The organism is Micromonospora sp. NPDC050695, from assembly GCF_040654415.1.
Classification (GTDB): Bacteria; Actinomycetota; Actinomycetes; order Mycobacteriales; family Micromonosporaceae; genus Micromonospora.
Genome location: NZ_JBFAHZ010000011.1, coordinates 1 through 57,248, shown reverse-complemented (window position 1 = coordinate 57,248; position 57,248 = coordinate 1). Strand labels below are relative to the sequence as shown.

At 71.9% G+C, this 57,248-nt stretch carries 50 protein-coding genes, 2 pseudogenes and 2 riboswitches; of the genes and pseudogenes, 24 read left to right on the top strand and 28 right to left on the bottom strand.

Annotated elements, in window-relative coordinates; genetic code table 11:
• Positions 1-114: 114 nt before the first annotated feature.
• Positions 115-462, top strand: a pseudogene (locus AB0H52_RS11230) (amylo-alpha-1,6-glucosidase); the annotation flags it as partial.
• Between the two features lie 7 nt (positions 463-469).
• On the opposite strand, the gene AB0H52_RS11225 reads toward AB0H52_RS11230, so the two are convergent.
• On the bottom strand, positions 470-1,327 hold the full coding sequence (locus AB0H52_RS11225) for a hypothetical protein (protein ID WP_357946723.1): 858 nt from the start codon (positions 1,325-1,327) through the stop codon (positions 470-472).
• Positions 1,328-1,403: 76 nt separating this feature from the next.
• Positions 1,404-1,961 (bottom strand): winged helix-turn-helix domain-containing protein, encoded by a 558-nt coding sequence (locus AB0H52_RS11220; protein WP_151488518.1) that lies wholly within the window; start codon positions 1,959-1,961, stop codon positions 1,404-1,406.
• Positions 1,962-2,109: 148 nt separating this feature from the next.
• Here AB0H52_RS11220 and AB0H52_RS11215 point away from each other — a divergent pair, with 148 nt between their 5' ends.
• On the top strand, positions 2,110-6,483 hold the full coding sequence (locus AB0H52_RS11215; protein WP_357946720.1) for a S8 family serine peptidase: 4,374 nt from the start codon (positions 2,110-2,112) through the stop codon (positions 6,481-6,483).
• Positions 6,484-6,551: 68 nt separating this feature from the next.
• On the opposite strand, the gene AB0H52_RS11210 is transcribed toward AB0H52_RS11215, so the two are convergent.
• The 5 genes from AB0H52_RS11210 to AB0H52_RS11190 form a co-directional block, all read right to left on the bottom strand.
• Positions 6,552-6,872: a DUF1416 domain-containing protein gene (locus tag AB0H52_RS11210; RefSeq protein WP_151488520.1), complete on the bottom strand. Its 321-nt coding sequence runs from the start codon at positions 6,870-6,872 to the stop codon at positions 6,552-6,554.
• Between the two features lie 6 nt (positions 6,873-6,878).
• Entirely contained in the window at positions 6,879-7,727 is an 849-nt protein-coding gene (locus AB0H52_RS11205; RefSeq protein ID WP_357946716.1) for a sulfurtransferase, read from the bottom strand.
• Positions 7,728-7,936: 209 nt separating this feature from the next.
• Positions 7,937-8,014: an Ms5788A family Cys-rich leader peptide gene (locus tag AB0H52_RS11200; RefSeq protein WP_310503780.1), complete on the bottom strand. Its 78-nt coding sequence runs from the start codon at positions 8,012-8,014 to the stop codon at positions 7,937-7,939.
• Positions 8,015-8,122: 108 nt separating this feature from the next.
• Entirely contained in the window at positions 8,123-8,911 is a 789-nt protein-coding gene (locus AB0H52_RS11195) for a DUF2993 domain-containing protein (protein ID WP_357946713.1), read from the bottom strand.
• Positions 8,912-9,016: 105 nt separating this feature from the next.
• On the bottom strand, positions 9,017-10,072 hold the full coding sequence (locus AB0H52_RS11190) for a hypothetical protein (protein WP_151488523.1): 1,056 nt from the start codon (positions 10,070-10,072) through the stop codon (positions 9,017-9,019).
• A 241-nt stretch (positions 10,073-10,313) separates the two neighbouring features.
• Between AB0H52_RS11190 and AB0H52_RS11185 the strand changes: the two genes are divergently transcribed.
• The 7 genes from AB0H52_RS11185 to pstB all read left to right on the top strand — a co-directional run bounded on the left by AB0H52_RS11185 (position 10,314) and on the right by pstB (position 17,737).
• On the top strand, positions 10,314-11,033 hold the full coding sequence (locus tag AB0H52_RS11185; protein WP_192580148.1) for a response regulator transcription factor: 720 nt from the start codon (positions 10,314-10,316) through the stop codon (positions 11,031-11,033).
• A 154-nt stretch (positions 11,034-11,187) separates the two neighbouring features.
• On the top strand, positions 11,188-12,060 hold the full coding sequence (locus AB0H52_RS11180) for a polysaccharide deacetylase family protein (protein ID WP_357946710.1): 873 nt from the start codon (positions 11,188-11,190) through the stop codon (positions 12,058-12,060).
• Positions 12,061-12,398: 338 nt separating this feature from the next.
• A complete protein-coding gene (gene mshD / locus AB0H52_RS11175) occupies positions 12,399-13,325 on the top strand; it encodes a mycothiol synthase (protein WP_357946707.1) in 927 nt (308 codons plus the stop codon).
• A 292-nt stretch (positions 13,326-13,617) separates the two neighbouring features.
• Positions 13,618-14,727, top strand: coding sequence for a phosphate ABC transporter substrate-binding protein PstS (gene pstS, locus AB0H52_RS11170; protein ID WP_151488527.1), 1,110 nt, complete (start codon positions 13,618-13,620; stop codon positions 14,725-14,727).
• Positions 14,728-14,766: 39 nt separating this feature from the next.
• On the top strand, positions 14,767-15,858 hold the full coding sequence (gene pstC, locus AB0H52_RS11165; RefSeq protein WP_151488528.1) for a phosphate ABC transporter permease subunit PstC: 1,092 nt from the start codon (positions 14,767-14,769) through the stop codon (positions 15,856-15,858).
• On the top strand, positions 15,855-16,943 hold the full coding sequence (gene pstA / locus AB0H52_RS11160; RefSeq protein WP_151488529.1) for a phosphate ABC transporter permease PstA: 1,089 nt from the start codon (positions 15,855-15,857) through the stop codon (positions 16,941-16,943). Before pstC ends, pstA begins: the two co-directional genes overlap by 4 nt.
• A 17-nt stretch (positions 16,944-16,960) precedes the next feature.
• A complete protein-coding gene (pstB, locus tag AB0H52_RS11155; RefSeq protein ID WP_151488544.1) occupies positions 16,961-17,737 on the top strand; it encodes a phosphate ABC transporter ATP-binding protein PstB in 777 nt (258 codons plus the stop codon).
• 366 nt (positions 17,738-18,103) lie between these two features.
• On the opposite strand, the gene AB0H52_RS11150 is transcribed toward pstB, so the two are convergent.
• On the bottom strand, positions 18,104-18,937 hold the full coding sequence (locus tag AB0H52_RS11150) for an NUDIX hydrolase (RefSeq protein ID WP_357946703.1): 834 nt from the start codon (positions 18,935-18,937) through the stop codon (positions 18,104-18,106).
• A gap of 936 nt (positions 18,938-19,873) precedes the next feature.
• Between AB0H52_RS11150 and AB0H52_RS11145 the strand changes: the two genes are divergently transcribed.
• The 4 genes from AB0H52_RS11145 to AB0H52_RS11130 all read left to right on the top strand — a co-directional run bounded on the left by AB0H52_RS11145 (position 19,874) and on the right by AB0H52_RS11130 (position 22,062).
• Positions 19,874-20,386, top strand: a complete 513-nt coding sequence (locus tag AB0H52_RS11145; RefSeq protein WP_357946700.1) for a Scr1 family TA system antitoxin-like transcriptional regulator — start codon at positions 19,874-19,876, stop codon at positions 20,384-20,386.
• On the top strand, positions 20,374-20,601 hold the full coding sequence (locus tag AB0H52_RS11140) for a DUF397 domain-containing protein (RefSeq protein WP_357946697.1): 228 nt from the start codon (positions 20,374-20,376) through the stop codon (positions 20,599-20,601). Before AB0H52_RS11145 ends, AB0H52_RS11140 begins: the two co-directional genes overlap by 13 nt.
• Positions 20,579-21,013, top strand: coding sequence for a hypothetical protein (locus tag AB0H52_RS11135; protein ID WP_357946694.1), 435 nt, complete (start codon positions 20,579-20,581; stop codon positions 21,011-21,013). The genes AB0H52_RS11140 and AB0H52_RS11135 overlap by 23 nt, the downstream gene beginning before the upstream one ends.
• Positions 21,014-21,093: 80 nt before the next feature.
• Positions 21,094-22,062, top strand: a complete 969-nt coding sequence (locus AB0H52_RS11130; protein ID WP_357946691.1) for a Gfo/Idh/MocA family oxidoreductase — start codon at positions 21,094-21,096, stop codon at positions 22,060-22,062.
• 45 nt (positions 22,063-22,107) lie between these two features.
• Here AB0H52_RS11130 and AB0H52_RS11125 read toward each other — a convergent pair whose 3' ends face one another.
• From AB0H52_RS11125 to AB0H52_RS11110, 4 genes are all read right to left on the bottom strand, one after another.
• Positions 22,108-23,115: an inorganic phosphate transporter gene (locus AB0H52_RS11125; RefSeq protein ID WP_278126114.1), complete on the bottom strand. Its 1,008-nt coding sequence runs from the start codon at positions 23,113-23,115 to the stop codon at positions 22,108-22,110.
• Positions 23,116-23,119: 4 nt separating this feature from the next.
• Positions 23,120-23,746 carry a DUF47 family protein gene (locus tag AB0H52_RS11120; RefSeq protein WP_151488539.1) on the bottom strand — a complete coding sequence of 209 codons (627 nt, stop codon included), beginning with the start codon at positions 23,744-23,746 and terminating at the stop codon, positions 23,120-23,122.
• Between the two features lie 128 nt (positions 23,747-23,874).
• Positions 23,875-24,816 (bottom strand): PPK2 family polyphosphate kinase, encoded by a 942-nt coding sequence (locus tag AB0H52_RS11115; RefSeq protein ID WP_151488540.1) that lies wholly within the window; start codon positions 24,814-24,816, stop codon positions 23,875-23,877.
• A gap of 153 nt (positions 24,817-24,969) precedes the next feature.
• Positions 24,970-25,476 (bottom strand): DUF402 domain-containing protein, encoded by a 507-nt coding sequence (locus tag AB0H52_RS11110; protein ID WP_151488541.1) that lies wholly within the window; start codon positions 25,474-25,476, stop codon positions 24,970-24,972.
• Positions 25,477-25,576: 100 nt separating this feature from the next.
• Between AB0H52_RS11110 and AB0H52_RS11105 the strand changes: the two genes are divergently transcribed.
• Entirely contained in the window at positions 25,577-27,781 is a 2,205-nt protein-coding gene (locus AB0H52_RS11105; protein WP_357946686.1) for an ATP-dependent DNA helicase, read from the top strand.
• Between the two features lie 294 nt (positions 27,782-28,075).
• On the opposite strand, the gene AB0H52_RS11100 is transcribed toward AB0H52_RS11105, so the two are convergent.
• Entirely contained in the window at positions 28,076-29,374 is a 1,299-nt protein-coding gene (locus AB0H52_RS11100) for an AI-2E family transporter (protein ID WP_225854177.1), read from the bottom strand.
• A 158-nt stretch (positions 29,375-29,532) separates the two neighbouring features.
• On the opposite strand from AB0H52_RS11100, the gene AB0H52_RS11095 reads away from it, so the two are divergent.
• The gene (locus tag AB0H52_RS11095) at positions 29,533-29,871 is read left to right on the top strand and encodes a co-chaperone GroES (RefSeq protein ID WP_151488545.1); all 339 of its coding nucleotides are present in this window, start codon (positions 29,533-29,535) and stop codon (positions 29,869-29,871) included.
• Positions 29,872-29,951: 80 nt separating this feature from the next.
• Entirely contained in the window at positions 29,952-30,119 is a 168-nt protein-coding gene (locus AB0H52_RS11090) for a hypothetical protein (RefSeq protein ID WP_192580151.1), read from the top strand.
• Positions 30,120-30,138: 19 nt separating this feature from the next.
• On the opposite strand, the gene AB0H52_RS11085 is transcribed toward AB0H52_RS11090, so the two are convergent.
• Positions 30,139-31,623: a PrsW family intramembrane metalloprotease gene (locus AB0H52_RS11085; RefSeq protein WP_357946682.1), complete on the bottom strand. Its 1,485-nt coding sequence runs from the start codon at positions 31,621-31,623 to the stop codon at positions 30,139-30,141.
• Between the two features lie 23 nt (positions 31,624-31,646).
• A riboswitch (SAM riboswitch) is annotated at positions 31,647-31,767 on the top strand.
• Positions 31,768-31,813: 46 nt separating this feature from the next.
• Between AB0H52_RS11085 and AB0H52_RS11080 the strand changes: the two genes are divergently transcribed.
• The gene (locus AB0H52_RS11080) at positions 31,814-33,073 is read left to right on the top strand and encodes an aminotransferase class V-fold PLP-dependent enzyme (RefSeq protein ID WP_151488547.1); all 1,260 of its coding nucleotides are present in this window, start codon (positions 31,814-31,816) and stop codon (positions 33,071-33,073) included.
• Between the two features lie 6 nt (positions 33,074-33,079).
• Here the strand turns inward: AB0H52_RS11080 and AB0H52_RS11075 are convergent, their stop codons facing one another.
• Positions 33,080-34,315: an FUSC family protein gene (locus AB0H52_RS11075; protein ID WP_225854178.1), complete on the bottom strand. Its 1,236-nt coding sequence runs from the start codon at positions 34,313-34,315 to the stop codon at positions 33,080-33,082.
• A gap of 108 nt (positions 34,316-34,423) precedes the next feature.
• Between AB0H52_RS11075 and AB0H52_RS11070 the strand changes: the two genes are divergently transcribed.
• Positions 34,424-35,080, top strand: coding sequence for a metal-dependent phosphohydrolase (locus AB0H52_RS11070; protein WP_225854179.1), 657 nt, complete (start codon positions 34,424-34,426; stop codon positions 35,078-35,080).
• Here the strand turns inward: AB0H52_RS11070 and AB0H52_RS11065 are convergent.
• On the bottom strand, positions 35,052-35,336 hold the full coding sequence (locus tag AB0H52_RS11065; protein ID WP_151488549.1) for a DUF4031 domain-containing protein: 285 nt from the start codon (positions 35,334-35,336) through the stop codon (positions 35,052-35,054). The two genes, AB0H52_RS11070 and AB0H52_RS11065, sit on opposite strands and share 29 nt — an antisense overlap.
• A 68-nt stretch (positions 35,337-35,404) precedes the next feature.
• Between AB0H52_RS11065 and AB0H52_RS11060 the strand changes: the two genes are divergently transcribed.
• Complete coding sequence (locus AB0H52_RS11060) at positions 35,405-36,805, top strand: FAD-linked oxidase C-terminal domain-containing protein (protein WP_151488550.1); 1,401 nt, start codon at positions 35,405-35,407, stop codon at positions 36,803-36,805.
• Between the two features lie 11 nt (positions 36,806-36,816).
• Here the strand turns inward: AB0H52_RS11060 and AB0H52_RS11055 are convergent, their stop codons facing one another.
• Positions 36,817-37,353, bottom strand: coding sequence for a hypothetical protein (locus AB0H52_RS11055; RefSeq protein WP_151488551.1), 537 nt, complete (start codon positions 37,351-37,353; stop codon positions 36,817-36,819).
• Between the two features lie 89 nt (positions 37,354-37,442).
• Positions 37,443-39,260, bottom strand: a complete 1,818-nt coding sequence (locus AB0H52_RS11050; protein WP_151488586.1) for a glycerol-3-phosphate dehydrogenase/oxidase — start codon at positions 39,258-39,260, stop codon at positions 37,443-37,445.
• A gap of 150 nt (positions 39,261-39,410) precedes the next feature.
• Here AB0H52_RS11050 and AB0H52_RS11045 point away from each other — a divergent pair, with 150 nt between their 5' ends.
• From AB0H52_RS11045 to AB0H52_RS11035, 3 genes are all read left to right on the top strand, one after another.
• Positions 39,411-41,981, top strand: a complete 2,571-nt coding sequence (locus AB0H52_RS11045; protein WP_357946676.1) for a S8 family serine peptidase — start codon at positions 39,411-39,413, stop codon at positions 41,979-41,981.
• A 15-nt stretch (positions 41,982-41,996) separates the two neighbouring features.
• Positions 41,997-42,932, top strand: a complete 936-nt coding sequence (locus tag AB0H52_RS11040; RefSeq protein ID WP_357946673.1) for a GNAT family N-acetyltransferase — start codon at positions 41,997-41,999, stop codon at positions 42,930-42,932.
• A 77-nt stretch (positions 42,933-43,009) separates the two neighbouring features.
• Positions 43,010-43,255 (top strand): hypothetical protein, encoded by a 246-nt coding sequence (locus tag AB0H52_RS11035; RefSeq protein WP_151488554.1) that lies wholly within the window; start codon positions 43,010-43,012, stop codon positions 43,253-43,255.
• A gap of 58 nt (positions 43,256-43,313) precedes the next feature.
• Here the strand turns inward: AB0H52_RS11035 and groL are convergent, their stop codons facing one another.
• The 3 genes from groL to AB0H52_RS11020 form a co-directional block, all read right to left on the bottom strand.
• On the bottom strand, positions 43,314-44,936 hold the full coding sequence (gene groL / locus AB0H52_RS11030) for a chaperonin GroEL (RefSeq protein WP_007465827.1): 1,623 nt from the start codon (positions 44,934-44,936) through the stop codon (positions 43,314-43,316).
• 272 nt (positions 44,937-45,208) lie between these two features.
• Positions 45,209-46,282: a hypothetical protein gene (locus AB0H52_RS11025; protein WP_357946669.1), complete on the bottom strand. Its 1,074-nt coding sequence runs from the start codon at positions 46,280-46,282 to the stop codon at positions 45,209-45,211.
• Between the two features lie 87 nt (positions 46,283-46,369).
• The gene (locus AB0H52_RS11020) at positions 46,370-46,573 is read right to left on the bottom strand and encodes a cold-shock protein (protein ID WP_132339982.1); all 204 of its coding nucleotides are present in this window, start codon (positions 46,571-46,573) and stop codon (positions 46,370-46,372) included.
• Between the two features lie 305 nt (positions 46,574-46,878).
• On the opposite strand from AB0H52_RS11020, the gene AB0H52_RS11015 reads away from it, so the two are divergent.
• Positions 46,879-47,406 (top strand): GNAT family N-acetyltransferase, encoded by a 528-nt coding sequence (locus AB0H52_RS11015; RefSeq protein WP_278126094.1) that lies wholly within the window; start codon positions 46,879-46,881, stop codon positions 47,404-47,406.
• Between the two features lie 157 nt (positions 47,407-47,563).
• Here the strand turns inward: AB0H52_RS11015 and paaN are convergent, their stop codons facing one another.
• The 5 genes and pseudogenes from paaN to AB0H52_RS10990 form a co-directional block, all read right to left on the bottom strand.
• Positions 47,564-49,237, bottom strand: coding sequence for a phenylacetic acid degradation protein PaaN (gene paaN, locus AB0H52_RS11010; protein ID WP_278126093.1), 1,674 nt, complete (start codon positions 49,235-49,237; stop codon positions 47,564-47,566).
• Positions 49,238-49,337: 100 nt separating this feature from the next.
• A complete protein-coding gene (locus AB0H52_RS11005) occupies positions 49,338-50,357 on the bottom strand; it encodes a GNAT family N-acetyltransferase (RefSeq protein WP_151488559.1) in 1,020 nt (339 codons plus the stop codon).
• A 313-nt stretch (positions 50,358-50,670) separates the two neighbouring features.
• Positions 50,671-51,957, bottom strand: coding sequence for a threonine synthase (gene thrC / locus AB0H52_RS11000; protein ID WP_151488560.1), 1,287 nt, complete (start codon positions 51,955-51,957; stop codon positions 50,671-50,673).
• 11 nt (positions 51,958-51,968) lie between these two features.
• A riboswitch (SAM riboswitch) is annotated at positions 51,969-52,104 on the bottom strand.
• 26 nt (positions 52,105-52,130) lie between these two features.
• Positions 52,131-52,430 (bottom strand): EamA family transporter, encoded by a 300-nt coding sequence (locus AB0H52_RS10995; RefSeq protein ID WP_357946664.1) that lies wholly within the window; start codon positions 52,428-52,430, stop codon positions 52,131-52,133.
• 307 nt (positions 52,431-52,737) lie between these two features.
• Positions 52,738-53,087 (bottom strand): annotated as a pseudogene (locus tag AB0H52_RS10990) (DoxX family protein).
• Between AB0H52_RS10990 and AB0H52_RS10985 the strand changes: the two are divergent.
• Complete coding sequence (locus AB0H52_RS10985; protein ID WP_357946833.1) at positions 52,993-53,307, top strand: hypothetical protein; 315 nt, start codon at positions 52,993-52,995, stop codon at positions 53,305-53,307. The pseudogene AB0H52_RS10990 and the gene AB0H52_RS10985 overlap by 95 nt on opposite strands.
• Before the next feature lie 147 nt (positions 53,308-53,454).
• Here AB0H52_RS10985 and AB0H52_RS10980 read toward each other — a convergent pair whose 3' ends face one another.
• A complete protein-coding gene (locus AB0H52_RS10980; RefSeq protein ID WP_357946661.1) occupies positions 53,455-56,871 on the bottom strand; it encodes a DEAD/DEAH box helicase family protein in 3,417 nt (1,138 codons plus the stop codon).
• 46 nt (positions 56,872-56,917) lie between these two features.
• Positions 56,918-57,248: hypothetical protein (locus AB0H52_RS10975; protein WP_357946658.1), on the bottom strand; the 331-nt coding region annotated here is incomplete at its 5' end.

Sequence of the window (57,248 nt, the reverse complement as noted above, 5' to 3'; positions counted from 1 at the left end):
GCGACCGGGGGTCGGTGGAGGTCAACCGAAGCCGGGGACCGGCAGACGCCATCTGGTACAGCAGTACGGAGTTGTTCGACCGGCTGATCGTCGGGGAGGCCCAGGCGGTCGTGGCGGTACGGATTCCGGGAGGAGGCCGGGCTGATCTGCGACGCGATGCTGGCCGCGTCCCGCTACTTCGACGGGCGGCTGCCGGAGGCGTTCGCCGGGTACGCCCGCACCCTCACCGAATACCCGGTGGAGTATCCGACGGCGTGCAGCCCGCAGGCCTGGTCGGCGGGCACCCCGTTGCTGCTGCTGCGGGTGATGCTGGGGTTGGAGCCGCAGGGCGAGCACCTGATCATCGATCCGGCGGTGCCGTCGGGCATGGGTCGGATCGAGCTGCTGGACATTCCGGGTCGCTGGGGCCGGGTCGACGCGCTGGGGCGCAGCCGTGGTCCGCAGGACGGGCGGGACGGCTGAGCCCGGATCAGTCGGGGCAGCCGACGGTGGCCGTCAGCCGGGACGCGTCCGGGGTGAGGTCGGCCAGCACGTTGACCGTCCCGGCGCGGTACGCGTACACCGGGGGGTTGTCCAGCAGTGGGATGCCGCCGGCCAGCGGGGCGAGCACGGCCGCCGGGGTGGCCGGGCCGGCGGCGGAGCGTGCGGTTCGGGCCAGCGCGCCACCCGGGCAGGGCGCGGTGATCAGCTCCGGCGCGGCCTCGACCGGCCGGTCGAGTGCGCGCAGCGCGGCGGTCAGGGCGGCGACGGCACCGGCGTCACCGGTGGCCGGCGGTGCGGTGTAACCCGCGCCGACCGGCCGGCAGCCGGTGTCGACGGTCAGCCGGATCCGGCCGTCCCCGGTCGGTCGACCCTGCACGGCGACGAACTCCCCGGCGTCGGCCCGCAGCTCCGGGCCGTTCAGACCGGAACCGACCCCGGCCCGCCAGCTCGCCGGCAGTCGCTCGGCGAGCCCGGCCAGTACGGACCGTTCGGTGCCGTCGAGTGCGAGGACACCTACCTCACGGCGCAGCCGGGCACCGTCGGCGAACGGGGTGACCCGGCAGCCCGCCGCGATACGCGCCGGGCCGAGCTCCAGCAGTCCGGCCGCGCCGGCCGCCCGGGCCAGCTCGCCGACCGCGCGGTCGACCACCGGGCCGGCCTGGTCCAGGGTGCGCTGCTCCCGCACGGTGGGCGGATCGTGGCGGACCGACGTCCAGGTGAGCGCGGCCAGCAGCACGGCCCAGAGCACGGTCGCGACCAGCAGCCAGCGCCGCCGACGCCGTGCGGGTGCCGGCGCGGCGGGACCGGTCGACGGAACCCACCCCGTCCGCACAGCACCGCTCACCCGGCCATGGTGTCACGGGCGGTCCTCCGGCCCGGCGGCGGAGGCGGCGGTCGGGAACCGGTCGGCGGGCCTGCGGTCAGGTCGGTCGGGGCGGCGGGTCGAGCCGGTAGCCGACGCCCCGCACGGTGTGCACCCTCGGCCCACCCGGCAGGCTCCGCAGCTTGTGCCGCAGTCGCCTGATCGCGGAGTGCAGGATCGCGCCGTCGCCCGGGTACGTGCCGCTCCACACGGAGGCGAAGAGCTGTTCGTAGCTCCACACCACCAGCGGCGGCCCGATCAGACGGGCCAGCAACTCCCGTTCGGTGCGGGTGAGCGGGAGCGGGTCACCACACCAGGTGACCAGGTCCGCGGCGCGGTCGACGACCAGCTCACCCCAGCTGACCGGCCCCTGCGGCACCACCGGCGGGACGATCGTCGCGGCGGGCGGGGCCGGGTGGCCGGGCGGGGCTGCGGGGAACAGCAGCGTGCGCAGCTCGGTCAGGTCGGCGCAGCTCACCACCGGGCCGACACCGCCGAGTTGGCGGACCACCCGCTCCCGCACCGAGACGTCCGCGCTGACGCAGACGACGATCGGGACCTCTGCTCCGGAGACGCCGCCTCCACCCGGAAATTCCACCCGTTGATAGTGGCGCATGCCGATGGATTTCGGGGTCCACGCTCGGCTTGGGATCGCGTTTCGTCACTGACCATGCACCGACCGGCGTTAACCATTCAGCACCGGGTCGACGCGCGGTGCGCGCACGGGTCCCGAACCGTCGGGATTCCTGACGTGGGGAGGAAGAGTGTTCCGAGCATCAGCCACAAGGACCGCCCTCTGGCGGGCGGCACTGGCGTGCACCGCGGTCGGGCTGGGCGTCACCGCCCAACCCGTGGTCGCCGCCCGTCCCCAACCGGCGCCCGCCCGAGCCAGCGTGGACCAACGCCTGCTCAGTCAGCTCGGCGCGACGGGCAGCGGAAGTTTCCTGGTCTACCTGCGGGACACCGCACCGGTGGCGCGAACCACCAGGCTGCGCGACCCCGACGACCGGGCCCGGGAGGTGCACCGGCTGCTCACCACGACCGCCGAACGCACCCAGCAGGGGCTGCGCTCGCTGCTGGCGGCCCGCAAGGCGCCGCACACCGCCTACTGGATCGCCAACGCCGTACGGGTGACCGGCGACCGGGCGCTGGCCGACGAGATCGCCAAGCGACCCGAGGTGGCCCGGATCGAACCCAGCCGCAGCTACCCGCTGGTGCGTCCGAAGCCGACCGCCGGCAGCCGTGCCAGTGCCGCCGGCGCCGAGTGGGGCCTCAGCAACATCAACGCGCCGCAGGTGTGGAACGAGTTCGGCGACCGCGGCGAGGGCGTGGTGGTCGCCAACATCGACAGCGGCGTCCAGTACGACCACCCGGCGCTGGTCGGGGCGTACCGGGGGAATCTTGGCGGCGGCTCCGTCGACCACAATCACAACTGGTACGACCCGGCCCACGTCTGCCCGAACGCCGCGCCCTGCGACAACAACAGCCACGGCACCCACACGATGGGGACGATGGTCGGCGACGACGGCGCCGGCAACCAGATCGGCGTCGCCCCCGGCGCGAAATGGATCGCCGCGAAGGGTTGCGAGGACACCGACTGCTCGGACGCCTCGCTGCTCGCCGCCGGTCAGTGGGTGCTGGCCCCGACCGACCTGAACGGGCAGAACCCCCGCCCGGACCTGCGCCCCGACGTCGTGAACAACTCCTGGGGAGGCGCCGGCGGCGACCCGTGGTTCCAGCAGACCATCGCGGCCTGGCGGGCGGCCGGGATGTTCCCGGTCTTCTCCTCCGGCAACGACGGCCCGGACTGCGGCAGCGCCAGCTCCCCCGGCGACAACGCCGACGCGTACGCCGTCGGCTCGTACGACGTGCAGAACGCCATCTCGGACTTCTCCGGCCGGGGCGACGCCACCGACCCGCACGCCTACAAGCCGAACGTCGCCGCCCCCGGCAGTGACGTGCGCTCCAGTGTCCCCGGCAACGCCTACGCCGCCTTCAGCGGCACCTCGATGGCCGCCCCGCACGTCTCCGGCACGGTCGCGCTCGTCTGGTCGGCGGCACCGACCCTCAAGGGGGACATCGCCGCCACCGAGGAGCTGCTGGACCGGACCGCCCGCGACGTCGACGCCACCACCTGCGGGGGCACCGCCGCCGACAACAACGTCTTCGGCGAGGGCCGGCTGGACGCGTACGAGGCGGTGCGGTCCGCGCCGCGTGGGCCGGCCGGACGGGTCGTCGGAACAGTGACGGCGGCCGGCGAACCGGTCGCGGGCGCGACCGTCGGCGACGGCACCCGCAGCGTCACCACCGGCGCGGACGGCCGGTACACGCTCGCCGTGCCGGCCGGCGAGACCACCGTCACCGTCGACGCCTACGGGTACGCCCGGCAGTCGGCCACCGTCACCGTCACCGAGGGCGGCACGGTCACCCACGACTTCGCCCTGGTGGCGAGCCCGTTGGTCACCGTGCGCGGTCGAGTCACCGACGGTTCGGGACACGGCTGGCCGCTGTACGCCCGCATCGACGTCGAGGGGCGACCCGGCGCACCGATCTTCACCGACCCGACCACCGGGCGGTACTCGCTCACCGTCGCGGGCAACGCCACCTACCGGCTCACCGTGGCCGCCCGATACCCCGGCTACCGCACCCTCACCCGGGAGGTGGTGGCCGGCACGGGGCCGGTGACGGCGGACATCGCGGTGCCGGTCGAGCCGGCCTGCACGGCAGCCGGTTACAGCGGCAGCTTCGCCACTCCTCTGCTGAACGAAGGCTTCGACGCAGCCGGTACGCCGGCCGGCTGGACGGTGCGCGACCGCACCGGCGACGGCGGCTGGACCTTCACCGACCCCGGGGAACGGGGCAACCTCACCGGCGGCAGCGGCACCTTCGCGATCGTCGACAGCGACCGGCTCGGCTCCGACAGCACCCAGGACACCAACCTGATCAGCCCCACGGTCGACCTGAGCGCGGCACCGGCACCGGTGCTGCGCTTCCGCAGCGACCGGCGGGCGGTCGGCGTCACCGACACGGCCGACGTGGACGTCTCCACCGACGGCGGTGCCAACTGGACCACCGTCTGGCACCAGACCGACAGCCGGCGCGGGCCACGGACCGAGGAGGTGCCCCTGGACCCGGCCGCCGGCGCCGACCGCGTCCAGGTCCGGTTCCGCTTCCAGGGCACGTACGCCTGGTGGTGGGAGGTGGACGACGTACAGCTCGTCAACCGTGACTGCGCGCCGACACCCGGAGGGCTGCTGCTCGGCGTGACCACCGACCGCAACACCCGCGCCCCGCTCAACGGCGTCACCGTCGCCAGCGTCGAACGGCCGCAGGACCGAGGGGTCTCCGCGGCCACACCGGAGGACCCGACCCTGTCGGACGGCTTCTACTGGCTATTCTCCGGCCTGACCGGGGCACACCGGTTCACCGCCGGCCGATCCCCGTACCGGACGGTGACGAGGACGGCGACCATCGCGGCGGACGGCGCCCGCCGGGCGGACCTCGCGCTGGCCGCCGGCCGACTCACCGTCACCACGACCGACATCGAGTCGTACCAGCGCTACGGCCGTACCCGGAGCACGAAGCTGACCGTACGCAACACCGGCACCGCGCCGGCCACCGTCAACCTGGTCGAGCGCAACGGACGGTTCGACCTGCTGTCCCGGGCCGGTGCGCCGCTGCGGGAACAGAAGATGAAGGGAATCAGCAAGGCCCGCACCGGCACCGCGTACGGCGGGGCGGGCACCGACGTCGCGCCACACGCCCAGGACGCCTGGGCCGGGATCGCCGACCTGCCGGCGGCGGTCTTCGACAACGCGGCGGCCAACCTGGACGGCACGGTCTACTCGGTGGGCGGTGGCGGCGGCTCCGGCCTGGAGCGCAAAGCCTGGCGGTACGACCCCGCGACCGACGCCTGGACCACGCTGCCCGACCTGCCGAGCGCCCGGTCCAAGCCGGTCGCGGCGGCGGTGGGCGGGAAGCTGTACGTACTGGGCGGCTGGGGCGCCGACGACCTCACGGTCGCCTCGGTGGACGTGTTCGACCCGGGCGCCGGCACCTGGAGCACGGTGGCCGGGGCGACCAACCCGTTCCCGGCAGCCGCGGCCGGGCAGGCCGTGGTCGGAGGGAAGGTCTACCTGGTCGGCGGATGCCTCGACAACGACTGCACCGACTCCGACCGGCTGGTCGTGTTCGACCCGGCGACCGGCACGTTCCGCACCGGCGCGGCCTACCCGCACCCGGTCGCCTGGCTCTCCTGCGGCGGAATCGGCAGCGCCGTGTACTGCGCCGGCGGCACCAGCAGCACCGAACACACCGACGCCTACCGGTACGACCCGGCGGCCGACACCTGGAGTCCCCTGCCGGACCTGCCGATCGACCTGTGGGGCTCCCAGTACACGGCCGCCGGCGGCCTGCTGGTCCTGAGTGGCGGGGTCACCGCGGCGTCGACCGCGGTGACCAACCGGACCATCGCGTACGACCCGGCGGAAGGACGCTGGCGCGACCTGCCCAACGTCCAGTTCGGACGGTTTCGGGGCGCCGCCGCCTGCGGCGCGTACAAGATCGGTGGTTCGCCCTCGCCGTTCGTGGGGTCGGCGGACAGCGAGCGGCTGGACGGCCTCGACCTGTGCGCCAACGAGGCGGACCTGCCCTGGCTGTCCATCGCGCCGAGCGGCTTCACCCTGGCACCGGGGAGGTCCCGGGCGGTCACCGTCACGCTGAGCGCCACCGCGGCGGCCGGCGTCCTCCAACCGGGCACCTACTCCGGTGAGCTGGCCATCGCCTCGGACACGCCGTACCCGGTGCCCACCGTGGCGGTCACGATGACCGTGTCACCGCCGGCGAACTGGGGCCGGGTTCAGGGCACCATCACCGGTGTGACCTGCGGCGGGGCGACCGTCGGAGTGCCCGCCACGGTGAGGGTGAACCCGAGGGGCAGGGCCACCGGCCACACCCTGACTGCGGACGCCCGGGGCAGGTACGCCTGGTGGCTGCCGAAAGGCCGCTACGACGTCGTCGTGGCCCGGGACAGCTGGGCGCCCCAGGTGCGACGCACCCGGATCCCGGCGGGCCTCGTGACCACCGTCGACGTCACCCTCGACCCGGTCTCGTGCGGCACGAAAGCCACCGGCATCTGAACCATCCGGAGACGACCGGGGCCGGTCACCCGCGCGGGTGACCGGCCCCGGTCGATCAGAGCAGTGGGTCAGGCGACGGTGACGGACACCTCGTTGATGCCCCGGCCCGCGGTGACGGCGGTGTCGCCGTTGCCGTGCCGGGACAGCGCCCGCAGGGTCCAGGAACCCGGCGCGGCGAAGAACCGGAACTGACCGGCGGCCGAGGTGACCACCTCGGCCGTGAACTCACCCGTCGAGTCGAGCAGCCGGACGTACGCGCCCGGCACGGCCTCATCCGCCGCCGAGCGGACGATGCCGGTGATCACGGTTTCCTTCTCCAGGTCCAGGCTGGCCGGCAGCGGGGCGGCCTGGTCGGGTGCGGCGCAACCCGCAGCGGTGGGAGCAGTCATGACGGATCAGGCCTCCCCGGGCTCGTCGCCGAGCGCGACCGGCACGCCGACCAGCGAGCCGTACTCGGTCCACGAACCGTCGTAGTTCTTGACGTTGCGGTGGCCCAACAGCTCCTGGAGGACGAACCAGGTGTGCGAGGAGCGCTCACCGATCCGGCAGTACGCGATGGTCTCCTTGCCGTCGTCGAGCCCCGCGTCCCCGTAGATCTTGCGCAGCTCGTCGTCGGACCGGAAGGTGCCGTCCTCGTTCGCCGCCTTGGACCACGGCACGCTGATCGCGGTGGGGATGTGGCCGGCCCGCTGCGCCTGCTCCTGCGGCAGGTGGGCGGGGGCGAGCAGTCGACCGGCGAACTCGTCGGGGCTGCGCACGTCCACCAGGTTCTTGGTGCCGATCGCGGCGACGACCTCGTCGCGGAAGGCCCGGATGGACGTGTCCGGCTCCTGCGCGACGTACTGCGTCGCCGGGCGGGTCACCGAGTCGGTGACCAGCGGACGGGCGTCCAGCTCCCACTTCTTGCGACCGCCGTCGAGCAGCTTCACGTCGCCGTGGCCGTAGAGCTTGAAGTACCAGTAGGCGTACGCGGCGAACCAGTTGTTGTTGCCGCCGTACAGGATGACGGTGTCGTCGTTGCTGATGCCCCGCTCGGAGAGCAGCGCCTCGAACTGACTCTTGTTGACGAAGTCCCGGCGGACCTGGTCCTGGAGGTCGTTCTTCCAGTCGATCTTGACGGCGCCGGCGATGTGGCCGGTGTCGTAGGCCGACGTATCCTCGTCGACCTCGACGAAGACGACGCCCGGGGCGTCGAGGTTCTTCTCGGCCCACTCGGCCGAGACGAGTGCGGTGTCGCGACTCATCGAATCACTCCCTGGTGAGGATGGATGGTGAGCCAACGCGCGAGTATCGATGGGTGGTTCTGTCGCACCACGCGCGGGACCCAGCGGAAGGACGGGATCACGGGTTCGTGCGACGGCGCCGCTGCCGGGCGTTCGATGGGATCACCGGAGGGGTACGAGAACCCCGCGTGCCGGTGGCCGCCGTCAGGCGGCCGAGGACAGCCCCGCCGTCAGATGACGGGGCGACACAGGCAGGTGGCCACGCGGCACAGGTCGACCGCGCGCCGTTTGGTGAGGTGAGTCCCCATGGTGACGGAGCCTACCAGCCTGTGACCGGGCTGCCACCGAGCCGACCACCATCCGGGAATCGGGCGGGCCGCCGGCCGGATTCGACGTCCCACCGGCGGCCCGAGCGGTCAGCTGACCGAGTTGATCGGCACGTTCTTCGCGTCGGCGGTGACCGCCAGCCCCTCGGGCAACGGACGGACCTCCCGCACGGCGAGCTGGAACGGCAGGTCGGGCAGCGGCACGTCGACGGAGATGCCCTTGGCGTAGTTGTTCAGCAGGGTGCGGGCCAGCGGCAGGTTCGGCAGGCCATCGGCGTCCAGGTGGTTGAAACGCAGGGCGACGGCGCCGCTCTTGGCGACGGTGACGTCGGCGGTGCCGGCGACGGTGAACTTCTGGCCGAGGATGTCGACCGGAGCGGTGACGGCGAGCTTGCCGCCCTGCTCCGCGAGGGTGAGCCCGGGCCGGTCCAGCAACGCGGCGAGGCTGTCGTAGCTGATCGTGCCGGTGCCGTTGACGGTGTCCGCGACCACGTCACCCTGCCCGGAACGAAGAGTGTCCAGGGAGGCCCGCACGTTGCGCGCGTCGACGTCCAGCACCGGCAGTCGTACGGCTTCACCCTCGACGGAGGCCTGCACGTCCCGCAGCTTGATGGAGATCCGCTCGTACCGGCCGTCGATCACCTGCGTGAGGAACGGCGTCCCGCCGACCTGCACCTCGGGAGCCGCGGACTGCGCGCCCTGCTTGGTGATCTCCTGGCTGACCCGGTCGGCGATCGCCCGCTCGGCCACCCCGACCGCCACCCGGTCGGCTACCACCAGCAGCCCGGCCACCACCAGAAGCAGGATGACGAGACCGATGAGCAGTTTGCGACCGCGCCGCCGAGGCCGGGTTTCGTCCGCCGGATAGTCCTGGGCCACGCCGCCTCCTGTCTTCGCCCGCCGCGGAGCGACGGGGCGTTCGTACCGGTGCCGCAGAGCGGCGCACCCGTAGGTACCCGACCGGCTCCGGGCTCAACCGTGGGCTCAGAGGAAGAGCATGCACATGGCGTACGCGGCCGGCGCGGCCAGGGCGAAGCCGCCCAGCGGACCCTGCATGTGCCGGGCGACCCACATGGTGGGCGGTTCGCCGGCCATCAGTCGCCCCGCCTCCGCGTACCCGACGGCGAGGTCGGAGAGCACGGCGGTGACCGCCGCGACCAGGCCGATCACCGCGGCCCGGGTCGGCGTGAAGGGTGCCACCAGGTAGCTGCCGAGAAGCGCGCTGATCAGCGTGCCGACCATGGCGCCCACGACGACGCCGGCGGCGCCCCGGGGCACCTGCGGGGCCAGTCGGGGCCAGGGCAGCACGGCGTCGGTGAGCCGGGCGACGGTCAAGGCGACCCCGCTCGCGGTCAGGCAGACCGTGATCGCCTGAGTGCCGGCCGGGATGCGGCTGAGCACGATCAGGGTGCCGAAGGCCACCACCCCGACGACGATGAGCAGCGTGGCGCCGAGCGAGTCGGTGACCCGGACCCGGTCGACCCGGCGGACCAGTTGACCGAGCACCGCCGCGAGGAAACCACCGGCGGCCAGGTAGCCCAGCGGAGCCAGGCCGGCGATGTCGGTCTGCACGGCGGCGATGTCGGCGAGCGCGGCGACCACGGCGCTGATCCCGCCGACCAGCAGCAGGGCGGGCGGGCGCATGGCCATCGTCCAGGCGAGCACGAACAACAGCTGGACGCCGAAGATGATGAAGGCGAACGGCAACCGGTGGCCCGGGCCCGACGTCTGCGCGCCGAGCACCAGACCAACACCGAGCAGCGCGGCGAATCCGGCGATGATCAGCGCCAGTGGGCGGCGCACCTCCACCGGGGGTACGACCTCCTCCTCCGGCTCGTCGATCTCGTCCTCGGAGCGACGGGCGGGCTCGCCGGAGCGGCGGGCACGGCGCGGACCACCCCGCTCACGACGTTCGCCGTCGACGACGGCCGGACCGGTGCGCGGCGCGGGCGGTTGGCCACGGGTCGGGGCGGCCGGGCCCGGACGGGGCCCGTCGGGCCACGTTTCGCGGCCGGCGTCCGGCGAGGTGGAGGGAAACACGCCCCGATCGTGCCAGACCCACCCGCCGATGCGGCGGTCAAGGGTTTCGGCAACGTTAAAAACTGTGCCACGATCAGGGGCAAGCTAGACAAACGGGAAGTGGCCTGAGGGCGCAGCCGGGGCGATCGGTTACGCTCAACGCGTTACCCGCCCGTCAGCGACGCCGGGACCACGCAATTTCTCAGCGCACTCCCCCGTGAGTGTGTCTGGTCGCGTGCGGCCACGCGCCGCCGGGACGGAGGTGATCGTGGAAATCCTGCTGCTGGTGACCGCACGTGCAGGGGAACCGTCCGCTGTGCTGCCGGCACTCGACCTACTGCCGCATTCGGTCCGCACCGCACCACGCGACGTCCGCACCCTGGTCGCCGGGCCCAGCCCCGACGCGGTGCTGGTGGACGCGCGGTCGGAGCTGAGCGAGGCACGGGCGACCTGCCGGATGCTGCACGCGACCGGGCTCGGGGTGCCGCTCGTCGCGGTGGTGACCGAGGCCGGCCTGATCGCGTTGAACGCCGACTGGGGCGTCGACGACGTCATCCTCGCCTCGGCCGGGCCGGCCGAGGTGGAGGCGCGGCTGCGGCTGGCGGTGGGCCGGCTGAGCAACGCGACCGCCGGTGCCGGCGGTTCCATCCGGGCCGGCGAGCTGAACATCGACCCGGACACGTACGCCGCCAAGCTGAAGGGGCGCCCGCTCGACCTCACCTACAAGGAGTTCGAGCTGTTGAAGTTCCTGGCACAGCACCCGGGTCGGGTGTTCACCCGGGACCAGCTGCTGCGTGAGGTCTGGGGCTACGACTACTTCGGTGGCACCCGCACCGTCGACGTGCACGTGCGGCGGCTGCGCGCCAAGCTCGGCTCGGAGTACGAGTCGATGATCGGCACGGTCCGCCAGGTGGGCTACAAGTTCGTCGTCCCGCCGTCGCGGTCGCTGCCCGAGGCGGAGCACGCGCCGCTGCCCGTCTGACCGGTCCTCCCGTCCGGGGAATTCCCCATATGCCCCTTTTGCGCATCTCGTCGGTTCTATTCTGACTGCCGGGTTTGTTAGCGGAAGGGGCGACGGTGCGCACAGAAACCACGGGGGCGACGGGCCGGCGTGTCCGGTCGGCGGAGCGGAAGCCGTGACGCGGCGGGGCAACCCGACCGTCCGAGCGGCCGGAATCGTGGTGTTGGTGGTGACGGCGCTGCTCGGCTCGGCATACCTGCTGGGCCGCAGCCTCGTCCCCGACCAACCCCAACGGCAGGCCACCGGGGTGAACACCAACGCCGAGGGGCCGTACTACGCCGATCAGCCCACCGGGGACGGGCCGAGCGGGTCACCCACCGCCAGTGCCAGTGCCAGCCCCACCGAGGCCGGCCAGGACGGGACGGGACGGGACTCCACGGGCGGCCAACTGTTCGGGGCGCACACCAGCACCGGCACACCCCGCCTGGCGTTGACCTTCGACGACGGTCCCGATCCGCGCTACACCCCGCAGGTGCTCGCCATGCTGCGCGAGTTCGACGTCAAGGCGACCTTCTGTGTCGTGGGCGAGAACGCCCAGGCCCACCCCGACCTGATCCAGGCGATCGTGGACGGCGGACACAGCCTGTGCAACCACTCGTGGCACCACGACGTCACCCTGGGCAACCGCTCGGCGGACGTGATCCGCGCCGACCTGCTGCGCACCAACGAGGCGATCCGGGCGGCGGTGCCGGACGCGCCGATCGTCTGGTACCGGCAGCCGGGCGGTGCCTGGACCTACCCCGTGGTGTCGGTGGCGCAGCAGCTCGGCATGACCCCGCTGCACTGGTCGGTGGACCCGTCGGACTGGGAGGTCCCCGGCGCGACCAAGATCGCCGCGACGGTGGTCAGCCAGGCCGAACCGGGCTCGGTGGTGCTGCTGCACGACGCCGGTGGAAATCGCCAGGGCACCGTGGACGCGCTGCGCCGGATCCTGCCCGACCTGACCGCGCGGTTCGAGCTGGAGGCGCTGCCGACCGACCCGACGTGAGGCCGGCGCTGGCGAAGGCCGCGGGTCCGGAGGGTGGGGATGGTTGGTGCGCAGCCCTTGGAGTTGATGTGGTGAACGAATCAGCCCCGCCAGGCCGGCGTTCCCGGGACCGGGACCGGGCGTGAGGCCGCGGACACCAGTGGGACCGCACCATCGGGCCGGTGAGATCCCGGCACCAGCAGGACAGCACGACCGGGCCCGGTGATGCATCAAACGCATCAACTCCAAAGGCGTTGACCAACACCTCACCGGCGCCGGCTGCTGGCCTCCTCGACGCCGACCGCCCTTAACTCGGTGACCCGGCGGGTGTCACGAGACGCAGCGGATACGGTGACGGGATGAGCAGCGCGGAGCCGACCAGCGACCAGGTGACCCGGAGCGACCGACTGACCCCGGCGGACGTCACCGATGTGCTGGCTCTGGCCCGTTGCGCGGGCGACACCGACGGCGCGGACCCGCTCGACGAGCACGTCCTGCTCCGGCTGCGCGACCCCGACGCCCCGGCCGTGCACCTGATCGCCCGTGCCGACGACGGCACCCTCACCGGATACGCGCACCTGGACACCACCGACCCGGTCGGCGGGATCGGGGTCGAGCTGGCCGTGCACCCCGCGTACCGGCGGCGGGGCACCGGCCGGGCGCTGGCTCGGGGCGTACTCGCCTCGGCCACCGGGCCACTGCGGGCGTGGGCGCACGGCGACCACCCCTCGGCCGCCGCGCTCGCCGTCGACCTCGGGTTCACCCGTGCCCGGGTGCTCTGGCAGCTGCGTCGGCCACTGGCCGCCCCGCTGGGTGAGCCGCGCCTGCCCGACGGGGTGACGCTGCGCGCGTTCCGACCCGGGGCGGACGATGCGGCCTGGCTGACCCTCAACTCGCGCGCCTTCGCCGAGCATCCCGAACAGGGGCGCTGGACCGCGGACGACCTGCGGGTACGCCGCGCCGAGCCGTGGTTCGACCCGGCCGGCTTCCTACTCGCCGAGGAGACCTCGACCGGCCGGTTGCTCGGCTTCCACTGGACCAAGGTGCACGAGCGGCCCGGGTCGGCCCGCATCGGCGAGGTGTACGTGCTGGGCGTGGAGCCGACCGCGCACGGCGGCGGGCTCGGCCGGGCGTTGATCACCGCGGGGCTCGCGTATCTGCGGGACAAGCGGGGCCTGGACCGGGTGATGCTCTACGTGGACGACTCGAACACCGGGGCGGTCGCGCTCTACGAGCGGCTGGGCTTCGCCCGCTGGTCCGCGCACATCAACTACCACCTCGGCTGACGGTCGGGCACCGGGGACAGCCGAGTAACCGGCGGATCACGGCCGCGCATCGGCGGGATAACGCCGTACCGGAAATATGACCATACTTCCGACAGGCGCACCCGGGTTCACTTAACGGACAACTCGCCCTCAGTAAGCGGTCACCTCGATGGCCGCACGTGTTCACCTTGCGTTCACTTGCGACCGGCGAACCGGCTACCTGGCACTTCTAACTTTCGTGTCAGCCGGTCAGTGCCGGTCCTCGGGCCCCGGGATCGGGGCGCCAAGTCAGACGCGAAGGGAAACCCCTCAGGTGAAGCTCCAGCGGTACGGCACTATTGCCTGCCTCGCTCTTGCCGCGACGCTCGGCCTCAGTGCATGCGGCTCGGACAACAACGAGCCCACCCCCGGCGCCAGCGCCTCGGGCTCGGCCGCCGCGGTCGACTGCGGTACCGGCACGGTCAACGCCCAGGGCTCGTCGGCCCAGAAGAACGCCATGGCCGAATGGATCAAGGCGTACCAGCAGAAGTGCCAGGGCACCACGATCAACTACGAGGGCACCGGGTCGGGCGCCGGCATCCAGGCGTTCATCGCCGGGACCGCCGACTTCGCCGGCTCGGACTCCGCGCTCAAGCCGGAGGAGCAGCCGCAGGCCGACGCCAAGTGCGCCGGTGGCAAGGCCCTCAACCTCCCGATGGTGATCGGCCCGGTCGCGGTCGTCTACAACGCCGGCAGCGGCGTGGACAACCTCCAGTTCAAGCCGGCCACCCTGGCGATGATCTTCGCCGGCAAGGTCACCAAGTGGGACGACGCGGCGATCAAGGCCGACAACCCGGACGCCAAGCTCCCGTCGGCCCCGATCCAGGCCGTGCACCGCTCCGACGAGTCGGGCACCACCGACAACTTCACCAAGTACCTGTCGAAGACCGCCGAGGCGGACTGGACCTTCGGTAACGCCAAGGCGTGGAAGGCCCCGGGTGGCGTCGGCGCCGCCAAGTCCGACGGCGTGGCCAGCAAGGTCAAGAGCACGGTGGGCACGATCAGCTACGTCGAGTGGTCGTACGCCGAGAACTCCAGCCTGAACCTGGCCAAGGTGCAGAACGGCGCCGGCGAGTGGGCCGCGCTGACCGCCGAGTCGGCCGGCAAGACCATCGCCGGGGCGAAGATCGAGGGCCAGGGCGACGACCTCAAGCTGTCGATCGACTACAACACCAAGGAGGCCGGGGCCTACCCGATCGTCCTGGCGACGTACGAGATCGTCTGCAGCAAGGGCCTCGCGGCCGACAAGCTGAAGCTGGTCAAGGGTCTGCTGGGCTACGCCGCCAGCGCCGAGGGCCAGACCTCGCTGACCGAGCTGGGCTATGCCCCGCTGCCGGAGACGGTCCGCACCAAGGTCGAGACCGCGGTCAAGAACCTCTCCTGATCCGACCCCACCACCTCAGCAACGGAATCGAGCGAGCAGATGGGTGAAACCCCTCACCGCTCGGCCGACGCCGGCACCGGCGGGACGCGCGTGACCCAGAGTCACGAGTGGCCCGCCGGTGCCTCGGCGCGTGTGGCCGAGGCACCAGTCAGCGCGCGTACCCCCGGTGGCAACGGGCTGGGAGGCGGCGGCGCGCTGCCGAGAAACCGGAAGTTCGGCGCCGAGCGGGCCTTCCACGGCCTCACCCTGGCCGCCGGCGCGATGGTGCTGGTCATCATCGTGGCCATCGCGGCCTTCCTGATCGCGAAGGCGATCCCGGCCCTCCGTGCCAACACAGCGAACTTCTGGACCTTCGAGGGCTGGTTCCCGAACGACAACCCGCCCACGTTCGGCATCGGCGCGCTCGCCTTCGGCACCGTTCTCAGCGCCGCCCTGGCTCTGCTGATGGCCGTGCCGGTAGCCATGGGCATCGCGCTGTACCTGTCCCACTACGCGCCCCGGCGTCTCGGCAACAGCCTCGGCTTCCTGATCGACCTGCTGGCCGCCGTGCCCAGCGTGGTGTTCGGCCTGTGGGGTCGCGACTACCTGATCGGCCCGGTCACCGACCTCTCGGGCTGGCTGAACAAGTACTTCAGCTGGATCCCGATCTTCGGGGGCGAGGGCCCGTACGGCAACTCGATCCTGCTCGGTTCCCTCGTGCTAGCGATCATGGTGCTGCCGATCATCACCTCGCTGACCCGCGAGGTGTTCCTCCAGACGCCGACGGCCAACGAGGAGGCGGCCATCGCGCTGGGCGCCACCCGGTGGGAGATGCTGCGTACCGCGGTGCTGCCGTACGGCCGCCCGGGCATCATCGCCGCGGTGATGCTCGGCCTGGGTCGGGCGCTGGGTGAGACCATCGCGCTGGCGCTGACCCTCGGATCCACGTACGCCATCTCGTTCAACGTGTTGGAGAGCGGCGGCAACACCATCGCCGCCAACATCGCCAACCGGTTCGCCGAGGCGAACGACACCGGCCGCGGCGCGCTGATCGCCTCCGGTCTGGTGCTGTTCGCGATCACGCTGGTCGTCAACATCATCGCGCGGGCGATCATCTACCGCCGCCGGGAGTTCACGGAGTCCGCCGCATGAGCACCACGGTCACCTCACATCGCCCCCGGCCGCCGGCACAGCCGGAGACGCTGCGGGCTCGGCGGCTGCCCGCGTACGCCGCACCGGCCGTCGCCGTGGCAGCCCTGGCGCTCTCCGCGGTCATCGTCTACGGCGCCGGCATCGGCGGCCCGGTCCTTGTCATCGTCCTCGGCGCGGTGCTCTACCTGGTCGGGCTCTTCGCGGCGTCCAACGCCGTCGAGGGCCGCCGGTCGGCCCGCAACCGCACCTGGAGCGCGCTGATCCACTCCGCATTCGTGCTCGCCGTGGTGCCGCTCGCCTCGGTGGTCTGGACGCTTGTCAGCAAGGGCACCGAGCGGCTGGACGGCAACTTCTTCCAGACCTCGATGAACAACATCGGGGCTCGCGACCCGAACGGCGGCGCGTACCACGCGATCGTCGGCACGCTGGAGCAGGTCGGCATCGCCACCCTGATCACCGTGCCGCTCGGCATCCTCTGCGCGATCTACATCGTCGAGTACGGCCGGGGCCGGTTCGCCTTCGCGATCCGGTTCTTCGTGGACGTCATGACCGGCATCCCGTCGATCGTCACCGGCCTGTTCGTGCTGGCGTTCTGGGTGCTGATCGTGTCGCCGTGGTTCAACGACGGCCGGCCGGGCTTCTCCGGCTTCGCCGCCGCGCTCGCGCTCAGTGTGCTGATGCTGCCCACCATCGTCCGGTCCACCGAGGAGATGCTCCGCCTCGTTCCGCCGCCCCTGCGCGAGGGCGCCTACGCGCTCGGCGTACCCAAGTGGAAGACCATCCTGCGGGTGGTCCTGCCCACGGCGCTGCCCGGCATCGTCACCGGCGTCATGCTCTCCATCGCCCGCGCGGCCGGCGAGACGGCCCCGGTGCTGCTGGTCGCTGGCGGCGGCGCCGCGATCAACTTCAACCCCTTCGAGAACAACCAGTCGTCGCTGGCCCTCTACGTCTACCAGCAGGCCGGCGAGGCCTCGAAGTACTCGCCGGCACGGGCGTGGACCGCGGCACTCACCCTGGTCGCCCTCGTGCTCATCCTGACGATCGCGGCGAAGTTGCTGGCCCGTCGCAACAGGCTCAGCCGATGAACCCCGGAGGTACCACCATGGCCAAGCGCGTCGAAGCCTCGAACGTCACCGCGTACTACGGCGGTTTCAAGGCGATCGAGAACATCAACCTGACCGTCGAGCCGAAGACGGTCACCGCCCTGATCGGCCCGTCCGGTTGCGGCAAGTCCACGTTCCTGCGGTCGATCAACCGGATGCACGAGGTGCTGCCGGGTGCCCGGGTCGAGGGCAGCCTGACCATCGACGACCAGGACATCTACGACCGGGACGTGGACGTCACCGCGGTCCGCCGCATGATCGGCATGGTGTTCCAGCGGCCGAACCCGTTCCCCACCATGAGCATCTTCGAGAACGTGGTGGCCGGGCTGAAGCTCAACGGCGTCCGGAAGAAGTCGATCCTGGACGAGGCCGCCGAGAAGGCGCTGCGCTCGGCCAACCTGTGGGACGAGGTCAAGGACCGGCTGGGCAAGCCCGGCGCGGGCCTCTCCGGTGGTCAGCAGCAGCGGCTCTGCATCGCCCGGACCATCGCAGTCGAGCCGCAGGTCGTGCTGATGGACGAGCCGTGCTCGGCCCTGGACCCGATCTCCACGCTGGCGATCGAGGACCTGATGTTCCAGCTCAAGGACAAGTTCACGATCATCATCGTGACGCACAACATGCAGCAGGCCGCGCGGGTGTCGGACCGGACCGCCTTCTTCTCGATCGAGAAGACCGGCGACCCGGGCCGGCTGATCGAGTACGACAACACCCAGAAGATCTTCAGCAACCCGAGCGTGAAGAAGACCGAGGACTACATCACCGGACGCTTCGGCTGAGCCGACCGCGACCGGTACCGGCGCCCCGCCCTCCCGGCGTGGGCGCCGGTGCCGTCTCCGGCCCCGCCACTCGGCCACCCGCCCGGCAGTCCGGCCGCCCGGCCGGCTCGCAGGATCGCGCTAAAACATGGAAGTAGTGGCCTCCTCCGCGCCACGAAGCCCCTACTTCATGGATCGAGCGCGATCTTGCAGGCGCGGGCCGGGCGCGGCGGCCGCAGCGCAGCGCGGGCGCAGCGCAGCGCGGGCGCAGCGCGGGCGCAGCGCAGGCGCAGCGCAGCGCAGCGCAGGCGCAGCGCAGCGCAGCGCAGGCGCAGCGCAGCGCGGGCGCAGCGCAGCGCAGGCGCGGCACGCGGCGCAGGCGCGGGCTCAGGCCAGGACGAAGCGGGGCTCGCCGTTCGGTGGGAGGTCCAGGCGTGGGGTGATCGGGGTGGCGGCGTCCCGGTCGGTCGCCGCGCGGGCCACGCCGGCCAGATCGCCGGCCGCCGCCACCTGGGCGAGGGTGACCAGGGTGGGCGGGAGCATGGTCAGCTCGCCCGCCTCGGCGCGGGCCAGCGCGTCCGCCGGCCGGATCCACAGGGTGTGGTCGGCCTCGCCGGAGACGTCGCGGGTCCGCTGACCCGCCGGTAGCAGGGCCACGAAGAAGTACGTGTCGAAGCGCCGCGGCTCGAACTCCGGGGTGATCCACCGGCTCCACGGCAGCAGCAGGTCCGATCGCAGCGTGAGCTGCCGGTCGGCGAGCAGCGCGGCGAAGCCGGTCCGGCGCCCCTCCAGGGCCTGCCGGGCGGCCTCCCAGTCGTCGCCGCTGACGTCGCCCACCACGGTCGCCGGGTCCGGGCCGGCGAGCAGCACGCCGGCCTCCTCGAAGACCTCCCGGGCGGCGGCGCAGACCACCGCCTGGGCGGCCTCCGGGGCCACCCCGAGTCGGCCCGCCCACTCACTCGGCGCGGGACCGGCCCAGTCCAGGTGTGCCGCGGAGTCGGAGCGGTCGACCCCGCCGCCGGGGAAGGCGTACATCCCGCCGAAGGTCATGGCGGCGACCCGACGGATGACGTACACCTCGAAGTCGGTGTCGGTCGGACGCAGCAGCAGCACGGTGGCCGCGACCCGCGGTGTGGCCGGGATGCCGCCCTCGGCCCGGAACCGGCGGGCGTGCTCGACCAGGGCGGCCGGGGCGGCGAAGCCGTCACTGTCGATCGTCATGCCCGCGAGCCTAGTTCCCGCAGGTGGCGCTACCGGGCGCGCGCCCAGCCCACGAAGCGCTCGAACAGTTCGGCAGGAGGGGCGCTCGGATTCAGCTCGGCGAGATGGCAGGCGGCCTCCGCCTGAAGGGTTGAGAGGTAAACGAGCAGGCCCGGGATGTCGGTCCGGTACTCGCCCAGCAGGCGAAGCTTCGCGGCTGAGCAGGGCCAAGCGATCCCGCAAGCCCTGCATCGCCACGTCGGCCGAGCGGGAAGGTGGTCGGGATCGCGGCGGGTCATCGGTCAGCCCTTGCGGGTTTTGCCGAACCCCGGCGGACGGTTGACGGTCCCGAGGCAGGCGGGGCCGCGACCAGCCAGCGCACGCCCTCACACAGGACGAACAACTCGCGCTTCGCCAACGCCACGCCCTTGGGGTTCAGCTCGTAACCCTCAATCCACGTCCATCCGTACGGTGGATGCCGATCGGTCAACTCGCGAATGATCCGGACGATCAGCGGGCGTATGAACTGCGGGCTCGCGGCGCGGGTCAGGCTGACCACGTCCCCGGCTCTGACCTGGCGGCCGGGCTCCGGGGCCCAGGGGTGGCCCGGAACGCGGTTCGCCCGCGTGCCCCGGCTTAACCCGCGGAGCGGCGGGTCGAGGAGCCGGCTCGGTCGGGCTGGTGGCGATGTAGACGGCTGGTTTATGGGCTTCGGTCGCTCGCTCGGCACGGCCTCCCCTGTCGGTCGATGGGAAGGAGTCGCCCTGAGTACTCGCCCATGGGGGCGACCCCGGTCGGCGCGACCGACGGGCTCTTTGGCCCCCACCGGTTCACGCTGTCCTACGAGAACCACCATCGCCTTCTGAGGCTGGACTGCTACACCCTGTAGCTATAGGTTCTAGAGACGTCAAAGACGTCCTCCGGGAGACGACCATGAATCAGTCGCTACGAGCAGCGATGGCCGACACGGGGGAGACAGTTGAGAGCCTTGCCGAACAGGTCGGCGTTGATCCGAAGACGGTCGCCCGATGGATTACGCCAGGACGCGTCCCTCACCCACGCCACCGCGCCGCAGCCGCCAAGGCTCTCGGCCGGGAAGTTGAGGACATTTGGCCGGACGTCTTCAAGCGACGTGAACCGGCGTGGTTGCGCCCATGGATCGAGACAGAGCTACAGGCGACGTCACTGCGCGCCTTTCAAGTGGCGGTGATCCCCGGTCTACTGCAGACCCCCGAGTACGCCTCTGTGGTGCTGAGCAGCGGATCGCTCGGGCCGGACGAGGTCGCTGACTACGTCGAAACGCGATTGCGTCGGCAGAGAGCCGTCCTCGAAAGGCGCAAACCGCCGCTCTTCGTTGCGGTCATCGATGAGTTCGCCCTCCGTCGCGGAGACCCTGCCGTCATGCACCCGCAAATTGACCCGCGTCGCCACACCATCGACTTCCTGAAGGCAAGAGCATGGCTGACCTGACTGGCGCACAGTGGCGCAAAAGCACGCGCAGCAGCTCCAACGGCGGTGACTGTGTCGAGGTCGCCGACAACCTTCCCGACGTCGTGGCCGTGCGGGATTCGAAGGATCCGACCGGTCCGGCACTCACCTTCGCCCCGAAGACTTGGCGCGCCTTCGTCGCGCAACTCAGCGACAGGCTTGAGGGTGGGGCTGGTGGGGACAGAGACGGTTCGTGACACCGAGTTCGGCTGGGGGGTCGCCTGGTTTCTCTGGAACGGGCCGATCACCGTGGCAGTGCTCTCACTAACGATCGCGGCCCTTACCCTGGCTGACCAGTTCTCAACGGGCGACGCGATCGATATCGCCGGACTGTTTGGCGCGGTCGCACTCACTGTGCCGTGTTATGGCTCCGCAACGTGGATGGCCAGCTCAGGACTGATCGCGGCGATCTGGGCAACCGGGATGCGTAATCGGATCCTGGCACGGTTGCTGCTCGCGATCTTGCCTGCGCTTTTCGCCGTCCTGTCGGATGGCGCCCGCTGGGTGGCGTTCTTCGTCTGCTCCGGCCTGGGCCTGACATTCTGCCTCCGTCTACCGAACACTCCCGCCCTCCGTGGCGCGCCCAGCAACGCATCTGCGGCTGGTTAGCACCCAGAACCTTTCTCCACCCAATCACCGCGATCTGGCCGGCAGCGGGCGGTTTACCCGGCTCGGCTAGCGTTCCGCGCATGACTCGTTGGGGCATCCTGGCCACCGGCCACATCGCCAGCCGTTTCGCCGAAGACCTCCGGCTGGTGCCGGACGCCGAACTCGTCGCGGTCGGCTCCCGCGCCGCCGACAGCGCGCAGCGGTTCGCCGACACGTACGGGGCGAAGCGCGCGTACGGCTCCTGGGTGGAGCTGGCGGCCGATCCGGAGGTCGACGTCATCTACGTGGCCACGCCGCACGCCGCGCACCACGAGGCGGCGATGACCTGCCTGACCGCCGGGCGCGCGGTGCTGTTGGAGAAGCCGTTCACCCTCGACGTGGCCACCAGCACGGAGTTGGTCGACACGGCGCGCGCCGCCGGGGTCTTCCTGATGGAGGCCATGTGGATGCGGACCAACCCGCTGATCCTCCGGGCGACCGAGCTGATCGCCGAGGGTGCCATCGGCACGGTGAGCAGCGTGCGGGCCGACTTCGGGGTGGCCGGGCCGTTCCCGCCGGACCACCGGATGCGCAACCCGAAGCTGGGCGGGGGTGCGCTGCTCGACCTGGGGATCTACCCGATCAGCCTGGCCCACCTGCTGCTCGGGGTGCCGCAGCACATCCGGTCCTGGGCGCAGCTCGGCCCGGAGGGGACGGACGAGAACACCGGCATCCTGTTCGGCTACGACACCGGAGCGTTGGCCGCGTTGAGTTGCGGCATGGTCGGTGCGACCGAGTTGTCCGCCTCGATCACCGGCAGCACGGGCCGGATCGACCTGCCGGAGCCGTTCTTCCGGCCGGGGTCGCTGACCCTGCACCGGGCGGGCGCCGAGCCGGAGACGATCGTCGCGGAGGAGGCCGGCAACGGCTACCAGTACGAGGCGATCGAGGTGCAGCGCTGCCTGGCGGCCGGGCTGACCGAGAGCCCGCTGGTGCCGCACGCCACGACCCTTGAGGTGATGGCCCTGCTGGACGCGGTGCGGGAGCAGATCGGTGTGCGGTACGAGTGACCGAAAAGGGCCCCTCTGCGAAGAGGGGCCCTTTCTGCGTGACGGTCAGCCGAAGAGCGGTCGGACCAGCAGGTAGGTGACGCAGGCGATCAGCGCGGCGGCCGGGAACGTGATGATCCAGGCGAGCACGATGTTGCCGGCGACGTTCCAGCGGACCGCGGAGAGCCGCTTGGTCGCGCCCACACCCATGATCGCCGAGGTGATCGTGTGGGTGGTGGAGATCGGCGCCTTGAGCACCAGGGCGTTGAAGTAGAGCACCGCACTGGCGACCGTCTCGGCGGCGAAGCCCTCCGGCGGCCCGAGGTCGATGATCTTGCGACCGAGGGTACGGATGATCCGCCAACCACCGGCGTACGTGCCGAGGGCCAGCATCGTCGCCGACGTCCAGAACACCCAGCCCGGGATGTGCGTCTTGCTCTCCTGGAAACCGCCGGTGTAGAGCGCCAGCACCACGATGCCCATGGTCTTGGCGGCGTCCTGCATGCCGTGGCCGACCGACATGGCGGCCGCCGAGACGGTCTGCGCGTGGCGGAAGCCCCGGTTGAGCTTGCCCGGCTGCCCCTTCCGGAACAGCCAGAGGATCGCCAGCATCAGCAGGTAGCCGAGGGTCAGGCCGACGATCGGCGAGAGCACCATCGGCAGCAGCACCTTCTCACCGATGTTGCCCCACTGCACGATGCCGCCGGTGGACAACAGGGTCGCGCCGACCAGGCCGCCGAAGAGCGCGTGCGATGACGACGACGGCAGGCCGAAGTACCAGGTGATGAGGTTCCAGGCGATCGCGCCGAGCACCCCGGCGAAGACCACACCGAGGCTGCTCACACCGGTGGGGAGGGTGACCAGGCCGTCGCCGACGGTCTTGGCGACCCCGGCGCCGAAGTGGGCGCCGATGAAGTTGCCGACCGCCGCGAGGCCCAGCGCGATCCGGGGGGTCAGCGCCCGGGTGGAGACGCTTGTCGCGATCGCGTTGGCGGCGTCGTGGAAGCCGTTGGTGTAGTCGAACGCCAGGGCAACCGCGATCACCGCCAGGACGGCGATGAGTTCAGGAGACACCGGCTCAGGACTCCTTGACCGCGATGGTCTCGACTGTGTTGGCCACGTGCTCGAAGGCGTCGCAGGCGGCCTCCAGCTCGTCGGCGACCTCCTTCATCTTCAGCACCGTCAACGCGTCGTACTCACCGGAGAAGAGGCGGACGAGCAGCTGCCGGTTGATCCGGTCGCCCTCGTTCTCCAGCCGGTTGCACTCGATCCAGTAGTCCTCGAGATCCTTCATCGACTGCAGGCGGGGCATCGCGTCGGCGGTCAGCTTGGCCTGCTGGTCGAGCACGTTGACCATCTCGTGCAGCTCGCGGGGCAGCGCCGGAAGCTCGGTCAGCCCGTACAGGTAGAGCAGGTCGCCGACCGCTTCCAGGTGGTCCATCACGTCGTCGAGCAGCGAGCCGAGCCGGTAGATGTCCTCCCGGTCGAACGGGGTGATGAAGGTAGAGTTGATCTTCTTGTACAGCTCGTGCGTGATCTGGTCGCTGTCGTGCTCGACCTCGGTCAGCCGCTCGCTGACCGACTGCACGTCGACGCCGGGCAGGGCCAGCTCGTTCAGCAGTTCGGTGCCCCGGACCAGGTTCTGCGCGGCCCTGGTGAAGAGCTCGTAGAAGGCGCCCTCGGTGGGGCGGAAGGAAAACTTCACAGCACAGACCTCGTCGCGTCGGTGGAAGGGTGGCGGCACCCGTCGGGCGTCCGCCCGGTGAATGCTAGGAAACGGCAGAACCGCGAATTCGTCGGCCCACCCCTGGCCAGGCCGCATTCACCGACCGTTCACCTACTGTTCACCTCGGGCGTCCCATCCGCCCCCACTCCCCCAGCACGCAGCCGCTCCCGCTCGTGCGCCACATCGAAATCGGCAGGCGGATACCCCAGATCAAGCGTGTCGAACGTCTCCCGCAGCAGGTGGGCCACCGCCCAGTCCCGGTACCACTTGCGGTCCGCCGGCACCACGAACCAGGGCGCCGCGTCCGTGCCGCACCGGCTCAGAGCCTCGGCGTACGCGGCCTGGTAGTCGTCCCAGCGAGCCCGGGCGTCGACATCCGAGGGGTTGTACTTCCAGTGCTTACGCGGGTCGGTGAGCCGCTCCAGCAGGCGCTCGCCCTGCTCGGCGTACGAGATGTGCAGCATCACCTTGACCAGGGTCACCCCACCCTCGGTCAGCTCCCGCTCGAAAGAGTTGATCTCGTCGTAGCGGGCCCGCCAGGTGGCCTCGGGCACCAGCGAGCCGACCCGGGCGATCAACACGTCCTCGTAGTGCGAGCGGTTGAACATCCCGACGTACCCCGGTGGGGGCAGCTCCCGGCGGATCCGCCACAGGAAATCGTGCCGCAGCTCCTGCGGAGTCGGCGGGCCGAACGAACGGATGTGCAGACCCAGCGGGTTCATCGCGCCGGCCACCCGCTTGATCGTGCCGTCCTTACCGCCACAGTCCATCGCCTGGAGCACCAGCAGCACCCGGTGCGCCGGCCGCTCCGAGCCGGCCTTGGCCATCGCGAAGAGCATCTCCTGCTGACGACCCAACTCGCCACCGACCAGTTCCACCTGCGCACGGGCCCAGACCTTGCGGCGCTCCCCGTTCACCTCGGCCTTCGGCAGGCCGGGCGTGGACCGGGGGTCGATCGCCGCGAGATCCACCGGTGCGGTGACCCGGAGCAGCTCCCCGACTCCGCCGCCGGCCGGTGCCACGATCCCCGCTTCCTGCAGTGCGCTCATGCACGGATCATCGCCCACCCGTCGGTCATCCGCCCGCCGAGAGCCCCCGGACCGGGACGACCAGGGCTGCCGGCCCCCGGACTTGCCAGGAAGATGGACACCGGCAGGGCGACGGCGACGGGTGGCCGCCGCGCTGGTGAGCCGGGCGCCGGCTCAGACCACCAGCGCCAGCCACTTCCGGTACGACGTGGCGAACGGCTCGGTGCCGTCACCGAGCGCGCCGTACAGCCACCGGGCCGCCGCCTCGGCCTCGTCCACCACGTCCTGCGGGTAGCCGAAGCGGGCCCGGTGCTCGGCGAACTCGTCCTCGTCGAGCAGCTCGACGAGACCGGTGGCCCGGCGTCGGACCACATCCAGGTCCAGGTCGATGAGGTGGACGGTGTCGTCGGACTCCCAGCGGGCCGGGGTGGTGATGTCGCAGTAGACCTCGCTGGTCCGTGGCGGCGGGTTGAACATCCCCGTCCACCAGGCGTTGTGCGGCACCAGCAGGACGAACGGGATCTTCTCCACCGAGGGGCGGCCGTGGTAGACCGACTCGGTGCCGAACGGGACGCCGAGCCAGACGCCGAGGTCGTCCTCGGCGAGACGGCGGGCCGGGTAGTCACGGTGGGCGCTGCCGTCGTACTTGCGATAGACCACTCGGACCACGTCGCTCGGCATGATTCGCACCCTAACCGATACTGCCCACGCGTCGTAGTGCGGCCGTAACCGGACGGCGTCGGCCAGGGAGGCCGGCGGGTGCCTCCGCGCCACCCGGCGGATGGGCGCGGCCCGTGTCGGCGGCGGCGGGTACCGTCGCACGGTGACTCCGCCCCGCACCGCCACCGGTTCCGCCACCCCGTCGGCCCGTGCCAAGGGCCGGCGGCGGGGTGACCGACCCAGCGGCACGGAGCTGCTGGCGGCGGCGGTCGGCGCGGTGCCCGGCGGCGCGGAACGCCCCGGTCAGCTGCAGATGACCACGGCGATCGAGGAGTGCGTGGCCGGCGGCGAGCATCTGCTCGTGCAGGCGGGCACCGGCACCGGCAAGTCGCTGGCCTACCTCGCGCCGGCGCTCACCGTGGACGGCCCGGTGGTGGTGTCCACGGCCACCCTGGCGTTGCAGTCGCAGCTGGTCGACCACGACCTGCCCCGGCTCGCCGACGCGGTCGAGCCGGTGCTCGGCCGCCGGCCCACCTTCGCGGTGCTCAAGGGACGCCACCACTACCTGTGCCTGGCCCGGTTGGACAACTCCACCGAGGAGGAACCGGAGGACACCCTCTTCGACGCCCCGGCCGCGCGCCCCGGCGGCGGGACGAAGTGGCTCGGCGAGGCGGGTCGGCTGGGAAAGCAGATCGAACGGGTACGCGACTGGGCCGAGAAGACCGCCACCGGCGACCGCGACGAACTGGACCCGGGCGTCGACGACCAGGCCTGGCGGCTGGTGTCGATGCCGGCCCGGGAGTGCGTCGGCGCGACCCGCTGCCCGTTCGGGCAGGAGTGCTTCGCCGAGGCGTCGCGGGCCCGTGCCCGCGAGGCCGACATCGTGGTGACCAACCACAGCCTGCTCGCGGTCGACATGCTCGCCGGCCGGCACATCGTGCCGCCGCACAAGCTGCTCATCGTGGACGAGGCGCACGAGCTGGCCGACCGGGTCTCCTCGGCGGCCCAGGCGGAACTGGTGCCGGAGCTGATCGACCGGACCACCCGGCGGGCCCGTACGCTGCTGCGGCCGGAGACCGCCGAGGCGCTCACGGCCGCCGGCGACGCCCTCGCGGTCGGCCTGGCCGAGGCGCCGGCCGGGCGGATAACGGCGGGGTTGCCGACACCCCTGCGGGAGGCGTGCACGCTGCTCGACGCGGCGACCCGCTCCGCCCTGGACGCCATCGGCGACGTGAAGGCCGACGACCCCGACCCGGTCCGCAAGCAGCAGGCCAAGGCCGCCCTGGACGAGCTCTCCACCACCGCCCAGCGGTTGCTGGAGGAGGCCGACCACGACGTGGCCTGGGTGGAGAAGAACGACAGCGGCAGCCGCCGGGCGCTGGTGGTCGCGCCGCTGTCGGTGGCCGGCACCCTCGCCACCCACCTGTACGACGAACGCACCGTCGTCGCCACCTCGGCGACCCTGGCGCTCGGTGGACGGTTCGACACGGTCGCTCGCGCCCTCGGCCTGGACGCGCCACCGCCCGCCCCGCCTACCCCCGCCGCAGCCGCGCTGGCCGCCCGCACCGGCCCCGGCCGCCCGGCCGCCGAGACGCCCGGCCGTCGCCTCGCCGGCGACGTCGCGCCGAACGCCGTGATACCACCCACCGAGGGCCCCGGGTGGCGGTCACTCGACGTCGGTTCACCGTTCGACTACGCCCGGCAGGGCATCCTGTACGTCGCCGCGCACCTGCCCCGGCCGAGCGTCTCCGGGCTGCCCGAGGCAGCCGGCGAGGAACTGCTCGGGCTGGTCGACGCGCTCGGCGGTCGTACTCTCGGGCTCTTCTCCTCCCGGCGGGCCGCGCAGCAGGCGGCGGAGCTGCTGCGCGCGCGGACCGACCTGCCGGTGCTGTTGCAGGGCGAGGAGGCGCTGCCGCTGCTGGTGCGCCGCTTCCGCGAGGAGCGGTCCAGCTGCCTGTTCGGGGTGATGTCGCTCTGGCAGGGGGTGGACGTGCCGGGCGACGCCTGCCAGCTCGTGGTCATCGACCGGCTGCCCTTCCCCCGCCCGGACGAGCCCCTCGCGGCCGCCCGCGCGGCAGCCGTGGACGCCGGCGGCGGTTCGGGCTTCGCCGCGGTCAGCGTGCCGATCGCGGCGGTGCGGCTGGCCCAGGGCGTGGGCCGGCTGATCCGGGCCACCGGCGACCGGGGAGTCGTCGCGGTGCTCGACTCCCGGCTGGAGACCGCCCGCGGCTACGGCCCGTTCCTGCGTCGCTCGCTGCCGCCGTTCTGGTACACGACCCGCCCCGAGGTGGCCCGCGGCGCGCTGCAACGCCTCGCCAGCTCCTGACGCAGAGCGCGCGGCCACCGCGTCGCGCCCCGCGCCCCGTCGCGCCCCGCCCCGCGTCGCGCCCCGTGCCCTGAGCCCCGCGCCCTGCGCCCTGCGCCCTGCGCCCTGCGCCCTGCGCCCTGCGCCCTGCGCCCTGCGCCGATGGTCAAGATCGTGCAGAAACAAGGAAGTAGTGGCCTCCTTCGCGGAGGAGGCCACTACTTCCAGGATCGAGCACGATCTTGCGAGCAACTGGCGCGAACACCGCGCCTCGCGACACCGCGGCGCGGCGCGGCGCGGCGCGGCGCGGCGGGTCTAGGGCGCTTGGGAGGCGACGACCACGGCGTCGGGCGGGGTGTCCGGGACCCTCCGGGCAGCCAGCCGACGCACCGCGGTGTTCAGGACGGCGATCAGGGGGACGGAGACCAGCGCGCCGGTGATGCCGGCGAGCACCACCCCGGCGGCGATACCGATGATCACCGCGAGCGGGTGCAGGGCGACCGCCCGCCCCATGATCAGCGGCTGGAGCACGTGCCCCTCGACCTGCTGCACACCGATCACCGCTCCCAGGATGATCAGCGCGGTGACCGGACCGCTGTCGACCAGCGCCACGAGCACCGCCACGCCGCCGGAGAGCGCCGCGCCGACGATCGGGATGAACGCGCCGAGGAAGACCAACGCGGCCAATGGGAAGGCGAACGGGACGTCGAAGACGACGAGGAAGATGCCGATCCCGACCGCGTCGATGAAGGCGACCAGCACGGTCGCCCGGACGTAGGCGCCCAGCGTCTGCCAGGAGGCCCGGCCGGCGTCGTCGACCTTCCAGCGGGCGGCCACCGGCAGCAGCCGGACCAGGAAGCGCCAGATCCGGTTGCCGTCGCGCAGGAAGAAGAACGTCGCGAAGAGCACCAGGATGGTGCCGGTCAACACCTCGGCCAGCGTTGCGGCGGTGCTCAGCGCGCCGCTGGTGAACTTCGAGGTGTTGTCGTTGATCCAGGCCTGTGCTTCGTCGATGTAACTGTTGAGCTGGGTGTCGGAGACGTGCAGCGGGCCGGTCTTCAGCCAGTCCTGGATCTGCCGGACGCCCTCGGAGGACTTCTGGCTCAGCTCCGGCACCCCGCGGATGAACTCGTTGACCACCAGGGTCAGCGTGCCGATCACCGCGGCCAGGCCACCGACCAGCACCACCGCCGTCGCCAACGACCGGGGCAGTCGGGCGCGCAGCAGCCAGCCCACCGCCGGGGCGAGCAACGCCGAGAGCAGCAGCGCGATGGCCAGCGGAATGATCACGATCTTGATGGTGCCGACGATCCGGAGCAGGGCCCAGGCCACCACCCCGATCACGATCAACCGCCAGCACCAGGCGGCGGCGATCCGCAGCCCGTGCGGCACGTCGGCGTCGTCCCGACTGGAGGTGGAGCTGTGCAGGTCAACTGGAGGTTCCGCGCCGACGACCGTGGCACTCGGCGGCGCGGGCGGCCCCGGCACGGCCGGTGAGGCCACCCGGACCGGCTCCGCGTCGTCGCTCGGCGTGTCCCGATCGGCGCGAACCGACTCCCGGCTTGACTGGTAGGCGCGGCGGAGCCGCCCGCGTACCCGCTCGAAGCGGCTCAAGCGCACCTCCTGGCAGAAGAATGGTCCGCCCACGGCGACAGGTCGGACAGCATACGTCCGTTCCCGACACCGTAGGGCAGTTCCGCCACACATTGCCCCCGCAGCCTCGGGCGTAACCACCGGCAATCGGCCGTCGGCGACACGGTAGCGTCTGCGTCGTGACCGCCGACCAGGATCTCGACGCCGGCCTGCCGATCCGCCTCCTGCATGACCGCGTGCTGGTACGGATGGAGGGCGGCGACGGCGAGCGTCGCTCCACCGCCGGCATCGTCATCCCGGCGACCGCCGCGGTGGGCAAACGGCTCGCGTGGGCCACCGCCGTCGGGGTGGGGCCGAACGTGCGCGCCATCGTCTCCGGCGACCGGGTGCTCTTCGACCCGGACGAGCGCTCCGAGGTCGAGCTGCACGGCCGCGGCTACGTACTGCTGCGCGAGCGGGACGTGCACGCCGTGGCCGCCGAGCGGGTCGAGAACGACTCCACCGGCCTCTACCTCTAGACGCCCCTCCCCCGCCGCGCGCCGTTTGCCGCGCGGCACGACGGGAAGCCATCCGGCGACCGTGGCCCTGGGGAGGGACGATGCCGGTATTCGTGAAGAAGCTGCTGACCTGGGGCAGCGTCGCGTTTCTGATCTACTTCATGGCGTTCCGACCCGACGGTGCCGCGCAGATGTTCAAGGCGATCGGGGCCGCGTTGGTCGCGATGGCGCAGGGCCTCGGTGACTTCCTCACCACCCTGATGACCTGAGCCGCCCCCAAGGCCGACGTCAGGATTGACCGGGCGTCCACGGCGACGCCGGCCGCAGACCGGGCCAGCCGGGCGGGGCGTACCCGATAGGAGGCGCGGGTGGCGCGGGAGCCAGCACCACCGGGATCGGCACCACCGGCTCGTCCGGCGCATCCAGCGAGCGTTGCGTGCCGTCCGGGAAGCGCAGGTGGTAGCGGCTGCCGTCCCAGACCCCCACCGGAGCCTGCGGGTCACGACCGACGAAGAACGATCGGTACGCGCTGATCGCATCCAGCAACTCCCGCTCCTCCCGAGCCGAGCGCTCCTGGTCGGCGGGCTTACGGTCCAGGCCGCGCAGCGTCCCGTCGCGCAGCAGCGCCAGTCGGGTCGCGGAGAACTGGTAGCCGCGCATCGCCCGCAGACCGGCGTCCCCGGCGACCCGGCGGGCCCAACTACGGGCGGCGTGCCGACGGCCGAGGCTGCTCAGCGCGGCCACCTCTGGTGGGGTCAACCAGCCGGCGCGGACGTAGTCCGGCAGCGTCCGCTCGGTGAGCCGCCCCTCCCAGGCGCGCAGCCACACCGCCAGCCCCACCATGCCGAAGAAGACCGGCACCATGAGGCCCAGGAAGCCGTACAGCATGATCACCGTCTCGCCGGTGGCCTGCGTCAGCGTGGGCAGCAGGTTCCAGGTGCCGTGCAGCATCATCGCCAGCAGCAGACCGCCGACCGGTGCGAGCACCCGTACCCGCCGGTCGGCCGTCCGGGCCGCGACACCCAGCCCCACACCGGTCATCGAGGTGAAGAGCGGATGGGCGAACCCGAACAGGAGGATCCGCACGATGAAGATGGCGATGACCTGCTGGGTGCCCGTCGCGGGGCCGTAGCGGTCGGCGCCGGCCGCGTAGCCGTACCCGCCCAGGTAGAGGATGTTCTCCACCATGGCGAAGCCCACCGCGGAGAGCCCGCAGTAGACCAGGCCGTCGGTGATCCCCGACCACTCCCGGCGGCGGAACACCAGGAGCAGGATCGGGCCGAGCGCCTTGGTCAGTTCCTCGATGAAAGGCGCCACCAGCACACCGGTGAGCGCGGCCGGCAACCCCCAGTCGGCGAAACGTCCGGCGGCGAACTCGTTCACGGTGAGCGAAGCGGCCGTGGCGACGAACGCGCCCCACGCGAAGCAGAACATCAGGTACTTCAGGGGCTCCGGCTCGTAGCGGTCCAGCCAGAGGAAGCAGGCGACCAGCACCGGCACCGGCAGGATGGCGGCGATCACGCCGATCAGCAGCGCCTGCAACCCGAGTGACTGGCCGAGCCGAAAGACCATGAACCCCGCGCAGGCGGCGATGAACAGCGCCACCCCGGCCAGCGCCAGGAACCGCCAACCCTTGCTGCGCGGCGGCATCCGGGGCGCCTCGCCGGTGGACGGAGCCGCCGACGCGGGCGGCGGCGACGGCAGGGGTGAACCGGGCGGGGTGTCGGCCATGCGGTCAGCGTAGCCATCCGCCGCCGACTGGTCCGGTCGCATCGGCAGCCGCTATGCTGCGGGCAGGTCACGAGCGCCAGCGTCAAGCCCCGGCTTGCTGGCCGGCAACCCTCGTCGAGTTCGCGGTGGGGTGCCCCGGGTGATGACCGGGCCCAGCCCGATCGGCGTGCTGGGCAAGCGCGGACCCCGTCCCGATGTCGCACCCGGGGTCCCTGACCCCGGAGGTTCCGGCGTGTCCGTCACTCTCGTACCCTCGCTGCCCGCCCTGCCCACCGTGGCGCCCGCGCCGCTCGACGTGCTGGGCGTGCCCGGCGAGATCAACCTGGACTACGCGGCCAGCGCGCCGTGCGCGCGGGCCGCGGCCGACGCGGTGAACGAGCTGCTGCCCTGGTACGCGAGCGTGCACCGCGGCGCGGGAGCGCTGTCGCGGCGCTGCACGCTGGCCTACGAGAAGGCCCGGCAGACCGTCGGCGACTTCTTCGGCGCCCGCCCCGACGACCATGTGATCTTCACCCGGAACACCACGGACGCGCTCAACCTGCTGGGTCGGGCGCTGCCCACCGGCACCACGGTTGTCACGTTCGCCGGCGAGCACCACGCGAACCTGCTGCCCTGGCCGCCCGGCTCGGTACGGCTGCCGGTGCCCGCCGACCCCGCCGGGGCGGTACGCGCCCTCGCCGCCGCCCTGACCGAGCTGCGGCGGGACAGCAACCCGGCGCTGCCGGTGCTGGTGTCGGTCACCGGCGCCAGCAACGTGACGGGCGAGCGGTGGCCGGTCGCGGAGTTGGCCCGGGTGGCCCACCGGCACGGGGCCCGGATCGCGCTCGACGCCGCGCAGCTCGCCCCGCACGCACCGGTCGACCTGCTCGCCCTCGACGTGGACTACCTGGCCGTGTCGGGCCACAAGCTGTACGCCCCGTTCGGCGCGGGCGTGCTGATCGGCCGGGCCGACTGGCTGGACGCGGCTCCGCCGTACCTGGCCGGTGGCGGCGCCACCAGCCGCGTCGGCCCGGCCACCCATGACGTGACCTGGGCGACCGGCCCGGCACGGCACGAGGGCGGCACCCCGAACCTGCTCGGCGCCGTGGCGCTGGCCGCGGTGTGCACGGAGCTGGCCGGCGCGGACCGTGCCGCGCTGGCCGCCCGCGAGCAGGCGCTGCTGGCTCGTCTGCGGGACGGCCTCGCGGCCCTGCCGCACGTGGTGGAACTGCGTACCTTCGGCCCGGACGCGCCCCGGGTCGGAATCGTCTCGTTCGTGGTCACCGGGTGGGACTCCGCCGAGGTGGCCGCCCGGCTGGCCGCGAGGCACCGCATCGGCGTACGCGACGGCCTGTTCTGTGCCCACCCGCTGGCCCGGCGGCTGCTCGACGAGGCGGCGGGGCGCAGCGGCCGACGGGACCTGCCGTCCACGGCGCTGCGCGCCAGCATCGGCCTGGGCAGCACCGCCGCTGAGGTGGACCGGCTGATCGAGGCGCTCGCCGAGCTGGGTTGAGTACGGTCAGCCGACGGGTGGGGCGGTGGGCGGTTTCGGCGCCTCACCCGGTTCGGCCGACTCACCGACGGGCCGCTCCTGCTGCTCCCCGAAGGCGGTGCGGATGCACCGGTTCGCCTCCTCCTGCTCGATCCCGGAGGCCACCAGCAGGTCACTGGCCGTGGTCCGGATCTGGGCGATGACGACGCTGCCGGAGAAGCCGACGCCCTCGCCGTACGCCCGGCCTGCCTCGCTGACCGCGCGCAGTGACCGTTCCCGGGCCTTCGCCGGCTCCTCGCCGGCGGCGAACTCGTGCTTGAGCAGCCGGACCGACTCGGCGAGGTGGCCGATCGCGTCCGGCATCGGATCGGGCACGGGTTCCTCGTCCTCGACCAGCGTGACGGACCGGCGGATCAGCGTGCCGCTGTTGCGCATCGCCCGGTCGATCGGATCGGCCGCCTCCGCGTAGTGGATCAGCTCGCTGCGGCGGTGCCAGCGGGCCGGGGAGAGGGTTGCCGTCTCCTTCGCGCCCTCGATCGCCTCGGACAGCGTGGCCAGTTCGTCCTTGTTGTTGCGCAGCCGATCCAGTGCCCGCTGGATGCTGGCCCGGTCCCGGCTGCGCAACCCGTCGGCGGTGACATCGAGTTGGGCGGCGAGCAGGTCCAGCGCCGGTCGGGCGGCGCGGTTGATCACTCGGAGCGGGTTCAGCGGCAGCAGCACCGCCGTGACCAGCAGCGCGATCCCACCACCGAGGAACGCGTCGACGAAGCGGGGAATCTCCAGGTTCTGGGTCGACGGGCTCAGCGTCACGATCAGCACCGCCGTGGCCGCCGCCTGGATGACGATGGCCACGCTCGCTCCGGCGAAGATGGTGAGCAGGATCGCCACGGTGACCACCAGGCCGAGCTGCCACGCCCCGGTGCCGAGCAGGTAGATCAGGAGGTCGCCGACGAACACCCCGACCCCCACCCCGACGATCAACTCCACGGTCCGGCGGAACCGCTGGCCGACCGACGCGGCCAGGGTGCCGACCGCCGAGATCGGCGCGAAGACCGGTTGCGGGTTGCCGAGCACCTTGTGCGAGATCAGGTACGCGAGCCCGGCCGCCAACCCGGCCTGCACGGCGAGTCCGCCGGCCATCCGTACCCGGTGCAGGCGGTCGTGCAGGGTGGCCCGGCCACGATGGCGCAGCTGCTCGGTGGCCTCGGCGATCCGGGCACCATCGATGTCCACCAACCCTTCGCGCAGCGCGGTACGCCGCATGATCGGAGGTCGTTTGTCCCGGGCCACGGCCATGGGCGCGACTACCCGTGCCAGGCGCGCTGAATCCTCCCGTCGGCACGCGGCGGGCCGATGCGGGAGACTCGTGCGGTGGTTGATCTGCTGGACCGGTGGCGGGCGGCGGCCCGGGATGCCGGCGCGAGGCCCGATGCGGAGACGACGCGGGCCGGGGAGCACCTGCTCGCCCGGTGGCGGGAGCCGCACCGGCACTACCACACGGTTGCCCACCTGACGGCCGTACTCGACGTGGTGGACCGGCACGCCGACCTGGCCGGCCGGGCCGACCTGGTCCGGCTCGCCGCCTGGTGCCACGACGCGGTCTACGACCCCCGAGCCGCCGGCGACGCCAACGAGCGGGACAGCGCCGCGTTGGCGGCGAGCCTGCTCACCGGGCTCGGGGTGCCGGCGTCCGCGGTGGTCGAGGTGCGTCGGCTGGTGCTGCTCACCGCCGGGCATGTGGTCAGACACCAGGACCGCGACGGCGCGTTGCTCTGCGACGCGGACCTCGCCGTGCTGGCCGCGCCACCGCAGACGTACGACCGCTACGCGGCGGCCATCCGACGGGAGTACGCGCACGTGCCGGAGCCGGCCTTCCGGGCCGGCCGGGCCGCGGTGTTGACCGGCCTGCTGGCGCTGCCCGCGCTGTTCCGGCTGCCGCCGCTGGCGCAACGGTGGGAACGGCCGGCCCGGGACAACCTGCGCCGCGAGCTGGCGACGCTCACCGACGCGCCGGCGGAAGCGGGCTGACGAGGTGCTTCGGGCGGCGCAGACCGGCGTCGCGGAGCAGCCGGACCAGCTCCCGGCTCGGCACCACCTGGGCACCGAGCCAGACCGCCGCCGCGAATCGTTCCGCCGGGATGTCGTAGTGGTCGCGGTCGAATCCGCGCCGGGGCGCGCCCAACGCCTCCGCGAAGGCGTGCAGCTCGGCGTACGAGACGTCGCTGATCAGGTGTGACCAGAGCCGGCCGCGCCACGGCCAGGCCGGCCGGTCCAGGTAGAGCATGGTGCACAAGTTATCCCGCCCAGTTGATCATGTTGATGATCGGCGACCGCCGACCTAGCCTCGGCTGCATGGCCCCCACCGGACTCCTCGACGACCTGCGCGCCGCGTTGGGCGAGAACGCCGTGCTCACCGACCCGGACCTGCTGCGGATGCACCAGCGCGACGAGGCGGACCTCTGCGTCGCCGGCACCCCGCTGGTGCTGACCCGCCCGCGCAGCACCGAGCAGGTGGTCGCCGTCGTGCGTGCGGCGGCACGGCACGGCGTACCGGTGGTGCCGCAGGGCGCGCGGACCGGGCTGGCCGGCGCGGCGAACGCGGTGGACGGCGCGGTGGTGCTCAGCACCGTCGCGATGGACGAGATCCGCGAGATCGACCCGGTGAGCAGGATCGCGGTGGTCCAGCCCGGGGTGGTCAACGCGACGCTCGCCAGGGCGGTGGCCCAGCAGGGGCTGTGGTATCCGCCGGACCCCGGCTCGTGGGAGTCGTCGACGATCGGCGGCAACGTGTCCACCAACGCCGGCGGCATGTGCTGCGTGAAGTACGGCGTGACCACCGAGTACGTGCTCGGCCTGGAGGTGGTGCTCGCCTCCGGTGAGGTGTTGCGCACCGGCCGGCGTACCGCCAAGGGTGTCGCCGGCTACGACCTGACCCGCCTCTTCGTCGGCTCGGAGGGCACCCTCGGGGTGATCACCGAGGTGACCGTGGCGCTGCGGCCCGCCCCGGCCGAGTCACTGACCATGGTGGCGGTCTTCGGCTCCACGGCGGCGGCCGGCGCGGCGGTGGCCGAGATCGCCGCCCGCGGGCTGACACCCAGCCTGCTGGAGCTGCTGGACCAGACGCACCTGCGGGCCATCGAGGCGTACCAGCCGATGGGGCTGCGGACCGACGCGCAGGCCCTGCTGCTGGCCGCCGCGGACACCGGCGCCCGGGCGGCGGACGACCTGAGCGCCCTGGCCGAGGTGTGCCGGGCGGCCGGTGCCGACGAGGTGTACGCGGCCACCGACGCGGTGGAGGCGGCGGCGCTGCTGCAGGCCCGGCGGTTGGCCCACCCGGCGATGGAGAAGTTCGCGGCCGACACCTACCCGGGTGGCAACGGTGGCCTGGTGATCGACGACGTGGCGGTGCCGCGCGGGTCGCTCGCCGCGCTGCTGGACGGTGTGGCCCGGATCGCGGCGGACTGCGACGTGCCGATCGGCGTGGTGGGGCACGCCGGGGACGGCAACATGCACCCGAACATCGTGGTCGACCGGGCCGACCCGGCGAGCCTGGAACGGGGCCGGCGGGCGTTCGACGAGATCATGCGGCTCGGCCTGGACCTGGGCGGCACCTGCACCGGCGAGCACGGGGTGGGGCTGCTCAAGCGGGACTGGTTGGCCCGGGAGATCGGGCCGGTCGGGATGCGGGTGCACCAGGCGATCAAGTCGGCGCTCGACCCGGACGGCCTGCTCAACCCGGGCAAGGTGCTCTGACCCGCCCGGGGTCAGCCCTTGACCTCGGCCGGGGTCGCCTGGGTGAGCAGCAGCAGGATCTCCCCGGCCACCACCGGTTGCTCCTCGCCCGGGCAGTCCTGGGAGGTGATCAGCCCCGCCGAGGTGAGCAGGCTCGACGTCAGCGCGTCGATGCAGGTCGCCCGGTACCGCCGGACCTGGTCGGTCTCCTGGGCCAGCTTCGGGTCGGCGAGCAGCACCTGGAGCCGTTGGGTCAACTCCGGGGCGAGCGTGCCACGGGAGGTGACCCCGTCACCGGCGCAGTCCAGGCACTGCCACGCCCCGTTGCGTTCCACGCTCAGGGTGCGCAGCGGGCCGTCGCTGCCGAGCCGCTGAAGCAGGCTGACCTGCCCCGCCGCGACGGTGGTGGGGACCTCGGGCAGCGACCCACCGGCCGCCGAGCCCACCGGTGGCTGCGCCTGCGATGTCTCGCCGGCGTCCCGGTCGAGCAGCGAGCACCCGGTCAGGGCAACGGCGAGCGCGGCAGCGAAAAGGGGGATGAGCAGACGGGAGCGCGCGCGGTCAAGCACGCGCGGAAACCTACCCCACCGTAGGTAGCGTCCGAAACCACCATCCGGGCCGGTATCGATAGTTACCCATCGGTAACGTTACTTTTCGGTCACCGAGCGGACGGTCGCACCGTGGCCTGGTCGTCGTCGCCACCCCGGTCCGCCGCGTAACCGCGGACGTCCGGAGCACCGAGCCGGGCCGCGTCCGCCGCCGCGTCGTCCGGCATCAACTGGGACTGCCGCTCCGCCTCCACCCGGGCGCGGTAGTGCTCGACCTCCCGCAGCCGGGTGTCCGCGTCCCAGCCCAGCACGGCACCCATCAGCTCGGCGGCGTGCTCCGCCGACTCCAGCCCCCGGTGGGTGGTCTCGAAGGAGATCCGGGTCCGCCGGGTCAGCACGTCCTCCAGGTGCAGCGCACCCTCGGCCCGCGCCGCGTACGCGACCTCCGCCGCCAGATACTCCGGTGCGCCGGCCAGCGGGGACGCGAGCAGCGGATCGGCGTCGATCAGCGCCAACAGATCCAGCGTGAGGGTGCCGTACCGCTCCAGCAGGTGCTCCACCACGCCCACCGGCACGCCGTGCCGGCGGGCCAGGTCGGCCCGGTCCCGCCACATGGCCGGGTACCCGTCGGCACCCAGCAACGGCAGGTCGGCGGTCCGCGAGGGACGGCCGTCGCCCAACCGGCGGACGGCCCGGTCGACCACGTCCGAGGCCATCACCCGATACGTCGTGTACTTGCCACCGGCCACGAGCAGCAGACCGAGCATCGGCTCGAACACGGCGTGCTCGCGCGAGAGCTTCGAGGTGGAGTCGGCCTCGCCGGCCAGCAGCGGCCGCAGCCCGGCGTAGACGCCCTCGATGTCGGCGGTCGTCAACGGCCGGTCCAGCACGGTGTTGACCTGCTGCAACAGATAGTCGATGTCCCGGGCCGAAGCGGACGGGTGGGACCGGTCCAGCCGCCAGTCGGTGTCCGTGGTCCCGATGATCCAGTGCCCGCCCCACGGGATGACGAAGAGCACCGAACTGGCCGTCCGCAGGATGAGCCCGGTCTCGCCGGTGATCGCCGAGCGGGGCACCACCAGGTGCACCCCCTTCGAGGCGCGCACCCGGACGCCGGGACGCAGGCCCACGTCGTTGAGCATCCGGGACATGTCGTCGCTCCACACACCGGTGGCGGCGATGACGGTGCGGGCGTGCACCTCGAACTCCGCGTCCGGGGAGCCGGCCGGCGCCTCCAGATCGCGGACCCGGACGCCGGTCACCTCCCGCGCCTGCCGGATCAGCCCGACGGCGCGGGCGCTGCTCACCACCGTGGCGCCGAGGCTCGCCGCCGTACGGGCCAGCGTGACCACCAGCCGGGCGTCGTCGACCTGCCCGTCGTAGTAGCGGATCGCCCCGGCCAGCGAGTCGGCCCGCAGACTCGGGAAGATCCGCCGGGCACCCTCCCGGGTCAGGTGCCGGTGCAGCGGCATGCCCCGGCCTCCGCCGAAGACCCCGGCGAAGGCGTCGTACGCGGCCACGCCGGCCCCGTAGTACGAGCGGCGGAAGACCCGGGCGGGCAGGTCCCGCAGACCTCGACCGGCCGGCAGCGGCACCAGGAGCGGCACCGGGCGGACCAGGTGCGGCGCGAGCCGGGTGGCCAGCAGCCCCCGCTCGGTGAGCGCCTCGTGGACCAGATGGAACTCCAACTGCTCCAGGTAGCGCAGGCCACCGTGGATGAGCTTGCTGGACCGGCTGGAGGTGCCGGCGGCAAGGTCACGCGCCTCGACCAGGGCGACCTTCAAACCCCGGGACGCCGCGTCCAGTGCGGCGCCGGCACCGGTCACCCCACCCCCGATGACCAGCACGTCGAAGCGCTCGGCACGCAGTCGGCGCAGGTCGGCGGTACGGCGGACCGGCGAGAGCTGCCCGGCGACGGATCGGGAGATGTTGGGATCTCGCACCCGTCCACCGTATCCGCCGTGGGCGGCGTGTCGACATGCGCCACCTCTGGGCGGATCGCGGCCGCGGCCGTTTCCTCGCGATCTGCTCGAAGAGGCCCGCATCGAAAGTGCTCATCCTGGTCGTAAGGTTCTCGGATGCACGCTCAACCGCTGCCGCACCAGCCGCCACCGGGCCGGACCAGCCCGTGGCCGGTGGTCGCGGCCGCCCTTGCCGGCGGTTGGACCATCACGGTCACCGTGGGCATCCAGACCGGCGGCTGGGTCACCGATCAGGTGCTGCTGGGCTTCGGACGGGACCGGGTCGGTTGGCTCTGGCCGGTGTTGGGCCTCGCCACCGTCGTCCTGGTCGGCACGCCCGCGCTGCTGCTGGCCGTGCTGCCTCGGTCGGCTGCGGTCCGGGTCACCGGGCGGGTGTGGCTCGCCGCTGCGCTCACGCTCGGGGTGCTCACCCTGCTGCGGCTCGTGCCGCAGGTGCACCACGAGGCGTACCTCGCCGCGCTGGCCGCCACGACGGCGGTCGTCGCGCTCGTCCTGCGCTGGTCGGCACGGCGGTCGGCGTACCCCGGACCGGCCGGCACGGACGTCGACGCGGCTCCCCCCGGCGGCGACACCGCGCGCGCGACGCCCTCCGACGGTGACGACACCGGGCGCGCGACGCCCTCCGACGGTGACGACACCGGGCGCGCCGGGGCCGACGCGCGCCCGGAGCCGGCCGGCCGGCGGTCGCGCCGCCCCGGTGCGGTGCCGCTGCTCGCGGTCGCCGCCGGGCTGGCGCTGCTGCTGCCCTGGGCCTGGCTGGGTGCGCTCGGTGGTCTGTTGGAGACCGTGCTGGCGCTGGCGGCGGCCGCCGCGCTCGGCGTGTTGGCCGCCACGCTGCTGGACGCGGCCTTCTGGTCCCGCTTCGCGGTCGGCCGGCCACCCCGGCCGGCCCGCCTGGTGCTGGTCGGTGGCCTGGTCGCCGGCGTCGCGCTGCTGCTGCTCGCGGCGGGCACCGGCCAGTCCGGCGCCCAACTGCCCGCGCTGCTGACCCTGCCACCGGCGGGTTTCACGCTGGCCGCCCTCTGGGCCGCGGCCTGGCGGCCCACCGTCGACCCGGCCGACGCCGTGCGCGCCGGCCGGATTGCGACCGGCTGGCTGGTGGGCCTGGGCGCGCTCGGCCCGCTGGCGTTCACCGACCCGGAGGAGATCAGCCTGTTGCTGCTCGGCACCCGCGACGTGCCGTTCTGGGTGGCGGCCGCCGCCGGCGCCGGGCTCGCCGTGGCGGTCGCTCTCGCCATCGGGTACGCGGTGCTGCTGGCCCGACGGTCGGCGCGTGCCCCGAGCCGTCGGTTGGCGGCGGTGGCCGCGGTGGTGCTGCTCGTGACGGTCGGCCTGGTGGACGTCGGCCCGGGACAGCCCGGCCTGTACGGCGAGCGGCTGCTGGTGGTGCTGCGGGCGCAGGCCGACCTGAACGGACTGCCGGCCGGCACACCGGGTCGGGCCGGGCGCGACGCCCGGGCGACGGAGGTCTACCGGCGGCTGGTGGACACCGCCGAGCGCAGCCAGGCCGACCTGCGCCGCGACCTGAACCGGCTGGGACTCGACCCGGTCTCCTACTACCTGGTGAACGCGGTCGAGGTGGACGGCGGACCGGGCGTGCGGGTCTGGCTGGCGCGCCGGCCGGAGGTGGCCCGGGTGTTGGTCAGCCAACGCCTGCGACCCCTGCCCGCGCCGGCCGGGCAGAGCCGGGGCGACGCGCCGGCACCCACCGGTCCGGAGTGGAACATCCGCCAGCTCGGCGCGGACCGGGTCTGGTCACAGCTCGCAGTGACCGGCACGGGGATCGTCGTGGGCAGCTCAGACTCCGGTGTGGACGGCACCCATCCGGCGCTGCGGGCCGGGTTCCGCGGCGGCAACGACTCCTGGTACGACCCGTGGAACGGCACCCGGACCCCGACCGACAAGGGTGGGCACGGCACCCACACGGTGGGCAGTGCCGTCGGGCGCGACGGCATCGGTGTCGCGCCGGACGCGCAGTGGGTGGGCTGCGTCAACCTGGACCGCAATCTGGGCAGCCCGGGGCACTACCTGGACTGCCTCCAGTTCATGCTGGCGCCCTTCCCGGCCGGTGGCGACCCGTTCACCGACGGCCGGCCCGACCGCGCACCGCAGATCCTGACCAACTCGTGGGGCTGCCCGACGATCGAGGGCTGCGACCAGCGGGTGCTGCGACCGGCCACCGCCGCCCTGGACGCCGCCGGGATCTTCGTGGTCGCCGCCGCCGGCAACACCGGCCCGTGGTGCGCGTCGATCGACGACCCGCCCGCGCCGTACCCGGACGTGCTGACCGTGGGCGCCGTGGACGCGCAGCGACGGGTGGCCGAGTTCTCCTCGCGCGGACCCGTGCCCGGCGGCGTGGGCAAACCGGACGTGCTGGCACCGGGCGTGGGTGTGGTGTCGGCGATGCCGGGTGGCACGTATGCCGCGCTGGACGGCACGTCGATGGCGACGCCGCAGGTGGCGGGGGTGGTGGCGCTGATGTGGTCGGCGAATCCGGCGCTGGTCGGTGACCTGCCCCGGACGCGGCAGATCCTGCGGGACACCGCGACGCCGGCCGTGCCGACCTACCGTTCCCGCAACCCGGGCGACGCCTGCGGTGGCCCGGCGAACGTCGCCGGGGCCGGCCAGGTCGACGCCCTCGCCGCCGTCCGCGCCGCACAGCGGTGATCTAAGGTCGCGACCATGGACGCCGAGATCACCATCACCGAGCTGACCCCCGACCTGGCCACCGCCGTGGTGCGGCTCTGCGAACGGGCGCTCGACCTGCCCGAGGACGCCACCGAGGCGGCCCCCATCGTGGACGTGCTGTGGCCCCGCGCCAGCGCCGACCGGACGGTGGTCGGGTTGGGCGCGTACCGGGGGGCGGATCTGGTCGGGGTGCTGCTCGGCTCGCTGTCGCCGGCCGACCCGGGTGTCGGGCACGTGGACCTGGTCGCGGTGCTGCCGGAGCAGCGCCGCCAGGGGGTGGGCCGCGCACTGGTGGCGCGCGCCGAGGCGGTGCTCGCCGAGCGTGGCGTGACCGAGGTGCTGCTCGCCGGGAACCCGCCGTACTACGCGTGGCCGGGCATCGACGTGCGCTACACCCCCGCGGTCTGCGCCGCTCTGGCGCTGGGGTACCGGCAGGACCGGACGGCCTGGAACATGATCGCCGACCTGTCGTACGACGACTCGCCGGCGCTGCGGTCCACCGAGGCGGGGGAGCGGCGGCTGGCGGAGCGGGGCATCACGGTACGCCGGGCGGAGCCGGCTGACCTGCCGGCGCTGGCCGCGTTCGCCCGGTCCACCTTCGGCGGGACGTGGGACGGCGAGCTGGCCGGTTCGGTGGGTCGCGCGGGCGCCGGTTGTCACCTCGCGGAGCGGGACGGCCAGGTGCTCGGCTTCGCCGCGTACGGGTCGTCGCGGCCGAGCTGGTTTGGGCCGATGGGCACCGATCCGGCGGCCGAGGGTTCGGGAATCGGCGGGGTGCTGCTGCGGCGTTGTCTGCGCGACCAGCGGGCGGCGGGGCTGGACCGGGCGCAGATCGGCTGGGTGGGGCCGGTGCCGTTCTATTCGGGCAGCGCGGGCGCCCGGATCGAGCGGGTCTTCTTCCTCTACCGGCGGACCCTACCAGCGGCATAACTGGGCAAATGGGACATTGATTCATTCGCCCGCATCGCCCATCGACGCCCCCTACCGTTTCGGTAGAGGAGGCAGCCATGACCACGGATGACGACCAGACCGAGGACGGCCCGCCGATCACCTGGAAACCGGTCGGCGAACTGCCCGGCCAACTGCCGTTCGAACGGCTCGACTACGGAGACGCCGAGCAACTGGCCGAGATGACCACCGACGGCGAGCCGGTGGTCGAGGAGCCGCAGGAGATGGTGGACGCGCCGATCCAGCTGCTTCCGCCGTACGACCGGGCGCAGAAGCGGCGTAACCAGCGCCCGCTGCCCACCTGACGACGAACGGGGCGGACCGCGTCAGCGGCCCGCCCCGTTCGGTGTGTCGGAACTGGACTCAGAAGTCCATGTCCCCGCCACCCGGGCCAGCCGGGGCAGCCGGGGTCTTCTCCGGCTTGTCCGCGACAACGGCCTCGGTGGTGAGGAAGAGCGCCGCGATGGACGCGGCGTTCTGCAGCGCCGACCGGGTCACCTTGGCCGGGTCGATGATGCCCGCGGCCAGCAGGTCGACGTACTCGCCGTTGGCGGCGTTCAGACCGTGACCCGCTTCGAGGTTACGGACCTTCTCCACCACGACGCCGCCCTCGAGGCCGGCGTTGACGGCGATCTGCCGCAGCGGGGCGTCCAGCGCGACCTTGACGATGTTCGCACCGGTCGCCTCGTCGCCGACCAGGTCGAGCTTGTCGAAGGCGGTCTTGCCGGCCTGGACCAGCGCGACGCCACCACCCGGGACGATGCCCTCCTCGACGGCCGCCTTCGCGTTGCGAACGGCGTCCTCGATGCGGTGCTTGCGCTCCTTGAGCTCGACCTCGGTGGCCGCGCCGACCTTGATGACCGCAACGCCGCCGGCCAGCTTGGCCAGCCGCTCCTGCAGCTTCTCCCGGTCGTAGTCGGAGTCGCTCTTGTCGATCTCGGCCCGGATCTGGTTGACCCGACCCTGGATCTGGTCGGCGTCGCCGGCACCGTCGACGATGGTGGTCTCGTCCTTGGTCACCACGACCTTGCGGGCGCGGCCCAGCATGTCGAGGCCGACGGCGTCCAGCTTGAGGCCGACCTCCTCGCTGATGACCTGGCCACCGGTGAGGATGGCGATGTCGGCGAGCATGGCCTTGCGGCGGTCACCGAAGCCCGGCGCCTTGACGGCGACCGACTTGAAGGTGCCCCGGACCTTGTTGACGACCAGGGTCGCCAGGGCCTCACCCTCGATGTCCTCGGAGATGATCAGCAGCGGCTTGCCCGACTGCATGACCTTCTCGAGGATCGGGAGCAGGTCCTTGACCGACGAGATCTTGCTGTTGACGATCAGGAGGTAGGGGTCGTCGAAGACGGCCTCCATGCGCTCCGGGTCGGTCATGAAGTAGGCCGAGATGTAGCCCTTGTCGAAGCGCATACCCTCGGTGAGCTCAAGCTCCAGACCGAAGGTGTTGCTCTCCTCGACGGTGATGACGCCTTCCTTGCCGACCTTGTCCATCGCCTCGGCGATGATCTCGCCGACGGTGCTGTCGCCAGCGGAGATGGAGGCGGTGGAGGCGATCTGCTCCTTGGTCTCGACGTCCTTGGCGAGCTTGGACAGCTCCTCCGAGACGCTCGCGACCGCGGCCTCGATGCCCCGCTTCAGGGCCATCGGGTTGGCGCCGGCGGCCACGTTGCGCAGGCCCTCGCGAACCAGAGCCTGGGCCAGGACGGTCGCCGTCGTCGTGCCGTCACCGGCAACGTCGTCGGTCTTCTTGGCGACCTCCTTGACCAGCTCGGCGCCGATCTTCTCGTACGGGTCCTCGAGCTCGATCTCCTTGGCGATGCTCACACCATCGTTGGTGATGGTGGGGGCACCCCACTTCTTCTCGAGCACGACGTTGCGGCCCTTGGGGCCGAGGGTCACCTTTACGGCGTCAGCGAGCTGGTTCATGCCCCGCTCGAGGCCGCGGCGCGCCTCTTCGTCGAACGCGATCATCTTGGCCATACGGCGTTGTCCTCCTGGACACTCACGGGCCACCCGAGATGTGTGCCCCGGATGGGCCGCCTGGTGTACGCACCTTGGGACGTCGCCACCTGGCGACGACGACGTCCTTCGGCCGGGCCGGATAGCCCGCGACGACCGGCCATGTGCCGCCCCGGCGTCTCCACGCCGGTGCAACCTGGCCCCACCGTCCCGACCATTGGCACTCACGGTATGCGAGTGCCAATGACTTGTTTAGCACTCTCCCCTGCCGAGTGCAAGCACGATGGGGCCGGTCAGCGGAGTTCGGCGGCCAGCCCGGCGCTGTTCACCGGCACCTCATGAGCCCGCTGCTCGGCGTATGTGACCAGCAGACCGATCAACTGGGCGAGGTGGGCCGGCAGGGCCAGCACGGCCGCGACCCCGGTCACCAGGACGATGCCGACCGCGGTGCCGGGTGACGCGAGCGGATCCGGACCCAGCGGGGCCGAGATGATCCCCTCCAGCACCGACGGGATCAGGGTGGCCACGATCACCGCCGCGGCGACGAGCGCCACCCGACCCAGCAGCAGGCCGAGCCGGTCGTGGAACATCCGGAACGACCGACCGATCGGGTTCTGCCGCTCGAACAGGTAGACCGGCCCGGCCATGCTCAGCGCGAACGCCAGGTAGATGCCCGGCAGGACGCAGAAGCAGACCCCCACCCCGATGAGCAGGCTGACCAGCAGGGTCCAGCCCCACAGCCCGAGCGCCCGCCGTACGCCGTAGCGCAGCGCCGGCCCCACGCCGACGGGCTCCCCCGCCGCCTGCCGGGTGATCACCCAACTGCCGGCGGCCCACCCCACGGCCTGCACCAGCCCGATCAGCAGGCTGCCGACGATGACCACGGACAGGACGGTGACCAGGTCCGTGACGAACGTCTCCGGCAGCTCGGACGGTGAGCCGGGCTCGACCTGCGCCGCCCAGCCGGCCGACGGGTCCACACCCAGGGAGATCACCCCGAGCACGGCGGCCGGCAGCACCTGGGTGATCAGCATGATCGGCACCAACAGCCGCCACCCCCGGCGCAGTGCTCCCGCACACCGGGCGAACCAGCCGCCGATACCCATACCGGGCGGCGTGACCAGGGCGTCGTTCGGGTCGAACCCGTGACCCGGCGGGTACCAGCCGACCGGTGCCCCCGGATACCACTGCTGCCCCGGGTAGGGGCCGGCGCCGGGCGGGTATCCGCCGGTGGGCGGGAACGCCCAACCCTGCGGGGGCACCTGCGGCGTACCCCAGCCGCTCTGCGTGGGATCCCAGCCAGGCGGCGGGCCGCCGGGAACGCCCGGCCCGTCAGGCGGAGTGGGCGGGGGTGGCTGGTCGGTCATGAACCCTCCTCAGCATCGGCTGGAACGGTTCACGATCTTCCCGGGTGTGTGCCCGCACCGCAGCCGCGACGCGCGGGAGGAAAGGACTCAGGCGAGCAGGCGTACGCGCTCGGCCTGCGGGCCCTTCTGACCCTGCGCGATCTCGAACTCCACCCGCTGACCGTCGTCCAGCGCCTTGTAACCGTCCATCTCGATCGCGGAAAAGTGGACGAACACGTCCTGACCGCCGTCGACGGCGATGAAGCCGTAGCCCTTTTCGGCGTTGAACCACTTAACGGTGCCCTGTGCCACGGTGCACTTCCTCACTCTGCGCAGCGTTGCCTGCCCCGGCGCACGGCCTGGCCGAGCGCCCGCGGACCACCGCTCCAGCGATCGATGACGGCCGCTGAAACGGGTGACCGAAATCGCACGCTACACGAGGAGTGACGGCCGCGCACGACCACAAATCGGGCATCGTCCGGGCGGCCCGGCTGTGGGAGGTCGCGCAGGCACGCAGCGGTGTCGCGTACCTGAATGACCTGCTGGTCTGACCCCGGCCCACGGCTCAGAGGAAACGGCCGCGAAACAGCGGTCGCAGCTGTGGTAGGCATGCGGACATGACCACCGACACGGGCTCGCCAGCCCTGCGGGCGCAGATTCGCCGGGTCCGGCCGGCGGACGCCGCCCGGATGCGGGCGCTGCGCCTGGAGATGCTCGCCGACGCTCCGCTGGCCTTCCTGGAGACGATCGCCGACGCGGCCGCCCGGTCCCACGCGGAGTACGCGGCGCGGGTGGCGTACACCTCGCGCGGCGCGGACAACGCGCAGTTCGTGGCGGATCCGGGCGGCCGCTTCGTCGGGCACGCCGGGGGTACGGTCGCACCGCGCGAGGCCGGGCTCACCGTCATCTACGCGGTCTACGTCACGCCGGCCTGGCGGGGCAGCGGCCTGCTCGGTGAGCTGATCGACGGGGTGGCCGCCTGGTCGCGGGCCTGCGGCCGACCGGAGCTGCTGCTGGAGGTGGTGGTCGGCAACGACCGCGCCTACCGGGCCTACCAACGCCTGGGCTTCGAGGACACCGGCGTACGAGTCCCCCACCCCACGATCCCAGCCCTGACCGAGCTACAGATGCGCCGCCAAGCCTGAAACCCTCCCAGGGCAAAACCACCGTGCTGTTTCCCCAAGGCCGGATGCGTAAGCGACAACCGTGCCCACGAAGGGTTTCCGGGGCAGCCCGACCCGCGCAGGGATCAAGCCTGACCGCCCGGAGCGGGTCGGGCTGCCCCGGAAACCCCAACCGCAACTACACCGGACGCCGAGACTGCACGATCCGGAACCGATTCGCCACGTACGCCCCGTCCGTCAGCGCCGAATTCGCCGCCGCGTTGGCGCCACTGCCGTGGAAGTCGGAGAAGGCCGCCGACTGGTTGACGAAGACCCCGCCGGTCAGGTTGCAGGACAGGTGCACCCCGACCTCGACGGCGACCGCCTCGGTGGCGTCCAGCACGGCCTCGTCGGTCGAGTAGACCCCGGCGGTCAGCGCGCCCTTCTCGCCGACGGTCCGGCGCAGCAGCTCCAGGCTGTGCGCGGTGGAGTCGGTCGCGATGGCGAACGAGATCGGCCCGAACCACTCCCGGCCGTACGTCTCCGCGTCACCCGCGGTCAGCTTCACGATCGTCGGGGTACGCACCACCGCGTCGGCGTACGCCGGGTGGGCCACGGTCCGGGACTCCAGCACCGCCTCGCCGACCTTGGTCACCTCGGCCAGCCGCTCCAGCACCCCGTCGTTGACGATGGCGCCGGTCAGCTCGACGCCCCGGGCCGGGTCGGCGGTCAGCTTGCCGACCGCCGCGGCGATGCCGCCGGCGACCTCGTCGAAGCTCTTGTGCCCCTGGTCGGTGTCGATGCCGCCGGCCGGGATGAGGATGTTCTGCGAGGTGGTGCACATCTGGCCGCTGTAGAGGGTCAGCGTGAAGCCGAGGTTGCGGCACATCCCGGCGAAGTCGTCGGTGGAGTCGATGACGACCGTGTTCAGGCCGGCCTTCTCGGTGTACACCGACGCCTGCCGGGCGTGCGTCTCCAGCCAGTCGCCGTACTCGGTGGAGCCGGTGAAGTCGACGATCTTCACGGACCGGTGCAGGGCCAGGTCGCTGGCGAGCTTCTCGCCGGGCGCCTCGGCGGCCAGCAGGACCAGGTTCGGGTCGAAGCCGGCCTCGGCGAGCACCTCCCGGGCGTACTTCACGGTGACAGCCAGCGGCAGCACCGCGCGCGGGTGCGGCTTGACGATCACCGGGTTGCCGGTGACCAGCGAGGCGAACAGCCCGGGGTACGAGTTCCAGGTCGGGAAGGTGTTGCAGCCGATCACCAGCGCCACACCACGGGGCACCACGTGGAACGTCTTGGTCATCCGCAGCGGGTCACCCTTGCCGGCGGCCTTCTCCCAGCCCGCCGTGCCCGGGTGCCGGGTCATCTCGGCGTACGCGTACGCCAGCGCCTCCAGCGCCCGGTCCAACGCGTGCGCTCCGCCGGCCTGGAAGGCCATCACGAACGCCTGGCCGCTGGTGAACTGCACCGCGTTGGCCAGTTCGAAGATGTGCTTGTGCAGGCGGTCGAGGATCTCCAGGCAGACCCCCACGCGGGCCTGCGGGCCGGCGTCGCGCCAGGCGGGCAGCGCGGCGGAGGCGGCGCTGATCAGGTCGTCGGTGCCGGCGTGCGGGTAGCGCACGGCCAGCTCAACTCCGAACGGGCTCGCCTCGGTGGCGATCCGCTCGCCGGTGCCCGGCTGGTCGAGGGGGAAGTCGCCACCGAGGTATGCCTCGAACGCGGCCTTGCCGTCGGCGGCGGCGGTCTCGCCGTACACCCGGGGGCTCGGGGACTCGGGATAGGCGGACCAGTAGCCCCGCTCCGTGATCGCGGTCAGCGCACGGTTGAGGGTGTCGGCGTGCCTGTCGTACAGGGGATGCGGGGTCTCCGTCATGCCCGCCATCATGCCTGAGTCCGGTCCGCGAGCAGTAGCGCGAATGCCCGACAGCGGTGCATGCCTGAGTCCGGTCCGCGAGCAGTAGCGCCGATTCCCGTCAGAGGGTGAGCTGCCAGTCGGTCCAGGCGTCCACCGGGCGGAAGCCGAGCTGCTCGTTGATCGCCACCATGTAGCTGTTGCTGGCCGCGTTGAAGGTGTCGATCACCCGTACCGCCGGCTCGTGGGTGAGCAGGTGGTGCAGGTTCTCCGCCTTGGCGATGAGGCCGAGCCGGTGCCCACGGTGAGCCGGGTCGACGATGGTGATCTGCTGGAACGCGTGCCAGTCGGCGGAGGCGCCCACGTCGAGCAGGGTCCAGGCGACCAGCCGGCCGGACGCCTCGTGTCGCATTGCGAGGTGGTAGCGCCGCCGGCCCTTGGCGTCCAGGGCGCGCTCGTTGCCGCGGATGCGCTCGGCGTCCACCTGCTCCGGCTCCCACTGCACGTCCCCCATGGGGGCGTCCATCAGCAGCCGGCCGTCCAGGTAGGCGATGTCCGCCACGTACTCCGGTGGGGTCGTCCCCTGCCAGCAGACCGACCGGTAGCCCTCGGCTCGCGGTCGGGCCTCGGCGAGCGCCGCCCGCAGCGCGACCCGATCGATCTCTGCGACGTCGAGCCGGCGACGCACCTCGGCGAGGGCGGGCCGGGCGCCGGTGGTCGCGGCGAACGAGTCGCCCGCCACGCTTCGAGCCGGCCCGCCGGGCAGCGCGGAGACGGCCATCCCGACGACCCGCTTGCGGCCGTGCTCGCGCAGCAGGCGCACCCCGTACTCGTGCAACGCCCGACCGACGCCCCGCCGCCGCAGCTCGGGATGCACCACAAGCTCGGCGGTGGCGTTGTCGGTGTTGTCCAGGTGCGGCAGGTCCAGTTGGAGGTAGCCGGCCGGTACGCCGTCCAGCCGGGCCAGCGCCCAGAGCGATCGTGCGCCGGGTGCCGGCGTGTGGAACATCGCGTCGAAGCGCCGCCGGCAGAAGGGCGGGAAGTCCGGCAGGTCGACGTCGTTGGCGGCGGCCCCGATCCGGTACGCCTCGTCGACCGCGGCCCGGTCGGCTCCATCGAACGACACGATCGTGATGCTCATGCCGATGAGCCTGCACCCCGCAAAAGCGATCGGGCCAGCGAATTAATTCGCTGGCCCGATCGGACGTGGTCGGGAGGGACACTCGCACAACGCCTCCGGCGTTGGGTCGCAAGAACTTCAAAATTCTCCGGCGAAATGCCCTCCCGCACGGAGCATCTTGCGCCGTCCGGTTCCTGCCGTCAAGTCCATAGCGGTGGGTTTTCCACACTCACAGCGAAAAGCCAGTTACCCGGCGGATCGGCCCGATCCCCCGACCGGGCGATCCGCCATCCCCCGCCAGGCCACCCCGCCACGTCCCGTCCCGGCCGAGGGGTCAGCCGAGGAGGCCGGCGTCCCGGGCGGCGCGCAGGGAGGGCTTGATGTGGTGGGTCGGGCCGACCTGACCCGCCACCGCATCGATGGTCTTCAGGCCCTCGCCGGTGTTGAAGACGACGGTCTCGGCCGTCGGGTCGAGCCGACCGGACTCGACCAGCTTGCGCAGCACCGCCACGGTGACCCCACCGGCGGTCTCGGCGAAGACACCGGCGGTGCGGGCCAGATCGCGGATGCCGGCGCGGATCTCGTCGTCGTCGGCGTACTCCATCCAGCCGCCGGTGCGGCGGACCGCCTCCAGGGCGTAGAGGCCGGCGGCCGGGTCGCCGATGTTGAGCGACTTGGCGATGCCGGTGGGCTTGACCGGGGTGATCGTGTCGGTGTCGGCGTGCAGCGCGGTCGCGATCGGGTTGCAGCCGGCGGACTGGGCGCCGAAGACCTTCCAGCCGCCGGCCGGGGCCTCGACCAGGCCGATCTCGACCAGCTCGGAGAACGCCTTGTCAATCTTGGTGAGCAGTTCGCCGCTGGCCATCGGGATGACCACCTGGGCGGGGATCCGCCAGCCGAGCTGCTCGGCCACCTCGTAGCCGAGGGTCTTGGAGCCCTCCGCGTAGTACGGCCGGACGTTGACGTTGACGAACGCGGTGTCCTCGAATTCGTCGGTCTCCACCAGTTCGCCACAGAGCCGGTTGACATCGTCGTACGAGCCGTCGATGGCGACCAGCTCGCCGCCGTAGACGGCGGTGGTGATGACCTTGCCCTGTTCCAGGTCGCTGGGGATGAAGACCACCGAGGGCACCCCGGCGCGGGCGCCGTGCGCGGCCACCGAGTTCGCCAGGTTGCCGGTCGAGGCGCAGGCGAACCGGGTGAAGCCGAGCGCCTTCGCGGCGGTGAGCGCCACCGAGACGACCCGGTCCTTGAACGAGTGGGTCGGGTTGGCGCTGTCGTCCTTGACCCAGAGCGGTGCGGTGATGCCCAGTTCGGCGGCGAGGTGCGGGGCCGCCACCAGCGGGGTGAGCCCCGGGTCGAGGGTGACCCGGGTGGCCGGGTCCTGGCCGGCGGGCAGCAGCGCGGCGTACCGCCAGATGTTCTTCGGGCCGGCCTCGATCTGTTCGCGGGTGACGGTGGCCAGGGCGGCGGTGTCGTAGTCGACCTCGAGGGGGCCGAAACACTCGTAGCAGGCGTGCTGGGCGGCGAGCGGGTAGCGGGCCGAACAGGCGCGACAGACCAGGGCGCGGGCGGGGCTGGCGGAGGTGTCGATGCCGGGGGCGGCGAGCGTCGACGTCATGTCGAGGAGTCCTCTCATCTTTCCCCGCATCGCACGGTGCGGCGGGGACGGAATTGGCACCTGCCCCGCGGGTCGCTCAGCGGTGAGCGCGCGGGGTGGTTGCCGGGGCGTCGTCGGGCCGTATCCCTCAGCCCCTCTGGATGAGGTATGCAGTTGTGCGGTCGAGTCTAGGGTCAGCGGGCGCTCACCGCCACCGGGTCGACCACCGCGACCGGGTCGGTGACCGCGACCGGTTGCGGCAGGGCCGATGACCGGTTCCGGGCCGCCCGTGGCCTGGTGGCGAGGTTCGCGGCGATCAGGGCGGCGATCGTGATCGCGGCGCCGACCAGCTCGATCGGGTCCGGCCGGTAGCCGCGGGCGATCTGCACGGCGAACGTGGTCACCGGGACCAGGTTCATGAACAGGGCCGCGTTGGCGGCGCCGAGCCGCTGCACACCGGTGTTCCAGGCCAGGACCGCGATCACGGCGCCCACCGCCGAGCACGGCGAGTAGTGGGTAGGCAGCGGAGGTGGACAAGCTCTACCCCGGCCTGCTGGACGCGGTCCTCAGACCTGGCCTGCCGGCCTGACGCGGCACCGGCCCCGGCTCGCCGGACCTGGGCGGTTGCTACTGCTGCCGTTGATGAACGGACGCGCCCCGCGCGGTCGGGGTGCGGGACCTGCCGGGCGGACGCTGTGGAGTTGATGCGGTCAACGAATCACCCGGCACGGTGGCGGCCGACCCGAGCGCGCCGCCGGAGCCGCCTCGTCGAGGCTCCGGCGACGCGCGGCACGGGTGCGGTCAGACGGACACCGGCGCAGGTTCGGCCACCGGTGCCGACGGGGCCTCGGCGCGACGCCGGACGAGCAGCGTGTCGAGCGCCCAGGCGCCCGGGCCGAGTGCCGCGATCAGCAGGAACGACCAGCAGAAGAGCGCCGCCAGTTCACCGCCGTTGCGCAGTGGCAGCAGGGCGTCCGGCTGATGGACGACGAAGTAGGCGTACGCCATCGAGCCGGATGCGACGAGGGCGGCGGGTCGGGTGAAGAGCCCGGCCAGGTGCCGAGCGGTACCGCCTTGCCGGTCATCGGGTTGCCGCCGAACAACCCGAAGACCGAGGAGAGGCCGTGCAACGCGAACAGCAGGCCGATCACGATGCGGAACAGGGACAGGGTCGGCCCGCCGAGCCGAGAGACGTTCATGGAGACCTCCATGGATAGTGATCGATACCTATCAATGGTGAGGCATGAAGACATCGAAGTTCACAAGTTCATTGCTGGTGGGAAAATCCCCGGTAGAAACATGGCCAGCGACTGCGTCCACGGCGACGGACGGACGCTCGACACCCACGCCCTCAGCCGCGCCTACGCATGAACCCGACCCGCGCGCCCCGCCGGGTCAGCGCTCCGCCGTGGGAGCGCTCCCGAGGCCGGCAATACCGCCTGTCGAGCGGCCCGTACAGCCTGTGGAGTTGCCCCAGGCATGGGGCGTCGGTCGACCCGCGACAGAGCTCCCGCGCTGCTACGCCACCTCGCTGACCGGCGTGGCGTTGTTCTTGATCGAGCGGAGGATCGAGACCAAACGATCGGCGTCGGGGTTGGAGAAGAGCGCTTCGGGACCACGCGGGGCAACACCGTTGAACGGGGACTCGTAGAGGCGTCCCGGCTCCATCACACCGTTCACGGTCAGGTCATTGACGATCAGGTTGATGAAGTCGAGCTGGGCGGCGTTGAGGGTCCGGTCGACAAGGAACTCGCTGAACGCGTCCCGGGCCGCCTCGCGGTCCAACCCGACCAGTGAACGGATGAACAGGCCGAGCCCTTCGGAGGATCGCCGTGCCTGGTCGATGTCCTGCTTGTCGCCGACGCCGCTCTCGCCGAGCATCCGTTCCAGCTCGGCGAGGTCGGTGCCGGAGAGTTGGCGGTTGCGGCGCAACTTCTGCACGGCCAGGTGATCCTCGTGGGTACGCAGGTAGACGCGCATCTTCGCGCGGAAGCGTTCCAGGTCGGTGCCGACGGTCACCCCACTGAACGGCACCTCGACCTCCTGGTCGATCTCGTCGGCGAAGTTGGTGAAGACGAGGGTGCGACGCGCCTTCGGCACCAGCCGGACCAGGTCGCGCATCCGGCGCCGAGCCAGCTCAAGCATGGGCAGCGTGACGTCCTGCCACCACTCGTCACCGGCCACCTCGTCGAGCAGTTGGGCCCGTTGCTGGATCATCGGGATGGTGGTCTGCTCCAGCAGCGCCGAGGCGATCTCCTGGACCTCGGTGCGGTGCCGGTTGAACCGACTGTCGGGCACCAGCAGGCCGAGCTGCATGCGCAGGATCAACAGGTCGAAGCGCTTGGCCTCCTCGCCGTCGTCGCGGACTTCGCTGGGCAGGCCGGCGAGGCTACCGACGAGCTGCACTGACGCTTCGGGCGACAGCCGGTGCCAGTTGGCGATGTCGATGTAGTACTCGACGAGGCGGCGCTGCGAGCGCACCACCACGTTGTCCAGGCGCATGCCCTGGATCCGTCCGTGCAGGTCCCGGGCGATGTCCCACCGCAGCCCGGCTTCGCTCTGCGTACCATCGGATGCGTCGCTGTCGACGGCGTCGGCGGGTCGACGCTGGTCGAGTTGGCTGACCAGCTCGACCTTGGCTTTGAAGATCCGTTCGGTGAGTGACGGGCTGAGCGAGCCCTCGGTGGTGGTCGGGTCCTGGCTGAAGTACTCAAAGTTGCCGCAAAAGTCGAATACGAAGAAGTCTTTCTTGTGGATCCCGGGGGCATACAGGTCAAGTCGGAGGCGGGTGCCTCGGCCGAGCATCTGGGCGAACTTCGTCTTGGACCGCACGATCTTGAAGAACACCAGGTTGACGACGTCGGGAACGTCGATGCCGGTGTCGAGCATGTCGACGGAGATGGCGATGTGCGGCTGCTTGGCGGGCAGCGAGAAGGTGTCGATCAGGCCCTGCGCGCGCTCCACCCGGTGGGTGATGATCCGGGCGAAGTCGCCGCGGTAGTGCGGATAGTTGGCGTCGAAGCGGTTGGCGATGAACTTCGCGTGCTCGTTGTTCTTCGCGAAGATGATCGTCTTGCCGATCCGGTCACCACCGGCCACCCGGTGACCCCGGGTCATCAGGTATTCGAGGACCTTGTCCACGGTGTCGGCGTTGAAGAACCACTTGTTGACCGCCTCGGCGCTCACCTCGTCGGGCACGTCGACGTCGTCGCCCCATTCCAGCGCGTCCCAGTCGTCCTTCTGCTGCTCGGTCAAATCGTCGTAACGCAGGCCGGAGCGCTGGATCCGCAGGTCGACCGCGACCACCCGGGGCGGCACCAGATATCCCTCGGCGACGGCCTCCTCCAGGGTGTACGCGTCGGTGGGGACGCCATCGACCAGGTCGAAGAGCCCGTAGGTGTTGCGGTCGACCTCGTCCTTTGGGGTGGCGGTCAGCCCGACAAGCAGCGCGTCGAAGTAGGAAAAGATCGTCCGGTACTTCTGGTAGACCGACCGGTGTGCCTCATCGATGACGATCAGGTCGAAGTAGCCCGGCCCGAAGCGGCGCAACTCGCCGTCGGTCTGGTTGATCAGCCCCAGCATGGTCGGGTACGTCGAGACGTAAACCCGGCCTTCGCCGACCTTGTCGGCGGTCAGGTTGACGGTGGTCACGTCAGGCAGGTGCGCGCCGAACGCGTTGGCGGCCTGGTTGACGAGGGCCACCCGGTCGGCGAGGAACAGCACCCGCTTGACCCAGTTGGCCCGCATCAGCAGCTCGACCAACGCGATGACGGTGCGGGTCTTGCCCGCCCCGGTGGCCATCACCACCAGCGCCTTACGCTGCCAGTCCACCTCGAACGCCTCGGAGATCAACCGGATGGCCCGCTGCTGGTAGTGCCGTTCGACGATGCGGCCGTCGATGGTCAGCTCGGCGAGCCGCCGCCGGGTGGTGCGTCGCTGCACGAGCAGGTGAAGCTCATCGCGGGTGTAGAAGCCCTGCACCGGCCGGGGCGGATAGCAGGCGTCGTCCCACAGCCAGGTCTCGTAGCCGTTGGTGTAGAAGATGACCGGCCGCTGCCCGTACGCCGCTTCGAGCGCGTCGGCGTAGTTCTTGGCCTGCTGCTGACCGGTCAGCGGGTCACGGCGGGTGCGCTTCGCCTCGATCAGGGCGAGCGGCTTGTCGTCGTCCCCCCACAGCACGTAGTCGACCCGCCCGTTGCCCGAGCCGTGCGGCAGGCCGGTGACCGGAAACTCCCGATCCCGCGCCTGGTCGAGCCGCCAACCCGCCTCGGCGAGCAGCACATCGATGTAGCGGTCGCGGGTCTCCTGCTCGTCGTAGTCGTGCCCGTCCGGCCGAGCCGCGTTCGCGGCCTTGGCCGCCGCGATCTGCGCCCGTAGGGCGGCGACCTGCGCGTCCAGGTCTGCGTTACTCTCCTCGGCCCTCGCCAGGGCCGCGTCCCGCGCCGCGAGCCGCGCATCCAGCGCCGCGACCTCCGCGCGGCTCTGCTGCCGCACGCCGGTCGCGGTGGGGACCAACGCCGGGTCGAAGGCAAGAGCATCCGGGGGTACGTTGGCAGTGACCCGGGTGTAACGACGAGCGAGCCAGTAGGTCAGGTGGAACAGCTCGCGGACGACCTGCTCGCCGTCTGGCTTGGGCACCTGGCCCTTGTCGTGCACCGCCGCATTGCCCTTGATGCGAATGATCTGCATCTTGGCGATCAAGGTCGCCCCGGCCAGGTTCCTCATCGTCGGCTCGCTGATCAGGCCGATGAGCCGAGTGTCGTTCGGCTTCCGCAATGTCTGATCGGCACGATAGAGCCACTTCACCGCGAGTTCCAGGCACCGGCGGGCATAGAAGCAGGCGGTACGGGGATTGACCACCGCATTCAGCTCCGCCTGCTCGGCCTCGGCGAAGAGGTCAGGCCACTCGGCGCGCAGGAACACGAAGTTACTCATCGACGAAGATCCCCCCGGTACGTGGACAGCCCTCGATCATCACACATCAAAGCTCCCCGCGAAAGGCTTTATCCTGCAGCGATGCGAAGAGAGCATCCAGCTCGGCGAGGTGCGCCCGATGCAAGGCCTTAAGTCGGCTGGCAGCGGCGGCTTGAACCCCGAATTTACGCAGTAGATTGGATGGCGGGACAAGGACCCGAGTCGCCGCAATCTGCTTGATGTTCAAGGTCGGCTGACTTACTGTCCGCAACTCGCGCACAAAGTAGTCTTGCACGTCCTCTGGTACGTATTCAGCTTGAGGTAGCCGTGTGAGGTAGCCACGGCCCGGTGGTGAACAGCTGTTTGAGCACGTCGAGGGCGTCCATGCCGTGCTTGGT

What these genes read in the sequence shown, in the direction of transcription:
- AB0H52_RS11220 (WP_151488518.1), bottom strand. Translation starts at nt 1,961, where the DNA reads ATGCGCCACTATCAACGGGTGGAATTTCCGGGTGGAGGCGGCGTCTCC.
- AB0H52_RS11210 (WP_151488520.1), bottom strand. Translation starts at nt 6,872, where the DNA reads ATGACTGCTCCCACCGCTGCGGGTTGCGCCGCACCCGACCAGGCCGCC.
- AB0H52_RS11205 (WP_357946716.1), bottom strand. Translation starts at nt 7,727, where the DNA reads ATGAGTCGCGACACCGCACTCGTCTCGGCCGAGTGGGCCGAGAAGAAC.
- AB0H52_RS11200 (WP_310503780.1), bottom strand. Translation starts at nt 8,014, where the DNA reads ATGGGGACTCACCTCACCAAACGGCGCGCGGTCGACCTGTGCCGCGTG.
- mshD (WP_357946707.1), top strand. Translation starts at nt 12,399, where the DNA reads ATGAGCAGCGCGGAGCCGACCAGCGACCAGGTGACCCGGAGCGACCGA.
- pstC (WP_151488528.1), top strand. Translation starts at nt 14,767, where the DNA reads ATGGGTGAAACCCCTCACCGCTCGGCCGACGCCGGCACCGGCGGGACG.
- pstA (WP_151488529.1), top strand. Translation starts at nt 15,855, where the DNA reads ATGAGCACCACGGTCACCTCACATCGCCCCCGGCCGCCGGCACAGCCG.
- pstB (WP_151488544.1), top strand. Translation starts at nt 16,961, where the DNA reads ATGGCCAAGCGCGTCGAAGCCTCGAACGTCACCGCGTACTACGGCGGT.
- AB0H52_RS11150 (WP_357946703.1), bottom strand. Translation starts at nt 18,937, where the DNA reads ATGACGATCGACAGTGACGGCTTCGCCGCCCCGGCCGCCCTGGTCGAG.
- AB0H52_RS11145 (WP_357946700.1), top strand. Translation starts at nt 19,874, where the DNA reads ATGGCCGACACGGGGGAGACAGTTGAGAGCCTTGCCGAACAGGTCGGC.
- AB0H52_RS11140 (WP_357946697.1), top strand. Translation starts at nt 20,374, where the DNA reads ATGGCTGACCTGACTGGCGCACAGTGGCGCAAAAGCACGCGCAGCAGC.
- AB0H52_RS11130 (WP_357946691.1), top strand. Translation starts at nt 21,094, where the DNA reads ATGACTCGTTGGGGCATCCTGGCCACCGGCCACATCGCCAGCCGTTTC.
- AB0H52_RS11115 (WP_151488540.1), bottom strand. Translation starts at nt 24,816, where the DNA reads ATGAGCGCACTGCAGGAAGCGGGGATCGTGGCACCGGCCGGCGGCGGA.
- AB0H52_RS11110 (WP_151488541.1), bottom strand. Translation starts at nt 25,476, where the DNA reads ATGCCGAGCGACGTGGTCCGAGTGGTCTATCGCAAGTACGACGGCAGC.
- AB0H52_RS11105 (WP_357946686.1), top strand. Translation starts at nt 25,577, where the DNA reads ATGGGCGCGGCCCGTGTCGGCGGCGGCGGGTACCGTCGCACGGTGACT.
- AB0H52_RS11090 (WP_192580151.1), top strand. Translation starts at nt 29,952, where the DNA reads ATGCCGGTATTCGTGAAGAAGCTGCTGACCTGGGGCAGCGTCGCGTTT.
- AB0H52_RS11085 (WP_357946682.1), bottom strand. Translation starts at nt 31,623, where the DNA reads ATGCGACCGGACCAGTCGGCGGCGGATGGCTACGCTGACCGCATGGCC.
- AB0H52_RS11075 (WP_225854178.1), bottom strand. Translation starts at nt 34,315, where the DNA reads ATGCGGCGTACCGCGCTGCGCGAAGGGTTGGTGGACATCGATGGTGCC.
- AB0H52_RS11065 (WP_151488549.1), bottom strand. Translation starts at nt 35,336, where the DNA reads ATGCTCTACCTGGACCGGCCGGCCTGGCCGTGGCGCGGCCGGCTCTGG.
- AB0H52_RS11060 (WP_151488550.1), top strand. Translation starts at nt 35,405, where the DNA reads ATGGCCCCCACCGGACTCCTCGACGACCTGCGCGCCGCGTTGGGCGAG.
- AB0H52_RS11045 (WP_357946676.1), top strand. Translation starts at nt 39,411, where the DNA reads ATGCACGCTCAACCGCTGCCGCACCAGCCGCCACCGGGCCGGACCAGC.
- AB0H52_RS11040 (WP_357946673.1), top strand. Translation starts at nt 41,997, where the DNA reads ATGGACGCCGAGATCACCATCACCGAGCTGACCCCCGACCTGGCCACC.
- AB0H52_RS11035 (WP_151488554.1), top strand. Translation starts at nt 43,010, where the DNA reads ATGACCACGGATGACGACCAGACCGAGGACGGCCCGCCGATCACCTGG.
- groL (WP_007465827.1), bottom strand. Translation starts at nt 44,936, where the DNA reads ATGGCCAAGATGATCGCGTTCGACGAAGAGGCGCGCCGCGGCCTCGAG.
- AB0H52_RS11025 (WP_357946669.1), bottom strand. Translation starts at nt 46,282, where the DNA reads ATGACCGACCAGCCACCCCCGCCCACTCCGCCTGACGGGCCGGGCGTT.
- AB0H52_RS11015 (WP_278126094.1), top strand. Translation starts at nt 46,879, where the DNA reads ATGACCACCGACACGGGCTCGCCAGCCCTGCGGGCGCAGATTCGCCGG.
- paaN (WP_278126093.1), bottom strand. Translation starts at nt 49,237, where the DNA reads ATGACGGAGACCCCGCATCCCCTGTACGACAGGCACGCCGACACCCTC.
- AB0H52_RS11005 (WP_151488559.1), bottom strand. Translation starts at nt 50,357, where the DNA reads ATGAGCATCACGATCGTGTCGTTCGATGGAGCCGACCGGGCCGCGGTC.
- thrC (WP_151488560.1), bottom strand. Translation starts at nt 51,957, where the DNA reads ATGACGTCGACGCTCGCCGCCCCCGGCATCGACACCTCCGCCAGCCCC.
- AB0H52_RS10980 (WP_357946661.1), bottom strand. Translation starts at nt 56,871, where the DNA reads ATGAGTAACTTCGTGTTCCTGCGCGCCGAGTGGCCTGACCTCTTCGCC.